This window comes from Paenibacillus sp. EB106-04-04-XG159 (genome assembly GCF_058791835.1).
This window is the reverse complement of record NZ_JBYTDY010000017.1, coordinates 57,672-100,760: the sequence shown is the minus strand read 5'-3', so window position 1 is coordinate 100,760 and position 43,089 is coordinate 57,672. Positions and strand designations below refer to the sequence as shown.

Below are 43,089 nucleotides of genomic sequence, written 5' to 3'. Positions count from 1 at the left end.
TCGTAAATGTCTTGGCTGGAAATCTGCTCACGAAGCATTCATGGACGAACTGTCGCGCTTAGCTTGACAATCCGTCACATAAAAAAGACACCCTCCCTATTAACTAGGGAAGATGCCTTTTTCGTGTAGTTCAAGTCATTAACGCAGACCACATTTCGTCTTAATAAAATGAAGCTGGTTCTCCACATGGTTCAATTGCTGCTCCAGTTCGGGAGATCCGTCTTGCTGCGCTTGAAGCTGCTGCAGCTGCTTCATAAGGTGCGGCACATCAGAATTGGCATTCGCACAGGAATAATCACTAGTAAGATCTAGATGAGTGTTAGAATTATTGCTCATTGCAAGCCTCCTGCTCTACTTACGTTTGCCTTTGGCGTTGTTAGCGTCTGCCGTCCGAGTTGACTTATTCAGATTCGAATGTCCTGGTTGCTTATGGGCCATGTCTAGAACTCCTTTCATGCTGCCTTCATAATGAAGTCAGATCAGCTACTTTTCCTGCTTTGAAATGTTGTTCAGACTTGGAGCTCGGCGTGCAGCCTTGTTAGACTTCAATGTAATGCTCTGCTCCGTGAAGCTAGCTTTGTTGCGTTGTTGATGAATACGTTCCGCCTTGTTATAAGGCATTGCGACCACCTCCAACCTTATGATACCCACGAGACCTCGCTTTATGTTGATTGCCAGCGGTTTACGGCAAATACGGATTCGAGCTATCTGCGCTTATTGGGCAGCTTAACACCGATCATTCTCCACACGATACGTTCAAATACGCGCCACGGCAGCATGGCCCGTGCTGCCAGCGACTGTCTCACACCTTTTCCTATAATATACCTTAACCGTCTTCTCCCATGAGGCAGTGTTGCGATTCGCAGAATTAATCGCGAAACCTGTTCAGGCGGCGACGCCGTTCTGCTCGTCTCCGCTACACTCGCCTTTAGCTTGCTGGTGTAGGCGGCATTCGACGAGCTCTGTTGCTCACCAAGCATCGACAGTCCGCGATCCCATATGTTCGTCTTGAAGCTTCCTGCTTCAATAAGCACAACATCGACGCCGTGAACAAGCGCTTCATATCGCAAGGACTCCGAGAATCCTTCAACGGCAAATTTAGAAGCCGCATAAGGTCCTATTCCGGGGAATCCCATGCGGCCGCTAATGCTGCTTAACTGAATGATGCAGCCTTCTTTCTGCTCGCGCATGATTCGCATAGCAGCGCAAGAAGTCTGAATCACGGCAAATACATTCGTATCGAACTGCTGGCGCCACTGTTCCATCGGAATATCTTCCGCGAAGCCGCCGACTGCGAAGCCTGCGTTATTCACGAGAACGTCCAGCCTGCCGAATGTACGCCCAATACGCTCCGCCGTCTCCGTTACGGCTTGCTCGGATGTAACATCCAGCTCCCATATATGCAAGCGGCTGATCGCCGCGCCTCCTGCACGCTCCAGCACGCTGTTTGCTACTCGCTCTTGTCGGCTGTCTGCCTGTCTCATCGTCGCTACGACTGTCCATCCCGCTTGCAAAAAGGAGGCAGCCGTAAGCAGTCCGAAGCCGCTGGCAGCGCCAGTAATCCATACGACTTTATCCTGCTTCATAGCTGCCTCATCTCCTTTACTGCTTGTCTTCTATATAAGATAATTTAAACTTGGAAATCTGTGCCTCCAGCTGTGTACTCAGCGATTGCAGCTGGTCAACTGATGCCCGAATCTGTTCGGTCATCGCCGATTGCTCTTCAGTAGCCGCCGCTACTCGCTCCGATGAGGAGTGGCTTTGACTCGCGATCTCACTTAATTGTTCCAGAGATGCTGTGACTTCCTCACTTGCAGCAGACATTTGCACCGAAACGACGCTGCCTTCCTTTACTTGCTCCGATATATTCATAACCTCAGTTGTGATTTCCATAAAGGCGTCATCTGCGGCACGAACAACCTTTAATCCGTATTCAACAGAATCTTTCTGATGCTTAGCCGCTTGCTCTGTATTCGCTCTATAGGTATGAACTTCAGCAATAAGCTCCATAATACGATTAAGTGACGTCTTCGAGCTGTCGGCCAGCTTGCGCACCTCTGTTGCAACTACTTGAAACCCCTTGCCATGCGCGCCTGCGCGTGCGGCTTCTATGGATGCATTCAATGCCAACAGTTCCGTTTGCTTCACAACGCCCTGAATGAAATGAACCGCTTCGCTAATCTGATTAACCTCATTCGACAGGCGCTGCAGTGCTTCGTAAGTAATATCGGACGCTTCTTGTATTCGTTCCATCTGCATTACGGTTTCATTCACGATCTGGCGACCGTTCTCTGCCTTCGATGCCGAGATCTCCATCTTCTCCAGCACGTTTGCCGAAGTTTCGGATATTTGCTGAACGCCAGCGGCAATTTCCATCATAGCCCGCTTCGTTTCCTCAGCGCTTAACTGCTGCATCTGCGCCCCTGATGCCACCTGCTGCATCGCAGCGCTGACCTCTGTCGCAGACAGCGCCGTCTCTTCTGCGCCTCTAGCTAATTCGATTGTCGCCAGCGTGACTCCCTTAGACGCGACTTGTATTTCATGCAGCAGCCCGTTTATCCGTTCGATCATTTGATTTACGACTGATCCGATTCGACTGAATTCATCCTTGCCCTTTACATGCAAACGAACCGTCAGATCGCCCTCTGCAGCCTGCTCAGCCAATCGACGAACTTTGTTAAGCGGTCTTAATTGCAAGCTGATGTAGACAGCTACGAATAGGATGCATAACAATTCAATGGAGGCGCAGATGCCGACTGCGGACAAAAGCATATCATTAAGCTTCTTCTTAATTATACTATAATCATAGTCAACGCCCAGATACGCTAATGTTTGACCCATCTCATTATTAACTGGAACTAATGTCGTGATGACCTGCTTCCCGTTCGAGGTGTATTCCTTGGTACTGGCGGCATCGCTTGTCTTTAGCTTCTGCACAGCCTCCATCTTTCCTTCATCCATTGGGAATACGGAGCCAGCGATGAAGCCCTGCTCGTCCATTCCGTTATCACCTTGAATCATAGTCATGTGAGGATTCTCGGGTGTCGAGCTGGCAGGAACCTTAGCAGACAAAAGGTACATATGTTCCATATCTTCTTTAAGAAGGACGTTCAGCTTCTGCCGAATCTGCATAAAATTAATATTTTCAGTAAAGTTCATCCCGACATTATTGGAGTCATCCATCGTTAAAGCAGCCTGTCGAACCGCCACACGAAGCTCTTGTATCTGCAAGTCCACAATCTGATTTAAACGCTGTCCAAAAAACTCCATATACATCTTATTTTGTTGATTGACCTGTAAAGTGAAAAGTGTGGTTCCAAGAACGATTACGATAATCGTAATGATCAGAATGATCCGTACTACGATGCTGTGCATTAACTTCGACATATGGCCAAATCCTCTCTCTAATGTGATTCAATAATGTCAGCCACAATTTTCAACCATATAACCCCAGGATTCGATTCTATTTGCGTCTATATCGAAAGGAATTATAGCACAAGCAAGGTTATTTTTACCATCAATTCAACTAGATATTTCCAATAAATTCTACACTCCGTTTTCGGCAATCTTCATCATAAAGTGTAAAAAAAGCAGCACTGAGCGACTTACACTCAGCACTGCTGCTCTTTCATTGCAATTATCCACCCAATACAACTCGATCATCCACAAACTTCTCGCCGCGCAGCAGTTCAAACTGTCGCAGCAGCTTCTCAACCGTAAGATTGCGTTTCTCATCCGCTTTGATATCTAATATGATCTTCCCTTTATCCATCATAATGAGTCGATTGCCAAGTCGAATCGCCTGCTCCATATTGTGCGTTACCATCAGTGTCGTAAGCTTGGTCTCCTGCACGATCTGTTCCGTCAACCGCGTGATCATTTCTGCGCGTGCCGGATCGAGCGCTGCCGTATGCTCATCAAGCAGAAGCAGACTCGGCTTCATAAAGGTAGCCATTAACAAGCTGAGCGCTTGTCGTTCACCCCCGGATAAGAGGCCTACCTTCGCTGATAATCGATCCTCCAGATACAGACCAAGCGTACTCAGCTGATCTCTGAACCAGACGCGTCGGCCGCGGTTCACTCCAAAGCTTAAGCCTCGCTTCTTCCCGCGGGAATAGGCGATAGCCAGATTCTCTTCAATCGTCATGGAAGGCGCAGTACCTGCCATCGGATCTTGGAATACGCGTCCAATCCATTGGCTGCGCTTATGCTCTGACATGAATGTAACGTCATGACCGTCAATGCTCACCGTACCGATGTCAGGCTGTATAACACCCGCGATTACGTTCATAAGTGTTGACTTTCCTGCACCGTTGCTGCCAATAACCGTTACAAAGTCACCTGGCTGGAGCTGCAGGGAGATATTAGTCAAGGCCAGCTTCTCGTCAGCTGTATCTGGATTAAACAGCTTGTTTACATGTTCGATGTTCAGCATTAGAGATTACCTCCAGTTTGTGCAAGCTCGGCAGCCCGCTTCCGGCTCGCGGCTCTCTGCTTGTAGGAACGCTGGACCATTGGCAATGTCAGCGCGAGGATGACGATGACCGCTGTAAGCAGCTTCAAATCTGTTGAATCCAGCTCAAGCTGCAATGCAATCGCGAAAATGATGCGGTATAACACAGCGCCGAGCAGCACCGCAAGCGTTGTGCGAGCGATTGTCTTATGACCGAAGATCGCTTCGCCAATAATAACGGAAGCTAATCCGATGACGATCATACCGACGCCGGATTGAATATCCGCAAAGCCTTGGTATTGGGCGATCAGTGCCCCAGCCAGAGCAACCAATGCATTGGATAAGCTCACGCCTAGAATGATCGTCTTATGGGTGTGTACCCCAAAGCTTCTTACCATTCGCGAATTGTCGCCAGTTGCCCGCAGCGCAAGTCCGATCTCTGTGCGAAGAAACCAATCCAGCAGCAATTTGACTCCAAATGCGAACAGCCCCATCACGATAACGAATGTAAAACCTCCAGACAGCGGGGTCAGTATCGTTTCCTTATATAATAAGCCGATGTTGGCTTTACCCATGATGCGCAAGTTAATCGAGTAAAGGGCAGTCATCATCAAGATACCGGACAACAGCGGGTTGATGCGGCCTTTCGTATGAATAATACCTGTCAGAGCGCCGGCTATGCCTCCGCCAACAAAGGCAAGCAGCGTGCCAATCATAGGATTGACACCGTTGCTAATGCATAAGGCCGCTATGGCTCCGCCAGTCGTAAAGCTGCCGTCCACCGTCAAGTCCGGGAAGTCTAATATCCGGAACGTAAGGTATACTCCTAATGCCATCAGCGCAAACAGCAATCCGAGTTCCAAAGCCTTATACATAGCAGTCCAAAATCCAGTATCAAACATGCTTTATCCTCCTCTGTTGAAACGCTATGCCTCTCGCAAGGATTTTTAACGTTTCAAATGTTTATCAATTAAGTCTTCCTGTCAGGTCAGAGCTGGAACAGCATGCGCTGCAGCTTCGAAATGGTATGGTAGCGAAAAGCCCGCTCCCTGAATGGGAGCGGACCGCAACATCATGCAATTCAATACTTGTTGCAGACAGGATCATTATTCGAACAAGTTCTCCGGCTTCACTTCGCTCTTGATCGCATCTGTTACCTCAAAGCCTTGTTCTGCGGCTGCTTTCATATTAAGAGCAAGATCTAGCGTTTCTGGAATGCGAACCGCCATATCTGCTGGTTTCTTGCCATCTTTCAAGATCTCGACAGCCATCTTGCCAGTGGTATATCCCAGATCGAAGTATTCGAAGCCGTAAGAGGCCACGCCGCCTGCTTTCACCGAATCCTTCTCTGCTACGAACAATGGAATCTTATTTTCATTCGCTACCCCGATAACCGCGTTGAGTGCGCTAACGATTGTGTTATCTGACGGTACATAGATCGCTTGTACCTTGCCGACCAACGATTCAGCAGCTTGCTTCACTTCAGAAGAGTTGGATACTGGCGCCTTCACAACCTTTATACCCAGCTTAGCTAACGCGTCTTCAGCTTGCTTCACGTTTGTCAACGAGTTCTGTTCGCCTTCGTTAGTCATAATGCCTACTGTCTTTACGTCTTTCACATTTTTGCTGATGAATTCCATCAGCTTGGAGATCGCTTCCGGATGAAGGTCGGTCGTTCCTGTCACGTTACTGCCTGGCTTCTCAACGCTTTGCACGAGGTTAGCGACAAGCGGATCCGTTACTGCTGTAAACAGTATAGGCACATCTTTAATGTTCTGAGCCGCTGTCTGAGCGGATGGTGTCGCAATCGCAAGTATTAGATCCTTGCCGTCTGATGCAAATTTTTGGGCAATTGTACCAGCGTTGTTTTGATCATTTTGCGCGTTCTGGTAGTCAATCTCAAGGTTCTCGCCTTCCACATAGCCCGCATCCTTCAAAGCGGCTATAAAGCCTCTGCGAGCTTCATCCAGTGAAGCGTGCTCAACAATCTGAGTAATTCCGATCTTCACTTTCTCTTTGGATTGGGTGCCGGCATTTCCAGATGCTGAATCACTTGCCTCTTTATTCTTCTCTCCGCATGCTGTCATAAATGTCAATAAGCCGACCAACAGCAGTGATACCAATACATAACTTTTCGATTTCATAACATGTGTCCCCTTCCGTTTATGAAGCATATAATCAATCCCTCTACCCACCGCTCTCATTCTCTGTATCGAGTGGTTTGCCTCTGCGCTGCATTGATCCACACCTTCTAGGGTTTAACGCATAAAAGCATGAATGCATAAATCTATTAAAGTATATTGTACAGCTGCTTTAAAGTCTGTCAATGAAAATTTCTATTTTGAATGACTATTTATAGATATTTTCTTGCCGGAATCAACAAAAAACCCGCATCCCCAAGCATGCAGGGAATACGGGCTCTATGATTATTACAGACAGCAAGCTTATTGCAAATCTACTATCTGTTCGAGTTCTTCTCTCTGAAATCTCTGCGGCGAGCTACGCCTTCTTCATACGCTGAGTTAATAACAGCATCTCTAACCCTAGGCACAACTTTATCGTTAAAAACTGACGGAATAATGTACAGCTCACTTAATTCATCATCTGTAACAACCTGAGCAATGGCGTGTGCAGCAGCAATCTTCATCTTCTCTGTCACTTTCGATGCCCGGCTGTCAAGCAGACCACGAAACAGTCCTGGGAAGCACAGCACGTTATTGATCTGGTTCGGATAGTCAGATCGTCCTGTTGCAATGATGCGCGCAATGCCCTCGATCTCATCCGGATCGATCTCTGGAGTCGGGTTCGCCATAGCGAATACGATCGGATCCGTTCCCATGGCCAGCACATCCTCTTTCTTCAACACGCCTGGGCCAGATACACCGATGAAGATATCCGCACCGCGAATAACTTCGGACAGACTCCCTGACTCTTCATTCGGATTCGTCTTCGCCGCATAACTATTCCATGCTTCATTCTCGTACGAAGTCGTACGAATAAGCGCGCCTTGACGGTCGACACCGATAATATTGCTCGCACCTGCTTCTAGAAGTATATTCGTACATGCCATCCCTGCAGCACCAATGCCGCACAAGACGATCTTGCAATCTTCAAGCTTCTTCTTTACGATGCGCAGCGAATTCAATACTGCAGCTAGAAGTACGACAGCAGTACCATGCTGATCATCATGGAACACGGGAATATCCAGCGCTTCCGTTAACCGCTTCTCGATGTCGAAGCAGCGCGGCGCGGAAATGTCCTCTAGATTAATTCCGCCAAAGCCTGGCGCGATCGCTTGAATCGTTCTAACGATTTCGTCCGGATCCTGCGTATCCAAGCATATCGGGAAGGCATCAACACCTGCGAACTGTTTGAACAGCATGGCCTTTCCTTCCATTACCGGCATAGCCGCTCGAGGACCAATATTGCCAAGTCCTAACACGGCTGTACCGTCTGAGATTACCGCAACTGTATCACGCTTGATCGTCAACGTAAAAGCGCGTTTCGGATCCTCGTGAATCGCCATGCACACACGTGCTACACCCGGAGTATATACGCGGGACAAGTCATCCCGATTCCGAATCGGTACCTTAGGCTGCATCTCTATCTTGCCTCCCAAGTGAAGGAGGAAGGTCTGATCTGAAATGTTTACGATATTCACACCATCAATCGGTTTTAGTCTTTCTACTACTCGATCTCCTACACTTCCATCATATACATTGACCGTAATATCTCGCACAGTCGTAGTGTTCGTGCTGCGAATGACGTCAATCGCTACGATATCGCCACCGCTTTCTCCGATAGCAGACGCTACTTGGGCAAACGTGCACTTGCTCTTGTCAATTTCCATTCGAATAATGATGTTGGTATTAGAGCCTAATGATTTGGACATAAGTGCTACACTCCTTTGAGCGGATGCTTTCTACATGCCACCTGCTTCCACAGCCTGATCCAATCGCATCGGGTGCGTACGAAGGTGAACGATGTAACCTCTTTCATTTTCTCCACTCGATTGGCAAATTCCTCCATGAAATCGTATAAAAATCAATTGTCACTCTTATAAATACCACTTTATGGCGTGTAAATACGAAAAACTCAAGCCTAAAGGATATCTCTTTAAGCTTGAGCTTTCGTTCATTATTAGTGCCTATTCACGTTCTAAAATAACATAATCTGTATCTACACCAGGTTCATAGCCTACCTTAGCGCCGAGAAGCTCTCCGATAGACCGAAGCGGAACGTATACCGTCTTGCCGTCTTTCATTACAGGCGCACCTTGCAGCTTCTTCGCAACACCGTCAACTGTTGCCTGATTGCTGTTTATGGTCAACACGATTACACTGCCCGTAATATCGTCAACGATACGAACTTGCTTCAATACACCGTCCCATTTGACATCCGCATCAAATTGCTCAGCCACATAACGAAGCGGCACCATCGTCGTGCCATTGGTTACATAAGGAGCAGGACCCTCGTACAGCCAGTCACCATACGGATCATCCGTGATTGGCAGAACGATGTACTTGCTTGTTATTCCTGCATCAAGCAGCAGTTGATATGCGAGGGAATCCTTCTCAAAGTTTCTCATCCATTGACCTGGTGTCAGAGTATCTTCAGCCGGATTAATCGCATTTGTCGTATCCACTTTGTCTACTGTTATTGGCTGGTTGATATTCTTCACCTCGGATACAGCTTGGAAGCTGATGCCCTTCAATGGAACTCCTTCCGTTTCTGGCAGTGCGATGTTGAACTCAACGTTGGTCTTCTTGGTATTCAATGCACCATCAACATACATGTCAATCTTCAGCTTCGTCTTATCGCTAAGGATGACAGCAAGCTCTGGTGACTCTGTCGTCATCTCTTTCCAGCCCGCTTCAAGCTCATCCAACATCTTGTTGCCATTCTCTTTCAGCCACTTATATGCAGCGACTGAGAACACTTCGCCATCCTGCATGATCGAAGATTCATCGTACATAAGCTCGTTATACACTGGTCCATACAGCTTGCCGATCTCAGCAAGAAAAGCTTTCGTCCCTTGCTCGTCGGCAATCATCGACTTCATCATATCTCGAAGCCAGCCAATGGATTCATCAGCGCCGAATTCCATATGTATCTTCTTCAGCGATTCGGTCTGCCCAAATATCGGCTCATTGACAGAAGTCACTGTCGTTACCTTCGGATTAGGAGCATGCTTCGAGAAGAACTTAACGAATGCTTTCTGCAGCTTAAGCATCTCAGCATTATCAAGCTGCATACTTGCCCATTCATCATCTGTCAACGGGACGGCAATCGGTCTCTTTGCCCCTTCTACGTTTAAGGCGAATTGTTTTTCATCTAGACTAACCTGAAATGGAAGCGACTTCCCTCCCATTTTCAAGCTTCCGTTCATTGATAATTGTTCAGATGATTGCGTTTTCGTGTTCAAATCAAGCTGAAGTCCATTCATAAGCGTAAACATCTGCTTATCTTCTTCTGTCAGCTCAGCTTTCTCGTTTACATCAAACTTGATGGATAACGTACTCTTGCTTTCGCCGGAAGTAACTTCAGCAGATCGTGTCATTACACCTGCTATGTCCACTCCGCCTACTGATTGACAGCCAGCGAGCACAAGAAGCAGGGCAGATAGCATAACTGCTATCCCTTTACGAATACGCATGTTTCTCACACCTCCATAATGTGTAGGCAAAATATAGTAATATCGTATCATATCCATTATGAGTCGCGATAAATAGATTGTAAAGTCTTAATCTCACATATGCTCCCATTGAAAAAGTTCATGCCCCAGCCATGCTGCATTGGCGGCGGCGCGAGGCTACTTCGGCGCCTGAGACGTCGGTTTTTTACGTCTCAGGCTTAACTTACGGCTGCGCGAGTAAATGTGAAAAAGGACCATCAAACCACTATTAGCGGTTTGATGGTCCTCTTATTAGTTATCTAAGGGATCCTAGCATCCTGACTGAATGGGATAACACCCAAATGCTCGCGGAGAGACATATTAGGCAGCGCATACTCGCACACGTTCAAACTCTCATTCTCTCAAGCTCGCAATCCGTACACTAGCAGCACCATACAGCCATTATCACCAACGGTTCCCTGCGACTTCATTATCGTTCCAATAATTTCTCGACGCTCATATTCGGCGTAATGCGCCATCTCTCCGTATGTTCAGCCGTCTCACCTGGCTCAAGCGTCGCCATCACACCCAACGACTCCAGCTCGAGCATATGCTCATTCGTATAGCATTCGAAGGAACATCCGCCGTCAGGATATACGGCGCCTTGTTGATGTTCGTGGCGAATTTCAAATGCAACGCCATTATTAACATAAGCCGCCCAGCCCGGTTCATTGCTGGTGCCGATCTTGAACGCGCAGTCCGCAGTTACGGATTGACGAACGGTAATGAAATCTTCACCCCACTGAACACGCTCATCGTTCATTCGAGTATACGGCCACAGCGTAAGCGTACGGTTAGGCAGCACTCCCGTTTCACGCTTCGTTTGCGGGATGACTGCCGTTCCGCCCTGCGCCATCACGCTGATTGACCAAGGCGTCACTGTGATGGGATAAGCGCCTTCATTCGTAATTCGGTGATGCAGAACGACCTCGTCTTCTGTCATCTCAATTTCAATCTGCTTCTGTACGAGAGTCCATTGCTCAACAGGAGAAGTTACAATAATACCTTGGTTCGTAGCTGTCCATTGAATAGGCTGATCGTCGGCAGAATAACTGCGTGGAAATGCTTCAGGACTTACCCATAGGCGATGGCCGCCGCGAATCTGCCAACCGTCGCAGCCCATTTTATTAAACGCCTCACTCTTCTGTGAGATGTTCCCATCTACGTCATGGTGGAACACATTGTCACCGCCACGCAGACTAAAGTGCATAATACGAATACCATAATCCAACGGAATTAACATCGTATATCGATCATTTTCTAAATGAAGACTGCGTCCATATGGAGTTTCCTCCACTATATCCATCTTTACAATTGTCATAGATACCACCCCGTTCTCTAGATTTGAACTAGCCCCAGTTGCTCTGTGAATCTAATAAATGCGCGCTGGCCGTCCTCATCTCGCTTGTAAACGCCTGCATGAGCCAATATCTCAACAAATGCTCGTCCAAGCTCCGACTTCACGATCCGTTCCGCTTCTGCCGTACTGCTGCTGCAGCCGTAGCGCTCGACCAGCATATCAATCCAATCACGATGAATCACGAGTTCATCATGCTCGCTCATCTGAGCTTTCCGCTGTCCCCAAGACTCCGCTCCCGTCAGAAGCGCGCTAATTCCAGCGACAGATTGCAATAATCTCGGAGGCAGAATAGCTAAGCCCATTACTTCGATCAAGCCGATATTCTCCTGTTTAATGTGATGCATCTCGCGGTGCGGATGATAGATCCCTTCCGGATGCTGCTCACTTGTACGATTATTGCGCAGTACAACATCGACTTCATACGCTGTCCCCCGTCTGCGAACAATCGGAGTCACCGTGTTATGCGGAGTACGCTGCTCACCTTCTCCTGAATAGGCATAAATGCCGACAGAAGGGTCGCTGTACTGCTTCCAAGCTTCGAATACCGTATTAACTGCCTGCAGCAATGTATCTCGGTTCTCTCCCGCTAGACGGAGCACCGACATCGGCCAACGAACGATGCTAACGCGAATACCTTCATATTGCGGATAGTTAAACGTATGATCCGCGCTTGCTTGCTCGATAGGGAAGGTATGGCATCCCGCCTGAAAATGGTCGTGGCTCAGTATAGAACCGCCAACAATCGGCAGATCCGCATTCGAGCCGATGAAGTAATGCGGGAACTGTTCCGTAAACTCCAGCAAGCGCTTGAAGCTCGCTTCCGTCAGCTTCATCGGGACGTGTTTACTGTTGAACACGATGCTGTGTTCGTTATAGTAAACATAAGGCGAATATTGAAAATACCAAGCTTCCTCATTTAATGTCAGCGGTATGATGCGCAAATTCTGCCGGGCAGGATGATTAGCGCGTCCTGCATAGCCGACATTGTCAGCACACAGCAGGCACTGCGGGTAAGATGAATTCGGCTGCTGTCTAGCAAGCGCGATCTCCTGCGGACTTTTCTCGGGCTTGGATACGTTGATCGTCATCTGAATCGGACCATATTCAGTCTCATGCTCCCACTCCACATTTTTCAACACACGATCCATCCGAATATAATTACTGTCGATACTCATGTTATAAAAATGACGTGTTGCCTGCTGAATTCCTTCAGTCCGAGCTGTAAGCCAAAACTGATTAGCCGCCTCTGAAGGGCGCGGCATGAGCATACCCATTATTCTAGCATCCAGCAGATCGCGCTGCGTAGTCGAATTGTCAGGGATCAATCCGATTGTATATCCATAATCCAGCAGCACAACAAGCATGTCTTGCAGCTTTCGAACAGCTTCCCGCTCAACGCCATATTCCGTACTATAGCCGTCGTACGGCTCCGGCAATTTGAATAAATCCAACAGCTTATTGCGAGCTTCCGGGCAATCTAATGCGCCGATCATCCCTTTGACACGCGCATATTGAATCAATTGTTCGATCGTCTCGCATACTTCATCCGAGATGGACAGCGCTTCACTGGTGTCCGTGGCTTTAAGCCCGCCGTCACGCATGCCGCTCTCCTGATGCTCATTCATTGTTCCCATGATAGGAGCCTCCCCAGTTGGTATTGGTTCACCGAATTATATTAAGATTCCATATACCCATTCGGATGGCTCTCATGCCAACGCCATGCACTTTCAATGATGACATCCAGACACTCACGTTTCGGATTCCAACCGAGCACCCGTCTCGCACGCTCAGCTGAAGCAATCAGTATTGCCGGGTCTCCCGCGCGACGGTCGCGAATAACCGTCTTGATCGCCCGTCCAGTCACCTTCTCTGCAGTCTTAATGACTTCCAGCACAGAGAAGCCCTGTCCGTTGCCAAGATTAAACGTATCACTGTCTCCACCGTTGCGCAAATATTTCAGTGCCAGCACATGCGCATCTGCCAGATCCGTAACGTGGATATAATCTCGAATACACGTTCCATCCGACGTCGGATAATCGCTGCCGAACACCGATATTTCATCACGCTTGCCAAGCGCGGTCTGCAGTACAAGCGGCACTAAATGTGACTCAGGACGATGGTCTTCGCCAATCAGCCCGCTTTCATGCGCACCAGCGGCATTAAAATAACGCAGCGCCACATACTTCATGCCGTACACGCGATCAAACCAACGCATCATGCGCTCCATCGTCAGCTTCGTCTCACCATATACATTGGCCGGCTCCGTACGGTCGCCTTCTTCTATCGGTGTGCTCTCAGGCTCACCATATGTCGCCGCGGTTGAAGAGAACACGATCCGCTTCACACCGCGCGCTTGCATTGCGTCAAGCAGCACCTGTGTTCCGTGAACATTGTTATCGTAGTATTTCGCCGGGTTAGTCATGCTCTCCCCAACAAGAGAATAAGCCGCAAAGTGAATGACCGCATCAATCTCATGCTTCGCAAATACTTGGTCCAAGAAGCCGCGATCACGAATATCGCCAACTTCAAGCGTACCGCCCAGTACTGATCCTCGATGACCAGTCTCGAGAGAGTCAACGATGACCACCTCTTCACCTAATGCGATTAGTTCCGCTACTGTATGAGATCCGATATATCCCGCTCCGCCTGTTACGAGAACTGCCATGATGTTTACACCTCCTGTTGTTGTGCTGCTAGGCCCACAATCTCTTCCACACCGTTGCCTACATCGCACACGTAATATTCGCCTTCTAAACCTGTGCGCTCCTTATAACGCGATCCGACTGCAGCGATGAACGTCTCCACCGCTTCTTCCGCAACGAGTGATACCGTGCATCCTCCGAAGCCGGCGCCAGTCATGCGCGATCCGATCGTTCCGTCTACCGCGAGCGCTTCTTCAACCATAATGTCCAGCTCAGAACAACTCACCTCATACAAGTCGCGCAACGATTCATGAGAAGCGATCATCAGCTTGCCGAAAGTGAGAAGATCACCTGCTTCGAGCGCCTGAAGGGATTGTTCAACGCGTTTATTTTCATACACAACATGCTCTGCTCGCTGTCTGACGACTATATCACTAATAAGGTGCTTAGCTTCTTCGAATTGTTCTGGGCTAAGCTGAGCGAGATGCTCCAGACCCGCAATATTCGGCTGAAGTTCCGCAAGCGCTTGTTCGCACTGTGAGCGGCGCTCATTGTATTTGGAATCTACTAAGCCCCGGCGCTTATTCGTATTGCCGATGACGAGCTTATAGCCATGAATCCGAAATGGCACCAGCTTGTAACGGAGCGAGTCGCAATCAAGCATGATCGCGTGATCCTGCTTGCCTTGAGAAACGGCGAATTGGTCCATAATACCGCTGTTGACCCCCACATAGCGATTCTCCGCACGCTGTGCAAGCAGAGCCAACGCTGTTCGCTCCACCTCGTAACCTTCCATATTCATGAAGGCGTATCCTGCAGCGACTTCAAGTGATGCAGATGAGGAAAGACCCGCGCCATTCGGAATATTCCCAGAAATGAGCACGTCATAGCCGCTTCGAAGCGGCATATTTGCTTTCTTCATTTCATCTAATACGCCAAATACATAGTCCGTCCATACTCCTGTCTTCATCGCTGGCAGTTCATCACAATTAGCTTCAGCTTGCTCTGGAAATTGAAGACTGACTAAGCGAATCTTCTGATCCTGACGAGGTCGAATTAATAGAGTCGTTCCGATCTGGAGCGCGGCTGGCAGAACCCAGCCTCCGTTATAGTCAATATGCTCTCCGATTAGATTCACACGACCTGGCGCATGGAAAAATCGAACCGGCAAATCACTTGCACCAAAGCAATCCAAAAATTGTTTGAGTAAAGCTTGATCATTCTTCAAGGGCAAAACCTCCCATTAGCATGATTATTTGTGCTGTATGAATACCATTGTGTAATTCCTATTGTAATGGCATTACCGGAAACGAGTAAGTAATGGATGTGAACACCATATGGATAAATGTGATGTCATAGTTATCAAGCAATGATATACTTAGCTTATCCCTAACTTGGAGGTTACACCATGTCATCAAGCAAACAACCTAATGAGCCTACCTATGAGGTTTCTCCTAATCCATCGCTTATCGAGCGCAAGGGACTTCATATCCTGTTTGCAGGCGAGAGCCAGACGAAGCCCAATCATAAGCTGGGGCCGAAGCTCTATGACTACTATTTGCTCCATCATATATTAGAAGGATACGGAACTTATATAACGGAAGCGCGAACCTATGAGCTCGGGCCGGGCGATGCCTTTCTGATCGCGCCGAATCAGCTCGTCAGCTATGTTTCCGACACCATACAGCCATGGAAATATCGTTGGGCTGCCTTCAAGGGAGATGAAGCCAAGGGCCTGATCAAGCGCGCCGGCTTCACGGAATCGAAGCCTATTATCCATGATATCGGAGATGAGACTGCCGCAGAGAGCTTGGAGCGTATGCGGACTGTATTTCAGAAGCGTGAAGTTGCATGTGATCTGTCAGCATGCGGTTCCCTATATCTTATTATGGCAGCATACGCTAACTATCAATATGTATCTGAGGATGCAGAGCATCTTAAGCCTGAAAATGAAGCCCAGCAAATTGTACGCCAAATGATCCATATGATGTCCAACCAATACGCGCATCCATTTACGATGGAGCAGATGGCAAGCAGCCTTGGCTACAGCCGTGCCTATCTGTCGCGCCTGTTCAAACAGGTAACGGAAATGTCGCCGATTACCTTTCTGCTCAAACTGCGGATCGATAAGGGCAGGCAGCTGCTTAGAGATCGACCCGATCTATCTATCGAGCAGATTGCAGCCTCTGTCGGCTTGACTGATCCGTTATATTTTTCTCGCCAATTCCGGAGATTCTATGAACAATCACCAACACAATATCGCTCGTCCATCCTGTCCCACGAAAAGAACCGCCCAACGAAAAAGTGATAGCGGGCATTCATCTATCCTTGAACGATATTCCTTAGCGCTTGTTCCAGATCCGTGTACTTAAAGGAGAAGCCCTCATCCTGCAGGCGCTTCGGGATACAATTCCGCCCAGAGAGCGCCAATTCTGGATCAGCGCGCATGATCATATAAGCTCCCAGCCGCACGATCGGAGCAGGCGCAGCAGGCGCCCAGCCTTTATTCATCACCGTCCGCAGCGTCTTCATAAACTCTCGATTCGTGACAGGCTGCAGACCCGTTGCGTTATATATACCTTCCGCGTTGGGATTCTGAAGCACATAATCGATGATGCGGTTCAAGTCGTCCAGATGAAGCCAGCTTATCATCTGATCTCCGCGTCCAACAGTACCTCCAAGACCATACCGAGTGAGTTTCATTAGCGGCTCCAGCGCTCCTCCGCCTGGACCAAGTGCGAAGCCTATACGAAGAGCCACCTTGCGCACATTCGGAATGGAGGCCTGAAAGAATGCTTTCTCCCACATCTGGCACACTCTTACGGAGAAGCCCGTTCCGTGCGCTCCCTGTTCATCTCGCGGGTCCTTCATATTGCCGAATATCGCAAGCGAGGCCGCCTGTACGAGGACTGAAGGGCGTTGCTTTGCTCGAAGCAGCGCCTCGTCGATCACTTTGACGGAATCGAGTCGAGAGCGGATGATTTCCTTCTGATTAGCATCGGAGTAGATACAGTTCACACTTTTACCGGTAAAATTAACAACAGCGTCAGCCCCGTCCAGCTCCCGTTCCCAATCACCTAACGTGCGTCCATCCCATTGCACATAACGGATCCCGTCACGTTCACTTGTCTGGCCGCGGGTTAATATCACGACTTCATGTCCTTGGTGCCGTAGTGACTTCGCATACGACTTTCCGAGAAATCCCGAGCCTCCTGCCAGTACTACCTTTCGCTTCATCCTAACTCCTCCTCTCGATATCCAGTGCGGCATCCCCGCAAGCATTATTTTTGGATGCAATCTAGTTGAGTCATCGTTTCATCGGTCATTGCTTCGGTTACGACAAACCGCGCAGCATTGCGGCTACTGGCTCAAACGTCCGCACATAGCGATCATGGTATCGCTCATAGCGCGCCTGATCTGGCGTGTAGCGTGTCACACCTCTGCGCTCTGCCAGCGCCTGCAGCTCCTGCGCCCCCTTCACATGCCCTGCCCCGAGCAGTGCAGTGAATGCCGCACCCAGCATCGTGGCTTCCTTAACAGGCGGAACGATTATCGCCGCGTTCATGATATCGGCTTTCATCTGCAGCCACGATGACAGACGCGTACCGCCGCCAACGGCGCGAACTTCTCGGATCGGATGACCCGATACCTGCTCAGCGCTGTTCTTAATCATATTCAATTGATAAGCTGTACCTTCTAATACAGCGCGAATCATGTCCGCTTTGCCGTGCGCATAGGACAGTCCGATAAAGGAAGCGCGCGTCTTCGAGTTCGGATAAGGAGCGCCGCTGCCGGACAAGTATGGGAAGAACAGCACTTCGCCCGGACCGTCCTGAATGTTGGACATCATCCGAATAATTTCATCATAACCAAGAGCTTCATCCGCCAGCTGCTTGCGCAGCCATTCAACCGCACCGCCAGACGCAGGATTGCCTCCCATCCAGAACTGATAGCCCGGAATGACATGGAAGCCGTAGGACAGGCCTGTGTCGAATTCAGCTTGCCCCAGCTCTCTCGGGTTCATCATCCCGACTAATGTCTCGGCGGTTCCCATCGAGGCAAAGACTTCGCCTGGTTGAATAGCGCCAACAGCAAGCGAAGCGCACACATGGTCATGACCGCCGATCGCTACAGTTGTCTCAGCGGACAGCCCAAGCTCTCGTGCCATATCCGGCAGGACAGTTCCGAGCGGTGTACCGCTTGGCAGCACCTCTGGAAATAGATCAGCGGGCAGGCCAAATGATGTGATCCAATCCTTATCCCATTGCTGAGTACGCATATCATATGCAAAAGTACGTGTAGCAAGCGAAGGATCACAGCCCATCCTGCCGCTTAATCGATAAGCGATATAGCCCGATACACTCAGCCATACTGCATCGCGGAACATGCCCGGATCATGATCATGCAGCCATAACAGCTTCGGGAGGCCGTGCTTGAACGAAAGATGCAGTCCTGTACGTTGAAATAAAGCTAGGGCGGAGTCTGAGCTGCGAACTCGCTCAGCCTGCGGCGATGAGCTCGTATCAAACCATGGCAGAAGCGGTGACTGGACAGTTCCATGGTCGCGGTGGACGAGCAGTCCGCTCTCTGCCATACTCGCGATACCGATCACTTGAATGCCGGATACCCCGCTCTTCGCGGTAACCTCCTTGATCATATCCGCCACATCCTGCCACATCTGCTCAGGATCATACACGGAATAACCCTTTCCCGTATCTATTACTAACGTTGGTCGACTGGCTGAAGCTACTTCGCGGCCATCTTCATCGAAGATGCCTACTTTACGATTTGTCGTTCCAAGATCTATCCCAAGCATGTACATCCTATGTACCTCCCTTATGTACGCACGATTGAATAGTAAAACAACCTATTCGAGTACCTCTGTATCCGCCGTGTTTATGACTTATCCTGCTGCAGCTTAAACATGAGCTGATACGCTTCCTCTAGCAGTTGACCTACCGGTTCGCGATACACTGCATCAGCATGACGATCTATTGCTGTCGCTGTGCGATTAATGAGCACCAGCTTCGAAGTTGGGCGGCGCAGCTGCACGAAGCTCGCTGCGGGCTGAACAGATAACGAGGTTCCTGCAACGATGAGCAGATCTGCCGCCCTTACATGGTCAATGGCGCGCTCAATGACATCATCGTGCAACGATTCGCCGTATAGCACCACATCCGGCTTCAACATACCATCGCACGCTTTGCACCGAGGCACCACCGCATTGCTGTTCAGGACCGCGGTCAGATCATACTCCGCACCGCAGCTCAAGCAATAGTTGCGATGCACCGTTCCGTGCAGCTCTAGCACCTCTCGACTTCCTGCAGCTTGATGAAGTCCGTCAATATTTTGCGTGATAACCGCCTTCAGCCTTCCCTCTTGCTCCAGCATAGCTAAAGCGCGGTGACAACCATTGGGCTGAGCGGTTGGATGCAGCAATTTATCACGATAGAATGTATAGAACCCTTGCGGATCTTCATAAAAATAAGGGCGGCTCACCATCTCCTCTGGTGGGTGGGGATACTTCGACTCTTTATCAAACACACCACCCGCAGACCGGAAGTCAGGAATGCCGCTCTCGGTTGAGGTACCTGCACCCCCGAAGAACACAATTCGTTCGCTGTGCAGCAAATCGCGCGCCAGTTTAATTGCTTGCGCTTCTAGGCTGGAATCATTCAATTTACAGCGCCTCCTTCAAGCATATTCTGATTCCTATAGTATACATGTGTTTGGCGAATAGAGAAAATAGTGGGAACAAAGAGCACTGTTCATTAACGCTAAAAAGCCTCCTTCACCACGATGTTGAGTGGTAAAGGAGGCTTCGATTCAGATATCCGAGCATAGGCTCAATATCATTTTATAGATAAGGGCTTTCGTGCTTCGCCTTCAACATGTTCCAGCGGCGCTCTACTTCGGTTTCGAATGATTTGAGAGCTTCCGCATTCTCTGGTTTCTTCATGTGGCGCGTCTTGCCCATCGTCATCAGCCAGTCTAGAAGCGGAACCTTCTTGTTCTTCTCTTCAGGATTGTACGTAATATTGGTAACGCCGTGCTCCACTTCATACAGCGGGAAGAAGCAGGAGTCAACTGCCGCATTTACAATGTTCGTGCCTTCCTTGTCATCTGACAACCAGTTCAGCGGACAAGCAATCAGAATCTTACCATACACAAGTCCTTCGTTCTGTGCATACCACTGCGCCTTGGCAGCCTTCTTCACTAGATCCTGCGCGAATGCTTCGCTTCCAGTGAACACATACGGAATATGTGTAGCAGCCATAATCTGAGCGGTATCTTTGTGGTGGAACAGCTTGCCTGCTTGTGCACTGCCGACGTTGGAAGTCGATGTGCGGTGACCAAGCGGCGTCGAATAGGACAACTGCGCACCCGTATTCATGTATCCTTCATTATCATACTCCAGGATAATCATCTTATGATTGCGCAGAGCAGCGCCAATCGCTGGTCCCATACCGATATCCATACCGCCATCGCCTGTAACCATAACGAATGTGAAATCATCCGGCAGGTTCAAGTAATCCAATTCTCCGCGACGCTTGCGTTCCCAGAACATTTCAACAACACCGGACAGCGTTGCAGCGCCGTTCTGGAACAGATTGTGGATATAAGTCGCCTTATGGGCCGAATACGGATATCCAGTCGTTACGACCATCGCACAGCCTGTATGGAACAAGGCGACAATATCGCCTTCGATTCCTTTAAAGAACAGCTCTAGACCAGAGAAGATGCCGCAGCCTGGGCATGCGCCGTGACCAGGCGCAATGCGCTTCGGCTTCCGTGTCAGGTTGCGAAGCGGCGGAATACGCACATTCAGCTTGCCTGTCTCTTCGTTAGGCGTAACTGTAATGAGCCCTGTCTTCAGCTCCTCATATTTCATCGGCTCAATGACACGCTTTGGAGCATTTGCCGGATCGCCTGGCGTATGTCCATGATAGTCGAACGGCTTCGCTACAACTCCTGTTTCCGCTGCTTCAATAGCAGCTTCGAACAGCGCGTGACCATCCTCTGAATAGAAGTCTTTACCGCCGAGTCCGTAGACGCGGCTGACCACCAACGTATCGTGAACGCCATGCGTCAGGAATGCCGCTTTGATCTCATTCACCATGTTGCCGCCGTGACCGCCGTAGGAATCAGCGCGATCGCCGACCGTTACAGCCTTCACATGCTTCAACGCTTCCGCGATTTCCTTCGCTGGGAACGGACGGATAATGTTCGGCGAGATGGATCCAGCTTTAATTCCCATCGCTCGCAATTGATCCACGACATCCTTAATAATCTCGGCTGCGGAGTTCAACAAGAATACAGCGACTTCCGCATCTTCCATACGATATTGATCCAGAATCGGGTAGTCGCGGCCAGTCAGTACCGCATATTCCTTGCGGATGCGGTCGAACACTTCGCCAGCCTTATACATCGCCATAGACTGCTGGTAGCAGTTGTTGATGTAGTCCGGCTCATTCATGTACGGTCCAACTGTGATCGGGTTGTTGCGGTCAAGCGTATCTGCAAAGCCGCGCACCGGCTGTTCACCGACGAAAGCATGCACATCTTCACGATTCGCAAAGGTTTGCACCTTGCGCTTCTGATGAGATGTAAAATAGCCGTCGAAGGCTACCATTACCGGCAAACGAACTTCAGGATCCTCAGCGAGCTTAAGAGCCATTAAGTTCATATCATATACAGCTTGCGGATCACGGCAGAGCAAGATCGGCCAGCCCGTGTTCAAGGCAAAGTACAAATCGGAATGATCCCCATGTATATTAAGAGGTCCAGATACCGAGCGGCACACCAGATTCAGCACCATTGGGAAGCGAGTACCGGATTGGACCGGCATCTGCTCCAGCATGTACATATAACCATTAGCGCTTGTCGCGTTAAATACGCGGCCGCCTGCAGTAGAAGCACCATAGCAAATACCAGCAGAACCATGTTCGCCATCCGCTGGAATCAGCTTAATATCGTGCTGACCGTTAGCTTTCATTAGATCTAAAAATTGCGCGACCTCAGTGGAAGGAGAGATCGGATAATAACCCATAATATGATAATTTATCTGATGCGCAGCATATGCCGCCATCTCATTGCCGGACTCATATACCATCCGTTGTTCTACGGTTCCGGTTGTGACCTCTTGGTCGTATTCAATCGCCACAGGTCCTCATCCCCCTTAATCGATCTTTGGCTGAAAACGTGTCATTAAAGCATCTGGGCTAAGGAAAAATGATGCGGTGTCCGATGCTCGTCCGAATAGCCGTCTTCTTCCCTTGCTTCCGCGAGCGCGTCTGTCGGACAGGCATAAACGCACTTGAGACAACCTTTGCAATATTGATAATCAATGCCTTGCAGGAACATTTGCGGACGTCCCTTCTTGTCCGGCTTCTCTTCCCACACAAAGCAGAAGTCTGGGCATACATTATCGCAAGCAGCGCAATGAATGCACTTGTCTTCTAGGAAATGAGGCATCATTCCCGCGCGAGAAATACTCAGGTCCTTTAATATCGAATTACCAGGATTAACGACAACTCCACCGATCGGTTGAGTTTCATATCCCAGCGCAGGCACATCCCAGCGCACAGGTTCAGGTATTGTCACGCCTTCAGGTACTGCAAAGGTTTCAAACTTCACTTCATCATATCCGCGTTGGAACGTATTGATCGCAGGTTGCACGGTTTGCGGGTATTTCTTCTCCAGCGATTTGCGAATAACATCCTTCATCTTCTCCGCATCAAGGAAGTCGCAAAGACGGAATAATGCACCCAGCATCGCCATGTTCACGCGATTCTTCTCTTCCATCGCAATATTAACCGCGTCTACAACAGCGATCGTACCTCCAAGAAGGCCGAGCTTATCCTTTAATTGCTGTGGAGTTTTAGCGGAATTAATGAGTACCAAGCTGTCTTCGCTGACACCGCTCGTTACATTTACTGTCTTATAAAGTGATTCATGAAAGATACCTACAATATGCGGTCGTTCAACAGGCGTGGTGTCCCGAATAAGCGTCCCCGGCATACAGAAACGGATATGCGCCTTAACGGGAGAACCTTTCTTCTCTGAACCGTAGGAGGAAAAGCTGACACCATTCAAACCGCTGCCAGTAACTCCGGCTTCCGCGAGCATCTTGCCTGCAAGATTGGCGCCTAGCCCCCCGATGGACTCGAGACGAATCTCAAAGAATCCAAGATCGTTCACTTTGGGCAATGTGACCATGTAATAGGTCTCCTTTCCAAAAAATCCTTTAACCTATTGGAGGCAAGGAACGTGATGATATGTTGATGTCCCGCTGCAGATCGCATTTTTAAATAGAAGATATCCGCAGAAAGACAAGTAGAGCCGTATTGTAATAGGCTGACAAGATCGTACCGCATTACAAAAAGCTTGTTTTGTGACATGTGTCACATGTAGGCGATTACACTTTGACAATTGTGTGAATTGAAGAAATCCAAATTTGAGGTATCAGGTACAGACCGAACTTTATTCGTGACTGGTTAACCCAAGATGATGGAGGTATAAGCATGATGCGTATGCGATTACGCGTAGTAGGATGTTTCGAAAAGGGAATCATTAATTCTAGTTTATTCTCATCAACTGCTCATATGCACTATTCGACGTTAGCTCTCTATTTCCTGCCTGTTGAGCCTGCTATAAAGTGAAATACATCACTGCGTTCAACGATCTGTCATTATACAGGGAGAATCCACGCTCGCAATTGTGACTATCATCACAATGTATTACCATTTCATATGATAAATTAATTGTAAAAAAATAAACTGTTTTACATGAACCCCTGTTTGACTTCTTAGATTCATTTAGGGAGGATTAGAACATGTTGGCGCACTTCAGACACTGGTTTAACAGGTCCGGAGTAAGTCCGAAAGACTCGCCTTGGAGTGGGGAGATCTTCGGATTAAACTTAAGGTTTCTGCTTATTGTCACGGTATTCGTATCCAATGCCATCGAACCGCTTATCAATGAGATTCCGGAAATGAAAGCTTTATTCTTATGGATATATACGTTCCATATGCCGCTGTTCGTCGGAGTAACAGGATACTTTGCGCGTCGAAGCTTGATGGGATCCACCGGCAATCGGGTACTGATCCAGATCGCTGTACAATATATCATCTTTCAATCGATATATTCCTTCTTCGACTACACTTTGTTTCAGGTACCTGGCACTAAGCATTCCTTCTTCGTGCCTTTCCTGCTGCTATGGTTCTTAGTCGGGCATATCGTATGGCGATTAATCATGCGTCTGTTTATACACTGGAAAGTCCGTTACCCAGTCTTACTGTCCATTGCGCTAGGAATTCTGGTCGGCTTTATTCCAGTGAGCGGAACTTGGCTTGCTTTGAGCAAGACATTCGTTTACTTGCCATTCTTTATTATCGGTTATTCCTGGAACTTTAACTGGTTTCGTTCTCATATACGCGTCTGGATGCGACTTACTGGCGCCGCTATCTCAGCCTTACTATTAGTCGGTATGTTCTATGCAGCACCTTATATGGAGCCGTCTTGGTTGATGAACAGCATGACATTCCGTGAGCTTGGCTGGTTAAGCAGTGACCTGCATCCCATCGTATATCGATTGTGCATCTATGGCATTGAGTTTATCGCTGCCGCTGCCTTTCTCGCATGGGTTCCGCAAAGAACCTGCGCCATCACTGATTTAGGCAAACGCACATTATATGTATTTCTAATCCACGGATTTATTGTCCGATTTGCCGAATATTTCGGGTTATATAACAACATTCATGATGGCTTGGGCTGTGCGCTGCTCATTCTAGCATCAATTGGCCTCACCGTAATGTTAGCTCATCCTAATGTTAAGAAATTCGCGCATATTATTATTGAACCTAATAGCGAAGCTGTATTTGGATGGGTCCGGCGCGGCGTTTGGCGTCGCAGCACGAAGCAAGGTTAGCACCCCCCCGCTAACGCTTCACCCCCCGATTCGGGCCCTGATGAATGCTTCACATATACACCCATACGCTTCACTCCTACACAAAAGGCACAGCATAAGCTGTGCCTTTTGTGTGTAATCCTCTTCTATTCTCTGAATGAGAGACATCTGCCATAAATGGTCTTCCATAGGAGGAACTTGCTAGAAATGTGCCAAACCATGTGATAGACTCTAGTAAATATATATGATCACGCAATTATGTGACAAATGAAGTGGAGGAATGAATAATGGCGGCTCCAAAAATGCGTTCTGACATGATTAAGAAAGGCTTCGATCGTGCGCCTCACCGCAGCTTGCTGCGCGCAGCTGGCGTTAAGGAAGAGGACTTTGATAAACCGTTTATCGCGGTATGCAACTCTTATATCGATATCATTCCTGGTCACGTACATTTGCAGGAATTCGGCAAGCTCGTGAAAGAGGCCATTCGTGAAGCAGGCGGTGTACCGTTTGAATTCAACACGATTGGAGTAGATGATGGTATCGCTATGGGTCATATCGGAATGCGATACTCGCTCCCAAGCCGTGATATAATTGCAGACTCTGTTGAAACAGTCGTTTCTGCACACTGGTTCGACGGGATGGTATGTATTCCGAACTGTGACAAGATCACACCTGGAATGATCATGGGCGCTTTGCGCTGCAACATTCCTACCGTATTTGTCAGCGGCGGACCTATGAAGGCTGGTAAAGATTCCACGGGACGCTCCATCTCGCTCTCCAGCGTATTTGAAGGCGTTGGCGCTTATCAATCCGGTAAGATCGATGATAAAGGCTTATTGGAGCTTGAACAATTCGGCTGTCCTACTTGCGGCTCCTGTTCCGGCATGTTTACAGCCAACTCGATGAACTGCCTTGCAGAAGCGCTCGGCATCGCGCTCCCTGGTAATGGTACGATCCTGGCGGTATCTGAGGATCGCCGCGAGTTCGTTAAACGATCTGCACGTCAATTGATGGAGATCATTAAGAAGGACATCAAGCCGCGTGATATTGTTACACAGGAAGCGATCGATAATGCCTTCGCATTGGATATGGCAATGGGCGGTTCCACGAATACGGTCCTTCATACACTTGCAATCGCATATGAAGCAGGCATCGAATATCCAATCTCCCGCATCAATGAGGTTGCTGCTCGAGTGCCTCATCTGGCAAAGGTAGCTCCTGCTTCTGATTATCATATTGAAGATGTACATGAAGCTGGCGGCGTTAGCGCCGTGCTGAACGAGTTGTTCAAGAAAGAGGGCGCGCTTCACGGCGAATGCATCACGGTAACAGGCAAGACCCTTCGTGAAAATGTGGAAGGCTGCGACATCCTTAACACAGATGTTATCCATTCATTAGATAACCCTCATTCCGAACGCGGCGGATTGGCTGTGCTGTTCGGCAACTTGGCGCCAGAAGGATGTATCGTCAAGGTTGGCGCAGTAGATCCATCTGTTGGCGGACGTCATACAGGCCCTGCAATATGCTTCAACTCACAAGAAGAAGCGCTAGCAGGCATTGCGAATGGTCAAGTTAAAGAAGGCCATGTCGTTGTCATCCGCTACGAAGGGCCTAAAGGCGGACCAGGTATGCCTGAGATGCTTGCGCCAACTTCTCAGATCGTCGGCATGGGGCTAGGTGCCAAGGTTGCACTTATCACAGACGGTCGTTTTTCCGGCGCATCTCGAGGGATCAGCATCGGTCATATCTCGCCGGAAGCTGCGGAAGGCGGTCCTCTCGCATTCGTGAACGATGGCGACATCATTGACCTGGATATGAACAACCGTAAGATTGAGCTTCAAATTTCTGATGAGGAAATGGAACAGCGTCGCGCGAAGTGGGCAGGCTTTGAGCCTAAGGTCAAGACTGGCTACCTTGCTCGTTACTCCAAGCTTGTTACTAACGCCAGCCAAGGCGGCGTATTGAAGATCTAGTTCGTTCCGAATAAGGGCTGAAAGAGCAGACTATTGGTTGCTCCTTCAGCCCTTTAATGTTGTCCATATTCTATATAGTAATGAATAAACACCCCTCATAAGAAGAGAGCTTTACACTCTCTTCTTATGAGGGGTGCTGCATGTAATCTTACTATTAGAACTGTCCCGCAAAGTGACATGCTACAAAGTGATTGCCGCCTGCGTCTTGATACTTCGGAACTTCCTGTTTACATACTTCCTTCGCAAACGGGCAGCGTGTATGGAACTTACAACCCATCGGCGGGTTAGCCGGGCTCGGAATATCGCCCTCAAGTACGATACGTTCTGCTTTGCGGGTCGGATCTGGTACAGGAATCGCGGATAGCAGTGCCTTTGTATAAGGATGCAGCGGATTCTTAAACAACTCTTCACGGGATGCCGTCTCGACCATAGAGCCTAAGTACATAACACCTATACGGTCGCATAAGTGCTCTACGACGGACAAGTCATGTGATATAAACAGATAAGTCAAGTCCTTCTTCTCTTGCAGATCACTCAACAAGTTGATGATCTGTGCCTGAATGGACACGTCAAGCGCAGATACGGGCTCATCCGCTACGATAAATTCCGGATTCATAATCAGTGCGCGAGCAATACCGATACGCTGACGCTGACCGCCAGAGAATTCATGCGGATAACGATCAATATGATAAGGAGCTAACCCGCAGATTGTTAGAATTTCTTTGACTTGATCGCGAATGTCCTTCTTAGAGACGATACCGTGGTCAACAAGTGCCTCGCCGATTGCATCTCCAACCTTAATGCGGGGATTCAATGAGCTGTATGGATCTTGAAATACGAGCTGCATCTTAGGACGCATCTGACGCAGATCACGACGATTCAATTCGTGAATATCCGTGCCTTTAAATTTAACGGTACCGTCTGTTTTCTCAATCAGTCGCAGGATGGTTCGGCCAGTCGTCGATTTACCGCAGCCTGATTCGCCAACAAGACCAAGCGCTTCACCTTTCTGCAAGGTAAAGGAAACATCATCAACAGCTTTGACATGACCAACGGTTCGCTGCCAGATGCCTCCAGTAATAGGGAAGTATTTCTTTAGATTCTGAACTTCCAGCAAAGGTGCCGTCATGATACTTCCCCTCCTTTCTCATATAACCAACATGAAGCTTTATGCTTCTTATCATAGGTTTGCAATGTAGGCTGCTTATCTACGCATATCGCCATGCAGTGCTCACAGCGGTCGTTAAAGTAGCAGTTGTTCCCTAGCTCAATCGGGTTAGGAACCTGTCCAGGTATCGTATACAAACGTTCAATACGCTGATTAATAATTGGCTTCGCTCGCAATAAACCTTGTGTGTATGGATGCTTCGGATTCTGGAACAATTCGATAACCGGTGCTTCCTCAATCACTTTACCAGCATACATAACGACAACATGATCCGCCATCTCTGCCACTACACCGAGATCGTGTGTGATCAACATAATCGATGTCTTGAATTCACTCTTAATATCACGCATCAGATCCAATATTTGAGCCTGAATCGTAACATCAAGCGCGGTTGTAGGTTCATCCGCAATGAGCAATTTAGGATTACAGCTTAGCGCGATCGCAATCATGATCCGTTGACGCATGCCTCCAGATAATTCATGAGGATACGAATCAAAGATTTGCGCTGCACGAGGGATATTGACAAGCTCAATCAATTCGATTGCCCGCTTCTTAGCGTCCTGCTTGCTCATTCCTTTGTGCAAACGAAGCGGCTCCGTAATTTGTTGACCGATCTTAAATACAGGATTAAGCGATGTCATCGGTTCTTGGAAGATCATCGCGATCTCATTTCCTCGAATCTCACGCATTTCTCGCTCTTTAATCTTAAGCAAGTCCTGATCTTTATATAGAATCTGTCCGCCTTCAATCTTACCTGGGTGCGAAATTAATCGCATCAAAGACATCGCTGTTACACTCTTGCCGCAGCCTGATTCACCTACGACACATAGTGTCTCTCCTTCACGAATAGAGAAGCTGACGTCGTTAACAGCTCTTACAACGCCGCCACTGGTGTAGAAGTTTGTTTGCAGGTTTCGAAATTCGACCAATGTATTAGCCATAACGTCCTCCTATTTCTTCGACTTCGGATCAAGAGCATCACGCAGCGCGTCACCCAAAATATTGATCGCTATTACGGTTAAGAATATAAATACACCAGGCGGTATCCACAGCCATGGGCGTTTTCTGAAGTCAATCAAGTTGTTCGCGGCAGCTATCATATTCCCCCAGGAAGGTGTCGGTGGTACAACTCCAACCCCAAGGAAGCTTAGCGTCGACTCGGAAAGGATTGCACCCGCAACCGACAATGTCGCAACAACTATAATGATAGGAATCGTATTCGGCAATAAATGATTGAATATCTTTCTTTTATCACGCAAGCCAAGAACTTCAGCTGCCTGCATAAATTCTTGTTCACGCAGCGCAAGGATCTGTCCGCGAACGAGCCGCGCCAAGCCAGGCCACGAAAAGAAACCTAACAAGAACATGACGACGAAAATACGTTTATCCGGTGGTATCTGAGTATCTGATAGTAGAGTACCCAGAATAATCAAGACAGGCAGACTCGGAATCGACATCATAATATCCGCAAAGCGCATAATGATTGTATCGACCCATCCGCGATAATAACCCGCTAAAGCGCCAAGTACGCTGCCGATTGATACCGACACCAGCATAGAAACGAGACCCACTAATAAAGATATCCGCCCAGCAAGCATAGTGCGCAGTAGAATGTCTCGACCCAGCTTGTCCGTCCCAAACCAGTGAGCCGCTGACGGCGGCTTATTGGCCATTTTAAGATTCATCGTATCGATGCTATAAGGTGAGAAAAATGGACCTATGAAACATACTAAAAACATCATCACGAGCACAACAAGTCCACAAACTGCCAGCTTGTTTCTTCTAAATTGACGTATTGCCAACATCCAAGGGGATGCGGGTCTCGTCTTTGGTGTATTAGCTTCCACGACCGTAGTCGGTGTGTTGGTTACTTGTGACACTGGTCATCCCCCTTTCTATTTCAGTCGAACACGCGGATCTGCGACTCGATACATCAGATCTGCCAAGTAATTACCTAACATGGTCAAGACAGCCAGCAAAACTGTATATCCCATTAGCAAGAAATAGTCTCGAGCTTGCATAGATTTCAAGAATATTTGCCCGATACCCGGCCAATTGAATATGCTCTCGGTTATCATCGCACCTGAGAATAGGGCTGGTAGCTCGAATCCAAGCAAAGTAATGGCTGGCAGCAGAGCGTTCCGAAGCGCGTGCTTGAAGATAACCGTAGAAGGCTTAAGGCCTTTCGCGCGTGCTGTACGAATGTAATCCTGATGAATGACTTCCAGCATGTTCGTCCGGAAGTAACGAGTCAAGCTGCCTACGCTTAATGCTGTCAACACAGATACGGGCAGAATCATATGATTGATCAAATCCGTAAACTTATCCCATCCTGTAGCAGTGCTTCCTGTTGTATACATGCCTCCAATTGGGAACCATGTATGATCTACCGCAAATATCTTAATTGTTAGCAATCCGACGAAGAATGAAGGCAATGCCATCAGAGCAAATACGAGAAATGTGACTGCAGCATCAAAAAAGGAATACTGCCTTATCGCTGAATATACACCCACAAATATCGCTATCGTCCAGGAAAGCACCATTACAACGCATGCTATCATGAATGAATTCCATATGTACGTATTAATAACTTTAGTAACGGGCTGCTTCTGTTGAATGGAAAAACCTAAATCACCTTGGAGCGTATTACCAGCCCATATAAAATACCGTTCATGCAGAGGTTTGTTCATGCCAAACTTCTCTTTCAACTCATCTTTTCGTTCTTGGGAGATGGACTGATTGTTGTCGATGAAATTACCAGGTGTCATCGCAAATAACGTAAACAAGATGATGGAAACACCGATTAATGTTGGAATGATCTGCAGGAATCGTCGAATCGCGTACTGCTTCACATCTGCTCCTCCCTTCTATATAAGCCCAAATGCCCAGCCGTGAACTGGCTGAGCATTTGGCGTATTGCACCTACCTACTTTACGCTAATTACTGGATTTGGATCGTATCTACGCTCTGTACAAAATTCTTGTACGGTGAAATATCGAAGCCTGCAAGACGAGAGTTGATAGCGAACAAGTCTCGGCGTTGATACATGAAGATCATTGGTGCATCTTCGTTAATCAATTGATAGATCTGCTTGAAGTATTCTTTTCTTTCATCCATGTTCAGAGTAGAACCGGCTTTAATCAACAATTCATCAACTTTCGGGTTGCTGTAATTGTTCTTGTTCTGTGAGCCGCCTGTACGGAATGTGCCTTCGCTGCTTTGCGGATCAGGTGTCAAGCCTGCAGCTAGGAACACCATTTCATAGTCGCCTTTGTTGTACTTGTCAAGCAATGCGTTAAAGTCCATTTGGTCAGCTACGAATTCGATACCCAAATCTTTATAGTTCTTAGTTGCTACAGGAATAAGTGCCTCGTTAACTGCGTTTGGTGTAGAAGCAGTGAACTTAATTTTGAACTTCACGCCGTCCTTTTCACGGATGCCGTCAGCGCCGACTTTCCAGCCAGCTTCGTCGAGCATTGCTTTAGCTTTCTCCGTATCGAACTCATATTGATTAACTTCGTTCGTATAGGACCATGATACTTTGGATTGCGGCACGTTGATTACGTCCGCATAGCCTTGGTACACGGCATCAACGATTTCTTGACGGTTCAAACCGATCGTCAATGCTTGACGAACTTTCTTGTCTGTAAATTTAGGATCTTTATTGTTGAATGCAACATAACCGTAACCGTTTGTTGGGTTCAACCAAGTATCTGCGAAACCAAATGCTGCAATTTCATCCAATTGGTCTTGAGAAACGGTTCCGTCAGACAAGTCCGTTTCACCCGTTTGCAGCAATTGAAGTTTTGTCTCATCAGTAGTGGTCTTGAAGATAACATTCTTAATCGGAGGAACACCTTTGTAATAGTGCTCGTTAGCTGTCAAACGCACTTCTTGTCCTGGAAGGTATTCAACAAGCTTGTAAGGACCAGCGCCAACCGGCTTCTGGAACAGGTTACGGATCGTATCAAGGTTGCCCTTCTTATAATCTTTACCGTATACGCTCTTAGGAATCGGTGCGTCACCCAATGTGGCAAGTGCCAAAACTTTAACTTCTGCCAATGTAAATTCAATTGTCTTCTCGTCGATTACTTTAATACCGGAGATGGATTCAGCGTTGCCTTCTTTATACTCTTTAGCGCCTACAAGCGGTGCATACTGCATGATATCAGTAGGGCCATCATAGTTTGGATCATAATATAGTGTTGTTGTGAATGCGATATCTTCAGCTGTTACAGGAGATCCATCACTGAACTTAGCGCCGTCTTTCAGCTTGAAAGTGATGACCTTGCTGTCATCTGATATCGTATAATCAGCCATACCAGGAGCATAAGTTCCATCTTTTTGAACGCTGATCAACTTGGCGAATATTGACTCAACAATGTAAACGTCATATGTAGATTCTGCCCACAGAGGGTTAAATACACCAGAAGGATCTGTGATACCTAAGATCGCAGTGTCTGTGCGGCTTGCTGCTGGTGCAGGATTCAAGCTCTTGTCCGCAGCAGGGATGAGGCCTTCAGTGACCAATTCAGGCTTCTGTTCTTCTTCTTTCTTAGGATCTTCCTTCTTTTCTTCAGTCTTTGGTGCCGTTGTTGTGTCAGGAGTTTTACCTGGATCTGCTGTCTCGCCGCCTCCGCATGCGGAAAGTACTAGTGAGAATGCTAGTACTAAGCTCAGTATCATGAGTAATTTTTTCTTCACGATGTGCCCCCCTAATTTATATTTAATCATAATCTCGTATATCTATAATCACTAGAGTGGTTATAGATACCATTCGCCTCTGCTTATTAGAACACTGGTCAAATGCATACATATGTACACCCTTCCATAAGCAGGAAATGAATATTTTTCTAAATGTTACTTTATATTTATCGTTTTGTAAATCCCTTTCCTAGCTTTCTTGTAAAATTATTTCATATTGAAATGATAACATTTTTTTATCAACTGCTACTCTAAAACCGAACTTACCCTCCCTATTAGCGAATTGATTATTCGGTTTCAGCAAAATAAATAGACATTTGTCGATTCAAGGCGGACAAAAATTTACTCCGTCTTTCATAGGCGTTCATTCAGAAAACCATCATTCATTTGCATACTTATTGCATAACAGCTTCTGCAGACAACAAAAAATAGGCCCCACAATCCTCACAGCATGAAGATTATGGAGCCTATATTAGAATACAACGTTATAAGGCATGAGGCGCTTCGCCTACTCGATGCTCGGATGCATATGAAGTACTTTCCAACATCGGTGTATCGCCCATGTATAATTGACCATATCTTTTCAATAATGTATCAGTTGACATCATGATTGTCTTAGGAATCAGCTGATTCGGCTGCTGGCGCAATCGCCGCTGACCCATCGGATGCATGACACGCATCAGCAATCGTAGATAATGTCTCGTCATCCAGGAAAACAAGCCTTTAGGAAGGTCCCTGACCGTGAATCCAAACTGCTCTGGACCTCTATTGATAAAGCTAACGCCGTACAGCGCCTTGACTTGAGAGCGCAAGCATTCCTGGTGCTGAATATATTCAGCCAGCTCGGGAAGCGCTCGCTCCGTATCTCGGATCATCTGTATAGCAAGCTGCATCGAGCTCCGCGAACGTTTGCCAATCTCGTACAAGCGCTTGTTATCGAAATGAATCTCCATGACCTGATCTTCGGGATTAAGCGCGATTCCATCGTCAAGCACTACCGTTTCACCATGATACGGTCTAATCCGAAAGTGAAACACAGGCGATTCCGTGTTCGTCGTTTTCATTCCGAAAATAAGATGGAACAGCTTCTCGTAGCCGAGCCAGCAGCTAACGGTAAATCGTTTGATGGCAGAAGGGTTCTTTGTTTTATAAGCGTCTGTTTCCTTAATCAGCTCATCAATTCGTATACATTTTAAGTTCTTTTTCTCGGTATCATTCAAGAACCGTTCCAAGGCTATCAGCATATTGCCAGGAGCTTCCGGATCAGCCCCAAGCGTCACGCCGCAATCGTGCAGCAGCAGAACTTCACCCGCGCGGCAGCGTTTCTTCATTCGTTTATAGAGCCTCTCTGCTCCAAGCTTCTTGCGCCAGTCTCCAAATAGAACTGACCATAGAATAATGTGAATATGACCCATATTGCCGAAGTCAAATAAATTAACTACTCCCCACGGCGGGCGGTAATAAACTGCCGGCTTTCCTGTTACTTGCTCGATGATGTCAGATGTCTGCTTGATGTGACGTTTAACCGTCTTGGGTCTCATAATCCAATTGGATTTATGAACATAATTATGAATACCGATCAGGTGACCTTCATCATGCATCCGCTGCAGCAGCTCCGGATGCTTCTCCGCTTGTATACCTACGACAAAAAATGTCGCTTTCGCATTATGCTTCTTCAGCATATCCAACAGCTGTGCTGTATACACCGGGTCCGGTCCATCATCGAAAGTTAGAGCAAGTGATTGTGATACCTTTCCTCTCTTAAACACGCGAAATCCGAAGAGTCGGCTCACAATACCAGGAAGGAACGCATAGAACGTTAGGAAGTAAAAAGTCCATAACAGTAATAATTCCATCCACTTTCCTCGTTTCTATTTTTCGTTTTTATCTACATTCATTGTAACATATCATCCAATAAAAATAGACATTACAAATCCATTTCATGTACAATATGTTAAGCCTATAAGATGTTATACGTGATTAGAGCGATAAAGGAGTCATGTCCATGTTAGCTTTTTATCAAAAATATTGGAGAACGGCATTTGATATTGGTCTCATTGTATTAACGGTTTATCTTACTATGTTTGCATTCAGTTCATTGTATGCAATTGCGGCACCGATATTTTTGGCGCTTATCATCTTCTGGATCATTGAGCCTTTTGCCGCTTTTCTCAACAGAAAAGGATTGAAGAAGTTCTTGGCATCCGCTATATCGATCATGCTGTTTGTTCTGATCATAGTAGCTGCGCTTATCGGAGCTGGTGTCATATTTACGAATCAGATCGATGACTTGATCAGAAATATTCCAGATTATCGTGATATTCTGGTCAGCGAGTCGGGCAAGATCGCCTCATATCTCGAGTCTAAGTACGAAGCATTGCCTGATGATGTAGCCATACGCATCAAAACATTCGTCTCTGATGCGGCGTTATGGATTATGAAATGGTTTAATCTCTTTTTAAGTGCTCTCATCGCACAGGTAACCGTATTCTCAGGCTTCATATTCAAGTTTGGAATCGGGATCGTGCTCGCCTACTTCTTAAGCACTGAGATTGAAACATGGCGCAAAGTCGCCGCTGAGAAGACACCGCGTACCTTTAAGAAGGCATTTCATTTTCTTAAGGAAAATGTATTCCGCGGGCTAGGTATTTACCTAAAATCGCAGTTGAAGCTCATATCCGTTACATTTACGCTTGTATTCATCTCGCTCTTGCTATTGGATGTAAGCAACGCATTTTCGATCGCGCTGTTATCAGCGTTATTCGACATACTGCCCGTGCTTGGCGTTCCGGTCATCTTCGTTCCCTGGGCGCTCTACTGTTTCATAGTAGGCAACGTGTGGAAAGGTATCATGCTTCTCGTCATCCTTGCTGTTGTGATGACCACTCGTCAGATACTGGAACCTAAGATTACAGGCAAATCGCTTGACGTATCTGCATTTACCATGCTGTCGTTCATGATTATCTCCATGTCATTGTTCGGCGTTGCGGGACTGATCTTATCGCCGATTCTGTTGATCTTAGTTAAGGCCTTGTATGATCAAGGATATCTGAAGCGTTGGATACGAATGCCGCAAGAGGAATTTGACTCTAATCCGCTGGCTCCAGAAGCAACGACGGTGGATCATACTTCAGATAGCAAATAGATCATATCCACAAGCAGCCCGTCAGACATCATATGTTTGACGGGCTATTTGCATGCTCTTTAAAAGATCTATTTATCATATTCAGCAAGGGACTTCATTACTTGTTTGAATGCCGCTGTCGCTCGGTTGCGTCCTGAAGATGTTTCGTCCTCAGAAACGACAGTCACAGCATAACGCGGCTTGCTCGTTGGACCATAGCCTACAAACCAAGTATGCAGCTGCTCTGTTCCGTATGCACCCGCCTGCGCCGTACCGCTCTTTCCAGCCAGCGGCCATACACTGTCTTGCAATATGCTCCCTGTTCCATCCGTTACCGTTAAGCGCATCCACTTCAAGAGCAGCTTCGCCGTTTGCTGCCGCAGCCTCATCTCCGTGCGCGGCTTCGCTGGAAAGCTCACTATTGAACCCCCTTTCGCATCCTCGATCCTGGATACAAGCCGCGGATTGCCATAGGCGCCTCCTTGTATGAGCGTAACAACCGCATTCGCAGCTGCAAGCGGCGTTATGCGTACATCTCTCTGGCCTATAGCCGTTTGCGCTCGAATACCTCCATCCGTGACAACGAGACCTAGCTGATTGCGCAAGAATACATGCCCCGCTTGCTCACCGTCGAAGTGAGCCAAGGCTTCATGGCCTAACACATCGTTAGATACCATGCCAACTGTTCCAGTCAGCCCTAACTGTGCCGCGTATTGCTCGATTTCCTTTGAGCTCAATCGCTCCCCTAATTGCGCAAAGACTACGTTGCAGGACTGCGCAAATGCTTCTTCCAATGTAATATTTCCATGACCGCCTTTCTTCCAGCAAGCCAAACCGTATTTGTGATAATGGCCATCACAATGAAATACCTCCCGCTTGCTGGTCACACCCGTTTCGAGAGCTGCTGCCGCGATGGCCAACTTGAATACGGAGCCTGGGGCGATAGCTTGAACTGCTTGATTGTTCCAATTGCTGCTGTCCGGCTCGATATGATTCGGATTATAAGCTGGCCTCGATTCCATGGCCACAACATCTCGCGTCTTAGCATCGAGTACAACTATCGCACCCTTCTTGATATCGAACTGATCCATAATACGAGCCATTTCCTGTTGAAGCTTCATATCGATCGTCGTCACGAGACGCAACGGATAATAGGGGTTCTTATCCTGACTCAGCCTTACACCCAACCCCTGCATCGGACTGCCAGCAGCATCTGTATAATGCACATATGTAGAGGGCTTGACCGGCATCAGCAGCCCGTCGAAGGAACGTTCCAGTCCATATGCCCCCTCCTGACGAACATGCGAGTGCGTCGATTGCAGCGTCTCTTGGAGCATGCTCGTATATCCAATCCAATGAGGAGTATGCTCTCCCATAGGATATGGCACGGTGTAGGGGAGCACCTGAACACCACTCCAGTTCCTGCTGCTAAGAAAATTCGCTTCCTCATTTGTTATAGAGCGCACGCTCTTGCTGTCAGCAGAATCTCGCCAGATGATCGGCTCTCCCGCTTCTGCCCAGCGCTTCTTCAATGAATCGGCATCCACATTCAGCAGGCGGCTTAACCCGCGAACTGCTTCAGTCTGAATAGCTGCCTCATGCAGCGGAAAGAGAATTAAGGCTCGCACGGTCTGACCTGTAAAATACTGACCGTTGCGATCCACAATTCTTCCTCGCCCTTCATCCAGAACAACGCCTCTTTCGCGTTGAATGACGGATTGCCGAATCAACGTGTGAGGATCATGCGGCAAAGCGCGATGAACATCAATGAATTGCAGCCACGCGATTCTGCAAGTAAACGCAAGTAAAACGGCAGAGATGGTCAGCGTAACCCAATGTATTCGAATCCAGCGATTCAACCGCTCAACGGCGGGATTTATTTTCATCGTGATCACAGTTCCTTCTCATACAAATTACAGCATGTCGTCGTATGTATCTCTAATTAAAAGTAATGATAGATATCCACATTAGCAGTATGATCATGCATGAAAACGTGCAAACCTTAGATTGGTCAAAATCTTCATTTCTAACTAAATGGCAGATATGTAAAAAGGGGCGGTCTTAAAAGACTCGATCAGCGGTTTTTTATCCGATAGCACATACGGTGACAGCAAGGTCGTATGATCCGCGCTTGAACGGACACAGGGGCCGCTATTTCATGATTCAGGGGTATTTTTTGAGGGCTTGCGGACTCAGATGACGCTATTTGCTACAAAACTAGCACTAAACTGCTTATTCAGGTCAAATAACGGCTCTACGGTCCGCTAGCATGACGAATTAGTGGTGTTTGCTGCAAATAGCGGCTCGTGTGTCCGCTCACGGCACTTGTAGATAGCTATCGATTTTATCGAACAGCTTGACGCCACAACCGCATCGGCGAGTCGAAAAACAAGGGGCTTTCCCAGGTAGAAAAAATCTACTTTTGGGACAGCCCCTCATTCATCTTGCTAATATCTATTTTTTGACTCAAGCACTTAATTTCGAGCTTTGGTTAACGATTTTTCTTGCGCATCATATCAAAGTAATGAACCGGCTCATTTACCTTGATCTTTACTAATTGCAGCGGATGGCGAGCCGCATCCAATTCATTGCCTTCCGTATCCCAGATCTTCTCAACAGTCTGTTTGAAGAATGTGCCGTTAGGTCCGAAGAACTCCACTTCAGCACCAGGCTTGAAGTTGTTGCGCTGCTGAATTGTTGCCATACCCGTCTCTGCATCGTAATCCATGACAAGACCCGCAAAGTCATATGGCACAGCCTTCTGTTCAGGCTCATAGATATGATCTTCATGGTCAGGCTCTTCGTAGAAGAAGCCAGTGTTGACAGGTCGGTTGGCTGCCTTACTGATCTCTTCGATCCATTCCGGCTTCAAGACATAATGTTCTGGATCAGCCATATAGGAATCTATGATCTGACGATAAACATTAACAACTGTTGCCACGTAGTGGATCGATTTCATTCGGCCTTCAACCTTAAAGCTGTCTACTCCCGCATCGATTAGATCCGGCAGGTGTTCCACCATGCACAGATCCTTAGAGCTCATGGAGAATGGATTCTGCTCTTCCTTGAATAACGGAAGCTGTGTAATGCCGACACGGAAGTGCTCTATCGCAGGATCAGCCGAAGCTTCTTCCGCTGTCACGATATCATTCAATTCTGGTCTGGCATCCTCGAACAGATCATATTTCCAGCGGCAGGATTGGCAGCAGCCTCCCCGATTCGAGTCACGGTCCGTAAAGTGATTGGACAGCGTGCAGCGTCCGGAATAGGAAGAACACATCGCGCCGTGAATGAACGCTTCGACCTCGACATCCACATGCTCCTTGATCTCAGCGATCTCATCCATGCTCGTCTCACGCGCTAATACAACGCGAGGCGCACCTTCGTCTTTCCAGAATTGCACGGTTTGCCAGTTCGCAACGGACTGCTGCGTGCTGACATGCACTTCAAGACCGGGCACAGCGCGCTGAGCCGTCTCGATTATAATCGGGTCGGCAGCAATGATAGCGCTGATGCCAGCCTCGTATAGATTCTTCAAATATTCTTCAATACCGTCTAGATCTTCGTTATGGGAGTAAATATTCGTTGCTACGAACACTTTAGCTCCGTATTTCTTCGCAAACTCGACCCCTTCACGCATTTCCTCAAAGCTGAAGTTGTCAGCGTTGGAACGCAAGCCGTAGCTCTGACCGCCAATGTAAACCGCATCGGCACCGTAATGTATGGCAAACTTCAATTTTTCCAAATTGCCTGCAGGCGCTAGCAGTTCGGGCTTGTCGAGACGGTACCGCTTGCCGTTGTATTTTCGTTTTGTGTGGGTGCTCATCTGCATCAAGCCTCCTTCTTAATACACTTGTTCTTTATAGAAGAATCCGAATGTCAATTCACGCTCCGGATCCTGTACTTTGCGAATTCGTTCCATCCATTCAGGCTGGAAAGCATATCCCTTCGGATCGGCCGCATAGGCATCGATCGCTGTACGGTATACATTAACGACGACTTCATTATAGGCTAACGGCTTATAGAAGCCTTCAACCTTGAAGCTGTCAATTCCGCTTGCCATCAGCATATGCAAATCTTCCAGTATGCACATGTCATCGGAACTCATGATATGAGTTCCATTCTCATCCTCATAGATCGGAAAGCGCTCATCTTGACGCTCTTCCTCAATGAGAAACATCTTGCGGCCTTTGTCAACATTAGATGTCTCGTCAACTCGACCTGTATGCCGCATGTAATGCTGTAGCAGATGGCGCTTGGAGTGATAAATATTCGTCATGCCGTGCACCTGCACTTCAACTTCCATATCAGGCAGATTGCGCTTCATCTCCAGCAGTTCATCCATATTAAGCTCACGAGCAGCAACGATGCGGCTCGCACCGCGCTTCTGCCAGTAACGGGCAGTCGCGTGGTTCGTGGATGTCATCTCCGCATTCCAGTGCAGCTTCGTATTCGGAGCTGACTGCTTCACAGTCATGAGCACAGCAGGGTCGCCATATACGATGGCGTCCACACCAATTCGCTCCAGCTCCTGCAGGTAGGCAGGAAGCTCCTTCAATGCATCATTGTGCAATATATTGTTCACAGCGACATACAGCTTGGCGCCGCGCTCACGGACTACAGCCATAGCTTGTTCAATCTGTTCCAGCTTCATTTCGCCAGGCATGCGCATTCCATACTTCGACTCACCGACGATAACGGCGTCGGCGCCCGCTTGTATCAGTCGCTCAATCTCATGAATCGAGCCTGCCGATATTAACAGTTCAGGTTTCTGTGTCATTATAACTCACCACTTTATTGTTTACTTTTCTGGATATTCTTCTCGTGTTCAGCAAAAGTCTTGGCAAACAAATGAGTGTTGCTTCCATCCTTCTTCGTCACATAGAACAAATATTCCGATGCCTCCGGCTTCAAAGCTGCTTCAATTGAGGCTAAGCTTGGATTCGCGATCGGTCCCGGCGGCAGACCATCAATCTTGTAGGTATTGTACGGAGAATCGATCTCCAGATCTTTATAATATAATCTTTCCTTAGGCTCGTCGAGTGCATACTGAACCGTCGCGTCAATCTGAAGCTTCATCCCCTGGTCGATTCGGTTGTAGATAACTCCCGCTACGAGCGCTCGTTCTTCGTCCACGACCACTTCACGTTCGATAAGCGATGCAACTGTCAGAAGCCCGTTCAGATCCAAACCGCGCTGCTTCATGTCAGCTTCCCAATTCGGTATCGAGGCGATTCGCTTCTCCATTTCCTGCAGCATTCGATTGACGATATCCTCCGCAGTGCTGCCGACCTTCATCTCATAAGTTGATGGAAAGAGATAGCCCTCAAGCGGATGTTTGGACTGTTTGTAAGGTACTGCGCCATACGGAAGCTTGCCTGATGCCTGAATCTGTTCAGCAGCCTTCAAGAACTCATCCTTCGTCACGATGCCTTCTTCATTCAGCTTGTCCGCAATCTGCTCTACGGTATACCCTTCTGGTATCGTAAATCGCACCATCTCTTCTTTCACGACATCACCTGCGTTGAGCTTAGCAATAATCTCCTCATAGGTCATGCCGGGCCGGAAATCGTAGGTGCCCGCTTGGAACTTAGAGCCTTCTTGATGATATTTCAAGTATCCCTTGAATAATAAGCCATTCTTAATAATGCCGTTTGTTTCTAACTGATCCGCAATGGTCGATATGACCGAGCCGGACTCAATCTCAACACGCACCGCTTGCTCTTGCTGCGGCGTTGGCTGCATCTCATTCCAGGCATACCATGTTCCCCCCGCTGTAAGAAGCACCAACAGTCCGATTATGATAAGAAATATTTTCATACCTGTCTTCATCCCATCACACTCCTACACATGCCGAAAACGGCTTTGCCGTCCAATAGACCGGACAAGAGCCGTTTTCTGTATCATTCCGCGATATACGTTCAACGAAAGAACACTGTTGTCTATGACATCACTCGTTAGCCGTCTAACTCTTCCGAGTATGCCATCTCATCGTACTGCTCCATGACGTCTTCCCATTCTTCGTCTTCTTCAATCGTTTCCAGCTGCCATCCGCCGTTCTGATCGGGCGTAATGCGCAATACATCAGCGTCCTCTTCTCCATCAACGGACTGCACGACGGCATATGCTTTGCCATTGTATTCAAACTCCGCCAATAGGTCATAGGTGCGCGTAAGTCCTTGTTCATCCGTCATCTCGAGCGAGCTGCCATAGGCAGTAGACAATCGATCGATAAATTGGATTCCTTCACGTTCTGCCACGATTAGTTCTCCTCTTCCATATCGACAAGTGTGTTAAATGTTTCTTCGACAACGTTCCACTCTTCTTCATCTTCGATGATGAACAGCTTAAGATCGTCGCCTTCTTCTTCATAACGGAAAGCATAAACCTCATCCGCTTCATCATCTTCGGAATCTACAGGTACAACCATCATGTATTTGCTGTCTGAACCGTCAACCTCGAATTTCATGATGACTTCGAATTCTTCCTCATTTCCTTCATCATCCGGGATGTAAATGATTTCTGGCTCGTCATACGCTTGTTTGTCTTGTGTCATCGCTAACCCCTCACCTTCTAGATTGATAGTCGAGATATGTTTGTAAAATAATAGTTGCCGCCATCTTATCGACAACTTGTCTGCGCTTCTTGCGGCTGACATCAGCCTCAATTAAAGTCCGCTCCGCAGATACGGTGCTTAAGCGCTCATCCCACAGGTGAACAGGTAGCCCAAACTTATGCTGCAGCGTTTCGGCAAATGCCTTGCTCAGTTCACCGCGAGGACCGATCGTGCCATTCATATTCTTCGGCATACCGAGTACAATCTCCTCTACCCCGTGCTCATGGATGATCGTTTCGAGCCGACGCAATACTTCGTCGTCGTCGCGTCGAACGATAACTTCCACTCCTTGAGCCGTCCAGCCGAAGGCATCGCTAATGGCAACCCCGATCTTGCGGTCACCGTAATCCAAGCCTAAAATCTTCATCATCGTCTCCTATTGCTCTTGTTCACCATCACGCAATGTGCAGACTCGCCTCAGGAAGAGACAAGTCTGCATTATCCTCATCGATGATGGCTCAGGTAG

At 47.9% G+C, this 43,089-nt stretch carries 36 protein-coding genes (1 of these 36 cut by a window edge); 4 read left to right on the top strand and 32 right to left on the bottom strand.

What is annotated here, in order from left to right; all coding sequences use genetic code 11:
* Positions 1-138: 138 nt before the first annotated feature.
* From AC3WTP_RS18830 to AC3WTP_RS18770, 13 genes are all read right to left on the bottom strand, one after another.
* A complete protein-coding gene (locus tag AC3WTP_RS18830; RefSeq protein ID WP_492396171.1) occupies positions 139-336 on the bottom strand; it encodes a DUF2524 domain-containing protein in 198 nt (65 codons plus the stop codon).
* Between the two features lie 147 nt (positions 337-483).
* Positions 484-621: a hypothetical protein gene (locus tag AC3WTP_RS18825; RefSeq protein WP_492396170.1), complete on the bottom strand. Its 138-nt coding sequence runs from the start codon at positions 619-621 to the stop codon at positions 484-486.
* Between the two features lie 83 nt (positions 622-704).
* Positions 705-1,586: an SDR family NAD(P)-dependent oxidoreductase gene (locus AC3WTP_RS18820; RefSeq protein WP_492396169.1), complete on the bottom strand. Its 882-nt coding sequence runs from the start codon at positions 1,584-1,586 to the stop codon at positions 705-707.
* Positions 1,587-1,602: 16 nt separating this feature from the next.
* Positions 1,603-3,387 carry a methyl-accepting chemotaxis protein gene (locus AC3WTP_RS18815; RefSeq protein ID WP_492396168.1) on the bottom strand — a complete coding sequence of 595 codons (1,785 nt, stop codon included), beginning with the start codon at positions 3,385-3,387 and terminating at the stop codon, positions 1,603-1,605.
* A 250-nt stretch (positions 3,388-3,637) separates the two neighbouring features.
* Positions 3,638-4,435 (bottom strand): ABC transporter ATP-binding protein, encoded by a 798-nt coding sequence (locus tag AC3WTP_RS18810; RefSeq protein ID WP_492396167.1) that lies wholly within the window; start codon positions 4,433-4,435, stop codon positions 3,638-3,640.
* Positions 4,435-5,355, bottom strand: coding sequence for an ABC transporter permease (locus tag AC3WTP_RS18805; protein ID WP_492396166.1), 921 nt, complete (start codon positions 5,353-5,355; stop codon positions 4,435-4,437). The genes AC3WTP_RS18810 and AC3WTP_RS18805 overlap by 1 nt, the downstream gene beginning before the upstream one ends.
* 204 nt (positions 5,356-5,559) lie before the next feature.
* A complete protein-coding gene (locus tag AC3WTP_RS18800) occupies positions 5,560-6,597 on the bottom strand; it encodes an ABC transporter substrate-binding protein (protein WP_492396165.1) in 1,038 nt (345 codons plus the stop codon).
* Between the two features lie 314 nt (positions 6,598-6,911).
* Positions 6,912-8,345, bottom strand: a complete 1,434-nt coding sequence (locus AC3WTP_RS18795; protein ID WP_492396164.1) for an NAD-dependent malic enzyme — start codon at positions 8,343-8,345, stop codon at positions 6,912-6,914.
* Positions 8,346-8,600: 255 nt separating this feature from the next.
* Entirely contained in the window at positions 8,601-10,109 is a 1,509-nt protein-coding gene (locus tag AC3WTP_RS18790; RefSeq protein WP_492396163.1) for a copper amine oxidase N-terminal domain-containing protein, read from the bottom strand.
* 448 nt (positions 10,110-10,557) lie between these two features.
* The gene (locus tag AC3WTP_RS18785; RefSeq protein ID WP_492396162.1) at positions 10,558-11,448 is read right to left on the bottom strand and encodes a hypothetical protein; all 891 of its coding nucleotides are present in this window, start codon (positions 11,446-11,448) and stop codon (positions 10,558-10,560) included.
* Between the two features lie 17 nt (positions 11,449-11,465).
* Positions 11,466-13,121: a UDP-glucose--hexose-1-phosphate uridylyltransferase gene (locus AC3WTP_RS18780; RefSeq protein WP_492396161.1), complete on the bottom strand. Its 1,656-nt coding sequence runs from the start codon at positions 13,119-13,121 to the stop codon at positions 11,466-11,468.
* A gap of 41 nt (positions 13,122-13,162) precedes the next feature.
* Complete coding sequence (gene galE, locus AC3WTP_RS18775; protein ID WP_492396160.1) at positions 13,163-14,152, bottom strand: UDP-glucose 4-epimerase GalE; 990 nt, start codon at positions 14,150-14,152, stop codon at positions 13,163-13,165.
* A gap of 5 nt (positions 14,153-14,157) precedes the next feature.
* The gene (locus tag AC3WTP_RS18770) at positions 14,158-15,357 is read right to left on the bottom strand and encodes a galactokinase (RefSeq protein ID WP_492396159.1); all 1,200 of its coding nucleotides are present in this window, start codon (positions 15,355-15,357) and stop codon (positions 14,158-14,160) included.
* A gap of 180 nt (positions 15,358-15,537) precedes the next feature.
* On the opposite strand from AC3WTP_RS18770, the gene AC3WTP_RS18765 reads away from it, so the two are divergent.
* On the top strand, positions 15,538-16,437 hold the full coding sequence (locus tag AC3WTP_RS18765; protein ID WP_492396158.1) for an AraC family transcriptional regulator: 900 nt from the start codon (positions 15,538-15,540) through the stop codon (positions 16,435-16,437).
* Between the two features lie 14 nt (positions 16,438-16,451).
* On the opposite strand, the gene AC3WTP_RS18760 is transcribed toward AC3WTP_RS18765, so the two are convergent.
* The 5 genes from AC3WTP_RS18760 to AC3WTP_RS18740 form a co-directional block, all read right to left on the bottom strand.
* Positions 16,452-17,366 (bottom strand): TIGR01777 family oxidoreductase, encoded by a 915-nt coding sequence (locus AC3WTP_RS18760; protein WP_492396157.1) that lies wholly within the window; start codon positions 17,364-17,366, stop codon positions 16,452-16,454.
* A 97-nt stretch (positions 17,367-17,463) separates the two neighbouring features.
* Complete coding sequence (locus AC3WTP_RS18755; protein WP_492396156.1) at positions 17,464-18,951, bottom strand: FGGY-family carbohydrate kinase; 1,488 nt, start codon at positions 18,949-18,951, stop codon at positions 17,464-17,466.
* A gap of 74 nt (positions 18,952-19,025) precedes the next feature.
* Positions 19,026-19,808: an NAD-dependent protein deacylase gene (locus AC3WTP_RS18750; RefSeq protein WP_492396155.1), complete on the bottom strand. Its 783-nt coding sequence runs from the start codon at positions 19,806-19,808 to the stop codon at positions 19,026-19,028.
* 178 nt (positions 19,809-19,986) lie between these two features.
* Positions 19,987-22,293 (bottom strand): thiamine pyrophosphate-dependent enzyme, encoded by a 2,307-nt coding sequence (locus AC3WTP_RS18745; protein ID WP_492396154.1) that lies wholly within the window; start codon positions 22,291-22,293, stop codon positions 19,987-19,989.
* A gap of 44 nt (positions 22,294-22,337) precedes the next feature.
* The gene (locus tag AC3WTP_RS18740; protein WP_492396153.1) at positions 22,338-23,348 is read right to left on the bottom strand and encodes a 2-oxoacid:acceptor oxidoreductase family protein; all 1,011 of its coding nucleotides are present in this window, start codon (positions 23,346-23,348) and stop codon (positions 22,338-22,340) included.
* 616 nt (positions 23,349-23,964) lie between these two features.
* Here AC3WTP_RS18740 and AC3WTP_RS18735 point away from each other — a divergent pair.
* Positions 23,965-25,059 carry an acyltransferase family protein gene (locus AC3WTP_RS18735; RefSeq protein WP_492396152.1) on the top strand — a complete coding sequence of 365 codons (1,095 nt, stop codon included), beginning with the start codon at positions 23,965-23,967 and terminating at the stop codon, positions 25,057-25,059.
* A 266-nt stretch (positions 25,060-25,325) separates the two neighbouring features.
* The gene (gene ilvD / locus AC3WTP_RS18730; protein ID WP_492396151.1) at positions 25,326-27,011 is read left to right on the top strand and encodes a dihydroxy-acid dehydratase; all 1,686 of its coding nucleotides are present in this window, start codon (positions 25,326-25,328) and stop codon (positions 27,009-27,011) included.
* A 154-nt stretch (positions 27,012-27,165) separates the two neighbouring features.
* On the opposite strand, the gene AC3WTP_RS18725 is transcribed toward ilvD, so the two are convergent.
* From AC3WTP_RS18725 to AC3WTP_RS18700, 6 genes are all read right to left on the bottom strand, one after another.
* Positions 27,166-28,140, bottom strand: coding sequence for an ABC transporter ATP-binding protein (locus AC3WTP_RS18725; RefSeq protein WP_492396150.1), 975 nt, complete (start codon positions 28,138-28,140; stop codon positions 27,166-27,168).
* Positions 28,137-29,120 carry an ABC transporter ATP-binding protein gene (locus tag AC3WTP_RS18720; protein ID WP_492396149.1) on the bottom strand — a complete coding sequence of 328 codons (984 nt, stop codon included), beginning with the start codon at positions 29,118-29,120 and terminating at the stop codon, positions 28,137-28,139. The genes AC3WTP_RS18725 and AC3WTP_RS18720 overlap by 4 nt, the downstream gene beginning before the upstream one ends.
* A 9-nt stretch (positions 29,121-29,129) precedes the next feature.
* Complete coding sequence (opp4C, locus tag AC3WTP_RS18715; protein ID WP_492396175.1) at positions 29,130-29,984, bottom strand: oligopeptide ABC transporter permease; 855 nt, start codon at positions 29,982-29,984, stop codon at positions 29,130-29,132.
* A 90-nt stretch (positions 29,985-30,074) separates the two neighbouring features.
* On the bottom strand, positions 30,075-31,031 hold the full coding sequence (locus AC3WTP_RS18710; RefSeq protein ID WP_492396148.1) for an ABC transporter permease: 957 nt from the start codon (positions 31,029-31,031) through the stop codon (positions 30,075-30,077).
* Positions 31,032-31,119: 88 nt separating this feature from the next.
* The gene (locus tag AC3WTP_RS18705) at positions 31,120-32,883 is read right to left on the bottom strand and encodes an ABC transporter substrate-binding protein (protein ID WP_492396147.1); all 1,764 of its coding nucleotides are present in this window, start codon (positions 32,881-32,883) and stop codon (positions 31,120-31,122) included.
* 485 nt (positions 32,884-33,368) lie between these two features.
* Positions 33,369-34,739, bottom strand: coding sequence for a polysaccharide deacetylase family protein (locus AC3WTP_RS18700; RefSeq protein ID WP_492396146.1), 1,371 nt, complete (start codon positions 34,737-34,739; stop codon positions 33,369-33,371).
* Positions 34,740-34,888: 149 nt separating this feature from the next.
* Here AC3WTP_RS18700 and AC3WTP_RS18695 point away from each other — a divergent pair, with 149 nt between their 5' ends.
* Positions 34,889-36,028 carry an AI-2E family transporter gene (locus AC3WTP_RS18695; RefSeq protein ID WP_492396145.1) on the top strand — a complete coding sequence of 380 codons (1,140 nt, stop codon included), beginning with the start codon at positions 34,889-34,891 and terminating at the stop codon, positions 36,026-36,028.
* Positions 36,029-36,096: 68 nt separating this feature from the next.
* Here AC3WTP_RS18695 and AC3WTP_RS18690 read toward each other — a convergent pair whose 3' ends face one another.
* The 8 genes from AC3WTP_RS18690 to AC3WTP_RS18655 all read right to left on the bottom strand — a co-directional run.
* Positions 36,097-37,893: a peptidoglycan D,D-transpeptidase FtsI family protein gene (locus tag AC3WTP_RS18690; RefSeq protein ID WP_492396144.1), complete on the bottom strand. Its 1,797-nt coding sequence runs from the start codon at positions 37,891-37,893 to the stop codon at positions 36,097-36,099.
* A gap of 605 nt (positions 37,894-38,498) precedes the next feature.
* Positions 38,499-39,833, bottom strand: coding sequence for a peptidase U32 family protein (locus AC3WTP_RS18685; RefSeq protein ID WP_492396143.1), 1,335 nt, complete (start codon positions 39,831-39,833; stop codon positions 38,499-38,501).
* Between the two features lie 18 nt (positions 39,834-39,851).
* Positions 39,852-40,787 (bottom strand): peptidase U32 family protein, encoded by a 936-nt coding sequence (locus AC3WTP_RS18680; RefSeq protein ID WP_492396142.1) that lies wholly within the window; start codon positions 40,785-40,787, stop codon positions 39,852-39,854.
* A 14-nt stretch (positions 40,788-40,801) separates the two neighbouring features.
* Positions 40,802-41,839 carry an endolytic transglycosylase MltG gene (gene mltG / locus AC3WTP_RS18675; RefSeq protein WP_492396141.1) on the bottom strand — a complete coding sequence of 346 codons (1,038 nt, stop codon included), beginning with the start codon at positions 41,837-41,839 and terminating at the stop codon, positions 40,802-40,804.
* Positions 41,840-41,964: 125 nt separating this feature from the next.
* Positions 41,965-42,267 carry a DUF1292 domain-containing protein gene (locus AC3WTP_RS18670; protein WP_492396140.1) on the bottom strand — a complete coding sequence of 101 codons (303 nt, stop codon included), beginning with the start codon at positions 42,265-42,267 and terminating at the stop codon, positions 41,965-41,967.
* A 2-nt stretch (positions 42,268-42,269) separates the two neighbouring features.
* A complete protein-coding gene (locus AC3WTP_RS18665) occupies positions 42,270-42,563 on the bottom strand; it encodes a DUF1292 domain-containing protein (protein WP_492396139.1) in 294 nt (97 codons plus the stop codon).
* Positions 42,564-42,573: 10 nt separating this feature from the next.
* Positions 42,574-42,990: a Holliday junction resolvase RuvX gene (gene ruvX / locus AC3WTP_RS18660; RefSeq protein WP_492396174.1), complete on the bottom strand. Its 417-nt coding sequence runs from the start codon at positions 42,988-42,990 to the stop codon at positions 42,574-42,576.
* Between the two features lie 77 nt (positions 42,991-43,067).
* Positions 43,068-43,089: the 3' portion of an IreB family regulatory phosphoprotein gene (locus AC3WTP_RS18655; RefSeq protein WP_492396138.1), read on the bottom strand. Its footprint extends 239 nt past the window's final position; only the last 22 of its 261 coding nucleotides appear in the window; its start codon lies off the right edge, out of view; its stop codon occupies positions 43,068-43,070.

Coding starts and splice junctions, on each gene's coding strand:
- AC3WTP_RS18830 (WP_492396171.1), bottom strand. CDS start 336: ATGAGCAATAATTCTAACACTCATCTAGATCTTACTAGTGATTATTCC.
- AC3WTP_RS18825 (WP_492396170.1), bottom strand. CDS start 621: ATGCCTTATAACAAGGCGGAACGTATTCATCAACAACGCAACAAAGCT.
- AC3WTP_RS18820 (WP_492396169.1), bottom strand. CDS start 1,586: ATGAAGCAGGATAAAGTCGTATGGATTACTGGCGCTGCCAGCGGCTTC.
- AC3WTP_RS18815 (WP_492396168.1), bottom strand. CDS start 3,387: ATGTCGAAGTTAATGCACAGCATCGTAGTACGGATCATTCTGATCATT.
- AC3WTP_RS18810 (WP_492396167.1), bottom strand. CDS start 4,435: ATGCTGAACATCGAACATGTAAACAAGCTGTTTAATCCAGATACAGCT.
- AC3WTP_RS18805 (WP_492396166.1), bottom strand. CDS start 5,355: ATGTTTGATACTGGATTTTGGACTGCTATGTATAAGGCTTTGGAACTC.
- AC3WTP_RS18800 (WP_492396165.1), bottom strand. CDS start 6,597: ATGAAATCGAAAAGTTATGTATTGGTATCACTGCTGTTGGTCGGCTTA.
- AC3WTP_RS18795 (WP_492396164.1), bottom strand. CDS start 8,345: ATGTCCAAATCATTAGGCTCTAATACCAACATCATTATTCGAATGGAA.
- AC3WTP_RS18790 (WP_492396163.1), bottom strand. CDS start 10,109: ATGCGTATTCGTAAAGGGATAGCAGTTATGCTATCTGCCCTGCTTCTT.
- AC3WTP_RS18785 (WP_492396162.1), bottom strand. CDS start 11,448: ATGACAATTGTAAAGATGGATATAGTGGAGGAAACTCCATATGGACGC.
- AC3WTP_RS18780 (WP_492396161.1), bottom strand. CDS start 13,121: ATGGGAACAATGAATGAGCATCAGGAGAGCGGCATGCGTGACGGCGGG.
- galE (WP_492396160.1), bottom strand. CDS start 14,152: ATGGCAGTTCTCGTAACAGGCGGAGCGGGATATATCGGATCTCATACA.
- AC3WTP_RS18765 (WP_492396158.1), top strand. CDS start 15,538: ATGTCATCAAGCAAACAACCTAATGAGCCTACCTATGAGGTTTCTCCT.
- AC3WTP_RS18760 (WP_492396157.1), bottom strand. CDS start 17,366: ATGAAGCGAAAGGTAGTACTGGCAGGAGGCTCGGGATTTCTCGGAAAG.
- AC3WTP_RS18755 (WP_492396156.1), bottom strand. CDS start 18,951: ATGTACATGCTTGGGATAGATCTTGGAACGACAAATCGTAAAGTAGGC.
- AC3WTP_RS18740 (WP_492396153.1), bottom strand. CDS start 23,348: ATGGTCACATTGCCCAAAGTGAACGATCTTGGATTCTTTGAGATTCGT.
- AC3WTP_RS18735 (WP_492396152.1), top strand. CDS start 23,965: ATGTTGGCGCACTTCAGACACTGGTTTAACAGGTCCGGAGTAAGTCCG.
- ilvD (WP_492396151.1), top strand. CDS start 25,326: ATGGCGGCTCCAAAAATGCGTTCTGACATGATTAAGAAAGGCTTCGAT.
- AC3WTP_RS18725 (WP_492396150.1), bottom strand. CDS start 28,140: ATGACGGCACCTTTGCTGGAAGTTCAGAATCTAAAGAAATACTTCCCT.
- AC3WTP_RS18720 (WP_492396149.1), bottom strand. CDS start 29,120: ATGGCTAATACATTGGTCGAATTTCGAAACCTGCAAACAAACTTCTAC.
- opp4C (WP_492396175.1), bottom strand. CDS start 29,984: ATGTTGGCAATACGTCAATTTAGAAGAAACAAGCTGGCAGTTTGTGGA.
- AC3WTP_RS18700 (WP_492396146.1), bottom strand. CDS start 34,739: ATGGAATTATTACTGTTATGGACTTTTTACTTCCTAACGTTCTATGCG.
- AC3WTP_RS18695 (WP_492396145.1), top strand. CDS start 34,889: ATGTTAGCTTTTTATCAAAAATATTGGAGAACGGCATTTGATATTGGT.
- AC3WTP_RS18690 (WP_492396144.1), bottom strand. CDS start 37,893: ATGAAAATAAATCCCGCCGTTGAGCGGTTGAATCGCTGGATTCGAATA.
- AC3WTP_RS18685 (WP_492396143.1), bottom strand. CDS start 39,833: ATGAGCACCCACACAAAACGAAAATACAACGGCAAGCGGTACCGTCTC.
- AC3WTP_RS18680 (WP_492396142.1), bottom strand. CDS start 40,787: ATGACACAGAAACCTGAACTGTTAATATCGGCAGGCTCGATTCATGAG.
- mltG (WP_492396141.1), bottom strand. CDS start 41,839: ATGAAGACAGGTATGAAAATATTTCTTATCATAATCGGACTGTTGGTG.
- AC3WTP_RS18665 (WP_492396139.1), bottom strand. CDS start 42,563: ATGACACAAGACAAACAAGCGTATGACGAGCCAGAAATCATTTACATC.
- ruvX (WP_492396174.1), bottom strand. CDS start 42,990: ATGAAGATTTTAGGCTTGGATTACGGTGACCGCAAGATCGGGGTTGCC.